A 57,054-nucleotide genomic window follows, 5' to 3' on the forward strand; every position below is an offset into this window, starting at 1 on the left:
GCGCACCGTCGCCCTTGGGTAGGTGTTCACGGACGTCGTGACCCAATGCCGCATCGATCGGCGACCAATGCAATCCCGGATCGGCAGGCAGGCGCAGATACCAGCGCGACGGCGTCGCTGCGACGAAACGGAAGCCGTCGTCGCGGTACAGCGCATTCAGACCGGCACACAGACCGTCGGCCTCGGCCTGCGTCAGCGAAAAGTGCCGGGGGTCGACCAGCAGCAGCCGGTCGCGATCGACGCGCAGATGCACCGGATCGGCCCGCATCCAGAAGCCGGGCTCCTCGCCTGGCAGATCGAGCGCCATCGTCAGCGGTGCAACGGGCAGATCAGCCAGCCCGCAGCGGTTGGCGAGCCAGGTTTCGAGGGATTCGGGCTGCGCCGGCTGGCGTGAACCGCGCCCCAACAGCAGCGCGGTAGCCGGTAGTGATACGGAGCTGGCAAAGGCGGCGATGTCGTCGCGCTCTGCCCAGTCGGAATAAGGGAGGACAAGGTGAAGAGGCATCGGTCGATTTTATCACGCCGAGTGCCACGTCCCTTGCCGGAAAAGCCGCGTCAGACCTTGGTCGCGAGCTTCTTCAGAAGATGTGCGACGGCGACAAAACCGAAGGTGCCGGTCACCGCCACACTGGCGCCGAATCCGCCTTCGCAATCGAGCCGTACCGGCGAATCGCCCGCCGCCGGCTTCTGCGCGCAAACACTGCCGTCGAGCTGCGGATAAACCAGCGGCTCGGTCGAAAACACGCAATCAATGCCGAACTTCTTGTCGCCCTTCGGGAAGCCGTACTCGCGCCGCAGGATGCTGCGAACCTTGCTGGCCAGCGGATCCTGCGTCGTCCTGGACAGATCGGTGACCTGCACCTGCGTCGGGTCGATCTGCCCGCCTGCGCCACCGGTGGTGATCAGGTTGACCTTGTTGCGGCGGCACCAGTGAATCAGTGCCGCCTTGGTCTTGACCGAATCGATCGCATCGACGACGTAGTCAAACTCCACGCCAAGCAGCTCAGCCAGATTGTCGGCATCGACAAAATCCTCGACGCACGTCACCCGGCACTCCGGATTGATCGCAACGATACGCTCGGCGAGCGCCGCCACCTTCATTTTGCCGTACTGGCCGACCAGCGCCGGCAGCTGCCGGTTGGTGTTCGACACGCAAATGTCGTCCAGATCGATCAGCGTGATCGCGCCGATACCCGACCGGGCCAGCGCCTCCGCAGACCATGAGCCCACACCACCGACACCGATCACGCAGACATGCGCACTGCGGAACCGGGCCAATGCAGCCGCGCCGTACAGCCGGGCAATGCCGCCGAAGCGGCGCTCGTACGAGGTATCCATCAATCAGCCTTCAACCTGCTCCGCCCACAGATCGTGCTCGTCGGCATCGGTGATGCGCACGCGGACAAAATCACCCGGCTGTACGCCAGCGGCCGGCTCGAAGAATACGAGCCCGTCGATTTCCGGCGCATCGGCATAGGTGCGCGCAACCGCACCCTCGTCGTCGATTTCGTCGACCAGCACGGTGAACTCGCGGCCGACTTTGGCCTGCAGCCGTGCAGCTGAAATCGCGGCCTGCTTTTCCATGAAGCGACGCTTGCGGTCCTCGGCAATCTCCGCCGGCACGTGGTCGGGCAGATCATTTGCCGTCGCACCATCGACCGGCGAATAGGTGAAACAGCCGACGCGGTCGAGTTGGGCTTCATCAAGGAAAGCCAGCAGCTCGTCGAAATCGGCATCGGTTTCACCCGGGAAGCCGACGATGAAGGTCGAGCGGATCGTCAGGTCCGGGCAGATCTCGCGCCACTTCTTGATCCGGCCAAGCACGTTGGCACTGTTGGCAGGCCGCTTCATCAACTTGAGCACGCGCTGGCTGGCGTGCTGGAACGGGATGTCGAGGTAAGGCACGATCTTGCCTTCGGCCATCAGCGGAATCACCTCGTCGACGTGCGGGTACGGGTAGACGTAATGCAGTCGCGTCCAGATGCCGAGCTTGCCCAGCTCTTCGCACAGCTCGGTCATCCGGGTGCGTACCGGACGGCCATTGTGGAAGCCGGTCTTGTACTTGACGTCGACGCCGTAGGCGCTGGTGTCCTGCGAAATGATCAGCAGCTCCTTGACGCCGGATTTGGCCAGGTTTTCGGCTTCTTTCAGTACGTCGTGAATCGGCCGGCTGACGAGGTCGCCCCGCATGCTCGGGATGATGCAGAAGGTGCAGCGGTGATTGCAACCCTCGGAAATCTTCAGGTAGGCGTAGTGCTTGGGAGTCAGCTTGACCCCGGCCGGCGGCACCAGATCCATGAACGGGTCGTGCGGCTTGGGCAGATGCTGGTGGACGTGGTTCATCACCTCGTCACGCGCATGCGCACCGGTCACGGCCAGCACCTTCGGGTGCGTTTCACGGATCAGGTTGCCGTCTTCCTTGCTGCCCAGGCAGCCGGTAACGATCACCTTGCCATTCTCGGCCAGCGCTTCGCCGATCGCGTCGAGCGACTCCTGCACGGCGGAATCGATGAAGCCACAGGTATTGACGACGACCAGATCGGCATCGTCGTACGACGGCGAAATGTCGTAACCCTCGGCACGCAACTGCGTGATGATCTGCTCGGAGTCCGTCAAAGCCTTCGGACAGCCCAGCGAAACGAACCCAACTCTTGGTGCGGACATGCAATTCTCCGGCGCTCACAGGCGCACACTTCACCGCGCGCACTTCCACCGCGCCGGCACAAAACGATGCGGGCATGCCGATCCGGCATGCCCGCAGGGACAACATGCGATTTTAATTCAAGCGCTTAGCTCTTGGTAGTCCGTTTTTTCGTTGCCGCTTTCGGCGCCTCGGCCTGCGGCGGCTCGGACGGCTGCGGTTCGTCGGGCTCCGCCTCGCTCTTGCCATAGCCCGGCATGCCGAAACCGGTAAACAGGTTCTTGGCCCGATCCTGCAGCTGCTGTTGCATGTCGACGAACAGATTGGTACTGCTTTCCAGATAATTGCCCATCATGCTCTGCAAGGCCGGCCCCTGGAACTTCATAAAGTCGCCCCACAGGTTGGCATTGCCAAGCATCGGGTTGTCCCCGCTCATGGCTGTGCTGGCCTGATCCTGCAAGCGGTGCTGCATCTCGGCGAACAGTTGCAGGTTTTTCTCCAGATAGTTGCCCATCAGACCCTGCATCGCATTGCCGTAGAAGCGGATGATTTGCGTCAGTACGTCATAGCTGAACAGCGGCATGCCGCCGGCCTCTTCGTCCATGATGATCTGCAGCAGGACGCTGCGCGTGATGTCTTCGCCACTCTTGGCGTCAACCACCTGGATGTCGATACAGTCGAGCACCAGCTGCTTGACGTCGACGAGCGTGATGTAGCTGCTGGTTGCCGTGTCGTAGAGGCGACGATTCGGATATTTTTTGATGACGCGCTTTTCTTCGGCACTCATGCCAACTCCCTTTGGGTCTGCAGCTTGATGGCTACATTGTAGATCGCCGCGAGGCATCGCCACTCGTCGGTCGTTGTTGCAGCGCACAAAAATCGGTTGACAAACGAATAACGCAGCTCAAAAATGAACGTGATTGTGCAGAGCAGCAAATCCAATTACCCACAACAGCCCTGCCATCGAAATGCCAACCCATCTCGAGGAAACCGTCATGAGCCAAGCTCAACAACAGTTTGTGGATTTTGCCACTGAAAACGTCGAAACCGCACTGCGTTTTGCCCGTATTTACCTGGATTCGGCCGAGCGCCTCTCCAAACTGAACCTGGAAACCGCCAAAACCTCGCTCGAGGAAGGCGCAAAGCAGGTCAAGTCGCTCGCCGCAGTCAAGGATGCACAAGAAGCCCTGACCCTGCGCCAGAAGCAACTCGAAGCGACCGTCGACCACGCCGGCCAGTATTCGCGCCAAGTGTACGAGATTGCCTCGCAAGCACAAGCCGAGCTGACCAAGATCGCTGAAGAACAATCGACTGCCTTCAACAAGCAGGTCGTGTCGGGTCTGGATCGCTTCGTCAAGTCGGCACCGGCCGGCACCGACGTCGCCGTTGCCGCTGTCAAGTCGACCGTTCAGGCAACCGCCGCCGCCGTCGACAGCCTGACCAAGGCCGCCAAGCAGGTTGCCGACTTCGCCGACGCTTCGGTGAAAGCCGCGACCACCGCGACCGCCGACGCCGTCAAGACCGCCGCCAAGAAGACCGCCGCTTCGGGCAACGCCGCCGCCTAAACGCGTGAGCAGCACAAACAAAAAGGCGCCTTTGGCGCCTTTTTGTTTGCTCGCAGAATGAACAACGGGAGCATCGTCGATGCTCCCGTTGTTTTACCTGGACGGGGCTCACGCCCCATCATCGGATTTTACTGCGCACCACCTTCAACCGGCTCGGCTGCCGGCGCTGCCGCAGCAGCTTCGTCGTTCAGCACTGCCTTGATCGACAGACGGACACGGCCCTTTTCGTCCTGCTCAAGCGCCTTCACGCGAACGACCTGACCTTCCTTGAGGTAGTCGGATACGTTCTTGATGCGTTCGTTGGCGATCTGGCTGATGTGCACAAGACCGTCACGGCCCGGCATGATCGACACGATCGCACCGACATTGTTGTCGAGAATCTTGACGACCGGACCTTCGTAGATCTTGCCGATTTCGACTTCGGCAGTGATCTCGCCGATACGGCGCTTGGCTTCGTCTGCACCGGCCGACGAAATCGACGCGATGGTGATCGTGCCGTCTTCGGCGATGTCGATTTGCGTACCGGTTTCTTCGGTCAGCGCACGGATCACCGAACCGCCCTTGCCGATCACGTCACGGATCTTTTCCGGATTGATCTTCATCGTGTACAGGCGCGGCGCGTGAGCGCTAACCTCTTCACGGGCGCCACCAACGGCTTCCTTCATCACACCGAGGATGTGCTGGCGACCGGCCTTGGCCTGCTCCAGCGCCACCTTCATGATTTCCTTGGTGATGCCGTTGATCTTGATGTCCATCTGCAGCGCGGTCACACCGTTGTCGGTACCGGCCACCTTGAAGTCCATGTCGCCGAGGTGATCTTCGTCACCCAGGATGTCGGACAGCACCGCGAATCGGTTGCCTTCCTTGATCAGACCCATGGCGATACCGGCAACGTGGTTCTTCAGCGGGACACCGGCGTCCATCAGTGCCAGGCAGCCGCCGCAGACCGAAGCCATCGAGCTCGAACCGTTCGATTCGGTGATTTCCGACACCACTCGCATCGTGTAGGCAAACTCTTCCGGGCTCGGCAGCACGGCAATCAGCGCGCGCTTGGCCAGACGACCGTGGCCGATTTCGCGGCGCTTCGGCGTACCGACACGGCCGGTTTCACCGGTCGAGTACGGCGGGAAGTTGTAATGCAGCATGAAGCGGTCGCTGTACTCGCCAGCCAGCGCGTCGATCTTCTGCTCGTCGAGCTTGGTGCCGAGCGTGGCAACGACCAGACCCTGCGTTTCACCGCGGGTGAATAGCGACGAACCGTGGGTACGCGGCAGCACGCTGTTGCGGACGGTGATCGGGCGCACCGTGCGGGTGTCGCGGCCGTCGATACGCGGGTAACCGTCAAGGATCTGGTTACGAACGATCTTGGCTTCCATGTCATGGAAAATGCCGCGGATCTGGTTGGCCGCCAGCGTATCGGTCGACTCGTTGATCAGCGCAGCCTTGACCTTGTCCCATGCCTCGCCGATCTTTGCGCTGCGCGCCTGCTTTTGCGCGATGCGGAAAGCCTGCTTCAGGTCTTCACCGGCGATTTCGGCGACTTGCGCTTCGAGTGCTTCGTTCTTGACCGGTTCATTCCAGTCGAACAGCTCCGGATTGACTTCGTCAGCCAGCTCGTTGATCGCCTTGACGACCTTCTGCATTTCGTCGTGACCAAAGACCACGGCGCCGAGCATGATTTCTTCGGACAGTTCCTTGGCTTCGGACTCGACCATCAGCACGGCCTGTTCGGTACCGGCAACAACGAGGTCAAGCTGCGAAGTCGACAGTTCGTCCTTGCTCGGATTCAGCAGGTACTGGCCGTCGGCATAACCGACACGCGCAGCGCCGATCGGCCCCTGGAACGGCACACCGGAAATAGCCAGTGCGGCCGAAGCACCGATCATCGCAGGGATGTCGGAGTCGATTTGCGGATCAAGCGACACCACGGTGGCGATGATCTGGATTTCGTTGAAAAAGCCTTCCGGGAACAGCGGACGGATCGGACGGTCGATCAGACGGCTGGTGAGAATTTCCTTCTCGGACGGACGGCCTTCACGCTTGAAGAAGCCACCCGGAATCTTGCCGGCGGCGTAGGTCCGCTCTTGGTAATCGACCGTGAGCGGGAAGAAATCCTGGCCGGGCTTCACGCCCTTGGCGGCGACCACAGTCACCAGCACCACGGTGTCGTCCATCGACACGACCACAGCGCCGGAAGCCTGGCGGGCGACTTCGCCCGTTTCCAGCGTTACGGTGTGCTTGCCGTACTGGAACGATTTCACGATTTTGTTGAACACGGATTTTCCTTACAGTTGTTTGCCTGCGGCAAGGGCAATATCCCGCTGCGACAACGCCGCCCATCCCGGCAATGACCCGGATGCCTGTCGCCGGCCTCGGCACATTCCAGCGTGACCGGCTTTCACGGTCTTCCGTTCCGCCGCCGAAGCCGTCTTTGGGCGGAACGCAATCATTTCGACATTCTAAAAAGCAAAAAAGTCGCAGTGCGATGACTGCGACTTTTAAGTGGAACTGGCTTACTTGCGCAGACCCAGCTGAGCGATCAGCTCGCGATAGCTATCAGCATTGGTGCGCTTGAGGTAATCCAGCAGGCGACGACGGCGCGAAACCATCTTCAGCAGACCGCGACGCGAGTGGTGGTCTTTCTTGTTTTCTTTGAAGTGCGGGGTCAGGTCATTGATGCGAGCGGTGAGCAGCGCAACTTGAACTTCCGGGGAGCCGGTGTCGCCTTCAGCGCGTTGGAATTGCTTAACGATGTCAGCCTTTTGGCCTACGGTAACTGCCATTTCAATACTCCAGAGTGGTGATTGGGCCAGGGCAGATGCCCCGCTCCCGACAAGCCCGGCCGAGTTTGCACCCAACCGCGCTCCTTTCACTGGCCACTAGTGGCCAGCAGACGTTTGGGCCGCAGCACACCATCGCATGCCACTTCGCCCAAACCGAGGAATCGCGCATTATCGCCGCTTTCAGGCGCAGCGTAAAGCCGGAACAGGCCTTTATCCAATGCAGCAGAACGACGGACGCTCATGCCGTTACGGCATCGCATGACTTCGTCGGCGTCCAGCGTCAACAGGGGCATGTCCTGCACCAGCACGTCGGCCGGCAACAAACAGGCTTCGCGCGCTTCAAGCGGCATTTCGATATACGCCTCGAGCGACACCGCCTGATCGATCGAAAAACCGGCCGTTTTTGTACGCCGCAATCCAGTCAGGTAGGCGCCGCAACCAAGCGCACGACCAATGTCGTCAGCCAGCGTGCGAATGTACGTTCCCTTCGAGCACGCCACGTCGATAACCAGCTCGGCACCGGAAAACGAAACGGTGGTGATCGAGTAAATCGTGATCCGGCGAGCAGCGCGCTCGATTTCGATCCCCTGCCGCGCATACTCGTACAGCGCCTTGCCCTGATGCTTGAGTGCCGAATGCATCGGCGGCACCTGATCGATCTCGCCCACAAAGGACGCCAGAACACGGTCGATCAGCTCCCTGTCGGTCGGCGCCACACCGCTATCGGTAACTTCGCCTTCGCCATCCAGGGTCGTCGAAACCTGACCGAGCCGGATCGTCGCGCGGTATCCCTTGTCGGCATCCAGCATGCGCTGGGCAAACTTGGTCGCCTCGCCGAAACACAGCGGCAGCAAACCGGTTGCAAAAGGATCGAGCACACCGGTGTGCCCGCCTTTTTCGGCCGAGAGCAGCCAGCGGCATTTCATCATCGCGGCATTGCTGGTGATGCCGAAGGGCTTGTCGAGCAGCAGTACGCCGTCGATCTTGCGCTTCGCCATCAGGCTTCGCCTTCGCCGTCGTCTTCCGCCTTGGGCAAGGCAGCAGCCTGCGAAATCAGCGTATCGAGCTTGAAGCCGCGATCGATCGAATGATCGTAAAGGAAATGCAGCTCGGGCATCTTGAACAGCTTGAAGCCGCGCGCCAGTTCGCTGCGCAGGAAACCCTTAGCTTGCTCGAGCTTGGCGGCAATCAATTGTGCGTCCTCGGGCGTCCCGAGGAAGGTGTAAAAGATCTTGGCGTGCGAGTTGTCGCGGGTCACTTCAACGTCGGTAATCGTAATCAGCGACGCTTTCGGATGATCCAGTTCGGCACGAATCAATTCGGCGACGTCACGCTGCAACTGCTGCGCGATACGGTCGGAACGGGTGAAATTTTTGGCCATGGTTATATCTGCCACTGATGCCGTGCCGACCTTGGCCGCACGGCGCATAAAAGACAAAAGGCGCAGGAGTGACTCCCGCGCCTGCCGATGCAAGGGAAGCAGCTGAAGCCTCCCTTCCCTCGCACCTCATGACATTACAGCGTGCGCGCAATCTCGATGATTTCGAACACTTCGAGCTGATCGCCTTCCTGGATGTCGTTGTAGTTCTTGAGTTGCAGACCGCACTCGTAACCCGAACGCACTTCCTTGACGTCGTCCTTGAAGCGCTTGAGGGTTTCGAGTTCGCCCTGATGCACGACCACGTTGTTGCGCAGCAGGCGGACACCCGCGCCGCGCTTGACGATACCGTCGAGCACATAGCAACCGGCGATCGAGCCGACCTTGGAAATGACGAACACCTGGCGAATTTCGACCAGACCGATGATCTGCTCTTTCTTCTCCGGTGCCAGCATGCCCGATAGCGCTGCCTTCACATCATCGACCACGTCGTAAATGATGTTGTAGTAACGCAGGTCGACACCTTCCGACTCGGCCAGCTTGCGGGCTGCCGCGTCGGCACGGACGTTGAAGCCAACCACGACGGCCTTCGACGCCAGCGCAAGGTTGATGTCCGATTCCGAGATACCACCCACGCCCGAGTGCAGGATCTGCACGCGGACTTCGTCGGTCGACAGCTTCTGCAGCGAGCCGGCCAGTGCTTCGGCCGAACCCTGTACGTCGGTCTTGATGATGATCGGCAGGTTTTGCACTTCGCCTTCGGCCATTTGCGCGAACATGTTTTCGAGCTTGGACGCTTGCTGGCGTGCGAACTTGACGTCACGGAACTTGCCTTGACGGAACAGGGCGATTTCACGCGCCTTCTTCTCGTCGGCCAGCACCATCGCATCTTCACCGGCGGCCGGCACTTCGGACAGGCCGAGAATTTCGACCGGAATCGACGGACCCGCTTCGGTGATCTGCTTGCCGGTTTCATCCAGCATGGCGCGAACGCGGCCATAGACACCACCGGCGAGGACGACATCGCCCTTGCGCAGCGTACCCGACTGAACCAGCATCGACGCCACCGCGCCACGACCCTTGTCGAGACGCGCCTCGATGATGATGCCCTTGGCAGGCGCATCCACGGCAGCCTTCAGCTCCAGGACTTCGGCCTGCAGCAGGATCGCGTCAAGCAGCCCGTCGATGTTCGTGCCTTGCTTGGCCGACACTTCGACGAACTGGGTATCGCCACCCCAGTCTTCCGGCACGACTTCCTGCGCCACCAGCTCCTGGCGGATACGCTCCGGATTGGCACCCTGCTTGTCGATCTTGTTGACTGCGACCACGATCGGCACGCCGGCCGCCTTGGCATGGTGAACGGCTTCGATCGTCTGCGGCATCACGCCGTCGTCGGCCGCAACCACCAGCACGACGATGTCGGTCGCCGAAGCACCGCGAGCACGCATGGCGGTAAACGCCTCGTGACCCGGGGTATCAAGGAAGGTCACGATGCCCTTGCCGGTTTCGACATGGTACGCGCCGATGTGCTGGGTAATGCCGCCGGCTTCGCCCGCAGCCACCTTGGCACGACGGATGTAGTCGAGCAGCGAGGTCTTGCCGTGGTCGACGTGACCCATGACGGTCACGACCGGCGCACGCGGCAGTTGCTCGTGCTCACCCTTGTTGTCTTCTTCCAGATAGGTATCCGGATCGTCGAGCTTGGCAGCGCGCGGGATGTGGCCCATTTCTTCAACCACGATCATCGCCGTTTCCTGATCGAGGATCTGGTTGATGGTCACCATCATGCCCATCTTCATCAGTGCCTTGACCACCTCGACACCCTTGACGGCCATCTTGTGCGCCAGATCGGCGACGCTGATGGTCTCGGGGATATCGACGGTATGCACGACCGGCTCGGTCGGCGCCTGGAAGGCGTGTGCATTATCGCTATCCTGATGCTGATTGCGACCGTTGCGACCACCCTTCTTGCCCGACTTCCAGCCACCGCCGGCGTCGCCACCGCGGGTTTTGATGCCCTTCTTGGCCTTGCCGTCGTCCCACTTGCGCTTTTCGTCCTTCTTGTCGGCCGGCGAGGCAGGCTTGGCCGCAGCCGGTGCCACCTTGGCTGGTTCCGGCTTGACGGGCTCCGGTGCACGCAGCGGCGTGTCCTTCGGCTTGCGCAATTCAACGCGCATGCCGACACGCGGACGATCGCTGCGCGGTGCAGCGGCAGCAGGCGCAGGCGCGGCGACTTTGGGCGCAACCGGAGCAGGCGCAGCAGCGACAACAGGCGCAGCAGGTGCCAGCGCGGGAGCCGGTGCAGCAACCACTGCCACCTCGGCCACCGGGGCAGGTGCTGCCACCGCCGGAGCAACCGCTACTTCACGCGGCTCTTCCTTCGGTGCTTCCCCGCCTTGCTTGGCGCGCATTTCGGCCGCCTGACGCTCACGCAGTGCGGACTGGCGCTGAGCTTCCGCTTCACGTGCAGCACGCTCGGCATCACCGATCACCGCCGAAGCAGGCGCAGCCGCCGTTTCAACGCGTGGCGTCACGATTGGTGCAGCCGGCGCCTCAACCACGCGCTTCTTGCGGACTTCAACCTGAATGGTCTTGGCCTTGCCGGTCGAATCGGTTTTGCGGATTTCCGACGTCTGCTTGCGGGTCACCGTGATTTTCGGCTTGTCGCCACCACCGTGCTTCTGCTTCAGATGCTCGAGAAGACGCGCCTTGTCCTCGGCGGTCACCGCATCGGACTCGCCGGATTTGCTGACGCCGGCCGCGTTGAGCTGCTCAAGCAACTCTTGCGACGGCATTTTCAATTCTGCCGCGAACTCACTGACTTTTAATTCACTCATGCATTTCTCCCCGCCTTATGCGAACCAGTGCTCGCGGGCTTTCATGATCAACTGCTTGGCCCCATCCTCGCCGATACCGGTCATTTCCATGAGCTCGTCAACAGCCAGCTCCGCGAGGTCGTCGCGAGTATGGATATCGTGTTCAGCGAGCGCAGTAGCGAGTTCAGCGGTCATGCCTTCCAGGTTTTTCAGGTCTTCCGACTGATGCTCGAGCTTTTCTTCGCGGGCAATGGCCTGAGTGAGCAGTGCGTCGCGGGCACGCGAGCGCAGCTCGTTAACGGTGTCCTCGTCGAACACCTCGATTTCGAGCATTTCGTTCAATGGCACGTAGGCCACTTCTTCCAGCGTGTTGAACCCTTCCTGCACCAGTGCCTCGGCGACGTCTTCGTCGAGATCCAGCGCATGCATGAAGAGTTCACGCACCTTGGTGAACTCGGCTTCGTTTTTCTCTTCGGCCTGGTTCACGGTCATGATGTTGATCTTCCAGCCCGTCAGCTCGGATGCAAGCTTGACGTTCTGGCCGCCACGGCCGATGGCCATGGCGAGATTGTCTTCGTCGACCACGACATCCATTGCGTGGTTGTCTTCGTCGACGACGATCGAGTTCACGTCGGCCGGGCTCAATGCGCCAATCACGAACTGCGCCGGATCGTCCGACCACAGGATGATGTCGACGCGCTCACCGGCAATTTCGTTGGTCACTGCGTTGACGCGCGTACCGCGCACACCGATACACGTGCCTTGCGGATCGACACGCGGGTCGTTCGACTTGACGGCGATCTTGGCGCGCATGCCCGGATCACGGGCGACGCCCTTCAGCTCGATCAGGCCGTTTTCGATTTCCGGCACTTCCATCTCGAACAGCTTGGCCATGAATTCCGGCGCGGTACGGCTCAGCACCAGCATCGGGCCGCGGCCAAGGCGGTCCACGCGCAGCAGGAAGGCACGCACGCGGTCACCAACCCGGAGGTTTTCCTTCGGAATCATCTGATCGCGCGGCAGGATCGCTTCGAGCTTGCCGAGCTCCAGAATTGCGTTGCCACGCTCGAGCCGCTTGATGCTGCCCGACACGATGTGTTCGCGACGCTGGAGGAAGTCGTTCAGGTTCTGTTCGCGCTCGGCATCGCGGATCTTCTGCAGGATGACCTGCTTGGCCGCCTGTGCACCGATACGACCGAACTCGATCGGCTCGAGTTCAACTTCCCACGTTTCGCCGAGTTGCAGCTCGGGATCATATTCCGGCGCATCGGTAATGGCGATCTGACGCGACGGCTCTTCGTGATCGTTGTCCTCGACCACGGTCCAGACGCGGAACGAGCGGTAATCACCGGAGTCACGGTCGATGTCGACACGGATATCGACCTCGTCCTCATAGGTTTTCTTGGTTGCGGACGCCAGCGCCATTTCCAGCGCGGTAAAGACAACGTCCTTCTCAACATTTTTTTCGCGCGCCAGTGCATCCACCAGCAGCAGAATTTCTCGGCTCATCGTTTCGATTCCCTCGGCAAGAAGCCCGCCTGTGGGCCTAAATCCCGGATCAGAACTGCGGCTCGAGCCGCACCTTGTCAATTTGCGCCATCGGCAGCGTCAGGCGCTCACCGTCGACGTCGACCACAACCGCACCGTCCTCGAGACCGATGAGCGTGCCGAGCAGTTTCTTGCGTTTATCCGGCAGCGGCATGCGCAGCTTGAGCCGCACCTTCTCGCCAGCGAAGCGTGTAAAGTCTTCGGGCTTCGTCAGGGGGCGATCCAGCCCTGGCGACGAGACTTCGAGTCGCTCGTACGGGATCTCCTCGACCATCAGAAGCCGGGAAAGGTGGTTGCTGACGGTGACGCAGTCCTCCACCGTAATGCCGCCCGGCTTGTCGATGAATACCCGCACCAGCCCGTTCTGCGCCAGTTCCAGATCGACCAGCTCGTAGCCAAGACCCGGAAGCGTCGCATCCAGCACGCTTTGCACGTTCGCTGCCATAGATTCCTTTGCTGAAAAACAAAAAATGGGCTGCAAAAATGCGCCCATTCCCAAGCACTATCCCCGTATCTTGGGGACAACCCTCATTCTAACAGAAACAATTACTTGGCGAAACTGTGCACGCAAGTGGCTTGTTCTCGACAGCCTTACAACTCTAGAGTGCACAAAGAACCCCAAGGAGAGGAACATGGAGCGACCCTGGTTTGCCAGCTATTCGGCAGGCGTCCCTCACGAAGTCGACATTCACGAATTCAGCTCGATCCCCGACGTCATCGCCAAAACGGTCGCACGCTACCCCGACCGCGATGCCTTCATCAACATGGGGAAAGCGATTACCTACGGCGAGCTTGACCGCCTTTCCGATCAGTTTGCCGCGTTTTTGCAACAGAATCTGAAGCTGGCGCGCGGCGCCCGCGTCGCTGTCATGATGCCCAACCTGCTTCAATACCCGATCGCGATTTTCGGCACACTGAAAGCCGGCATGACGGTCGTCAATGTCAACCCGCTCTATACGCCGCGCGAACTCGAACACCAGCTCAAGGACGCAGGCGCCGAGACCATCGTCATTCTCGCGAACTTCGCCCACGTACTGGAAAGCATCATCGGCCAGACATCGGTCAAGCACGTCATCGTGACCGAAATCGGCGACCTGCTCGGCTTTCCGAAACGTTTGCTGGTCAACGGGATCGTGAAGCACATCAAAAAGATGGTGCCGGCCTACACACTTCCCGGACACATCGGTTTCAACGCCGTGCTCGACCGCGGACACCGTCAGCAGTTGCAACCGGTCACGCTCAATCACGACGACCTGGCCTTCCTGCAGTACACCGGCGGCACCACCGGCGTCGCCAAGGGCGCGATGCTGACGCACGGCAACATCGTCTCCAACATGCAGCAGGCCCACGCCTGGATTCGTGAAACTGTCGAGGAAGGCAAAGAGATCATCGTGACGGCGCTGCCGCTGTATCACATCTTCTGCCTGACCGCGAACTGCATGGTGTTCACCAAGGTGGGCGCAACCAATCTGCTGATCACCAACCCGCGCGACATCCCCGGCTTCGTCAAGGAACTCGGCAAGCACCCGGTCACCTGCATGACCGGTGTCAACACCCTGTACAACGCACTCGCCAACAACCCCGATTTCGCCAAACTGGATTTCAGTACATGGAAACTGGCGCTCGGTGGCGGCATGGCGGTGCAGCACGCCGTGGCGGACAAGTGGAAGAAGGCAACCGGCGTGCCGCTGGTCGAAGCCTACGGCCTGACCGAAACCTCGCCCGCCGCAATGATCAACCCGATGAACACACGCGAGTACAACGGCATGATCGGCCTGCCGCTCCCTTCGACCGAAGCCGAAATTCGCGACGACAACGGCAAGGCGCTCGACGCAGGCGAATCGGGCGAGCTGTTCATCCGGGGCCCGCAAGTCATGCAAGGCTATTGGCAACGCCCCGAAGAAACTGCCAAGGTCATTGGCCCCGATGGCTTCCTTGCCACCGGCGACGTGGCCGTGATGTCCCCAACCGGCTACTTCAAGCTGGTCGACCGCAAGAAGGACATGATTCTGGTTTCGGGCTTCAACGTTTATCCGAACGAGATCGAGGACGTCGTCGCCGACCATCCCGGCGTCATGGAAGTCGCCTGCATCGGCATCCCCGACGACAAGTCCGGCGAAGCGGTCAAAGTCTTCGTCGTACGCAAGGACCCGGCCCTGACCGAGGCGGATGTCGTCGCACACTGTCGCGCCAACCTGACGAATTACAAGGTTCCGCGTCTGGTTGAGTTCCGGGAGCAACTTCCAAAGTCAAATGTCGGTAAGATCCTGCGGCGAGAACTGAAACCCCAATAAACCCTCACGCCGGCCGGGTGCCCGAATGAATTTGTTGCCGTTTTTCAAACTGATGGCCGAACGACAGGCCTCGGACCTGTTCCTGTCGGCGGATTCGCCGATCGTCATCAAGATCAACGGCCAGTGCAACCCGGCCAACAACCAGGTGCTTGGCGCTGAACACGTCAAGCATCTGGTTTACCAGCTGATGAGTACCGAGCAGATCGCACGCTTCGAGCAGGACTGGGAACTCAATTTCCGGCTGACCCTGCCGCAACTCGGCAACTTCCGCATCAACGTGTTCCGCACGCGTGGCGCAGTGGCCATGGTCGCCCGATACATCCGCCAGCAGGCACAGAGCATCGACGCGCTCGGGCTGCCACCGGTGCTGCGTGACCTGATCATGGAAAAGCGCGGCATCATCCTTGTCGTCGGCGCCACCGGCTCAGGCAAGTCCTCGACCGTCTCGGCGATGCTCGAACACAGGAACACCAATTACCCGGGCCACATCCTGACGATCGAAGATCCGATCGAGCAGCTCTACACCCACAAGCGCAGCCTGGTGAACCAGCGCGAAATCGGCGTCGACACCCACAGCTATTCCGAAGCGCTGAAAAACGCCATGCGCGAAGCCCCCGACGTCCTGATGATCGGCGAAATCCGTGACCGCGAAACGATGAACTACGCACTGCAGTACGCGCAGGCGGGGCACCTGTGCATTTCGACGCTGCATGCGAACAACAGCTACCACTCGCTCTCGCGCGTTGTGAACTTCTTCCCGCAGGATGCGCGCGAAGCACTGCTCTACGATTTGTCGACCGCCCTGACCGCCATCGTTTCACAGCGCCTCGTTCGCAATCGCGACGGCCAGCTGACGCCGGCAATCGAAATCATGCTGAACACCAACCGCATCGCCGAACTGATCCGCAACGGCCAGCTCACCGACATCAAAGAGGCCATGGAGCAGACGCTGGCCGAGGGCTCGCAAACGTTCGAGCAGTCCCTGTATTCACTATACCGCAGCGGCCAGGTCGAACTCGACGAGGCGCTGCGCAACGCCGACTCGGCAACCAACCTCTCCTGGATGGTCAACAACAGCCAGACGGCTCAGGAACAGGAGGCGGCTCGCAATATCGCCTCGATCGGCAAACAGCCCGAAAGCAGTACCGATTTCGACATCAAACTGCACTGAGCCGCGCCTCACCCGATGACTGCGACGCGCCGGGTCACGGCGTGACGTAGAACAGGTAATCCGCCTCGTAGGCCACTTGCCGCTTTTCACCGGCATTGGCCGACGCACAAGGCAAGGCTGGCGCCACGCCGCCCTTGGTATTGATGCGCTGGATGAAGCTGACCGCCACCATCCTGCCGGTCGCGGAGGCCGGATTCGCCTTCACCAGCTGCAACGGAATATTGCCCGGCTGCGGCGCCGGACTCACCGCAACCTGCGCGCCCGTCACCTTCGAGCCATCGGTCATTTCCCAGGTCGGGCCTGCATAGTACTTGCCGACCACACTCCGCCCCTGGTCGTACAGCACGGCTTTGGGACCTGCGAATATCCACTCGAACTGGCCTGCTGCGTCTTTTTTTGCCCGGCATTCATAAGTGATTTCACCCACCCCGGTCGTGTGCATCGCCAGCTCGTCAGGCGGACTGACGCGAATCGATTCAGGCAAGGAAGACTGCTGCATCGTGGGCGACGATGCGCAGGCAGTCAGCAGCAACAGGGAGGGCATGACAAGGTGCAGCGCATTCATGATGGACTCCGTTCGGGTTGGCACTCGCCTCCTCGTACGGCGCAACCGACCCGCTGGATGCGCCAGAGGTCGAAGCCCTGACGAGCGGTAGGCGTCAAGCCGCCTGCCGTTTAGAATCGCTCCTTTTGCTCCACGAGTCCGACATGAAGCTCTACGGCATCCCCAACTGCGACACTGTCAAGAAGGCACGCACCTGGCTGACCGAGCATGGCCACGAGTACGACTGGCACGACTACAAGAAACTGGGCGTCACCGCCGAGCTGCTTGCCGGCTGGATTGCCCAAAGCGGCTGGGAGCCGCTGGTCAACAAGGCCGGCACGACCTGGCGCAAGCTCGACGAGGCCAGCAAAGCTGCCGTGGTCGACGCTGATTCGGCCATTGCGCTGATGCTGGCGCACCCCTCGGTGATCAAGCGGCCGGTACTTGACCGCGATGGTAGGATTACCGTTGGCTACAAACCCGAAACCTACGACGCGCTTTTCAGCCGCTGAGACCATGAACGACGCTACGCTAGACCTGACCCTGCAACTGATCCGCCAGGCATCGGTAACCCCGAACGATGCCGACTGCCAGCAACTGATGGCCAACCGGCTTGCCAAGCTCGGCTTCCACATCGAACCGATGCGCTTTGGTGATGTCGACAACCTATGGGCACGCTTCGGCAGCGAAGGCCCGGTGCTCGTCTTTGCCGGCCACACCGACGTCGTTCCGACCGGACCGCTCGATCGCTGGCATTCCGACCCGTTTGCGCCGGAAATTCGTGACGGCCATCTGTTCGGCCGGGGCGCCGCTGACATGAAGGCATCGCTGGCCGCCTTCGTCACCGCCACCGAAGCTTTTCTGGCAAAGCACCCGAATCCGAAAGGCTCGATCGCCTTTCTGATCACTTCGGACGAGGAAGGCCCGGCGCACGACGGCACCGTCAAGGTCATCGAAGCACTGAAGGCTCGCGGTGAAAAAATCGATTACTGCATCGTCGGCGAACCGACCAGCGCAGAGACCTTCGGCGATACGATCAAGAACGGTCGCCGCGGCTCGCTGTCGGGCCACCTGATCGTCCACGGCGTACAAGGCCACATTGCCTACCCGCACCTCGCCAAGAACCCGATCCACCTGCTGGCCCCCGCCCTTGCCGAACTCGCCGACACCGAATGGGACAAGGGCAACGCCTACTTCCCGCCGACGACCTGGCAAGTCTCGAACCTGCATAGCGGCACCGGCGCGACCAATGTCATCCCCGGCACAGCCGAAGCGCTGTTCAACTTCCGCTTCTCGACCGAAAACACTGCCGAGACGCTGAAGCAGAAGGTTCACGCCATCCTCGACGCATACGATTTCGAGTACGAGCTGATCTGGAACCTGTCGGGCGAACCGTTCCTGACCGACCACGGCGCACTGATCGACGCAATCCGCACTTCGGTCGCAGACGTCACAGGCGTGACCCCGCAGCTGAACACGACCGGCGGCACGTCCGACGGCCGATTCATCGCCAAGTACTGCCCGGAAGTGGTCGAATTCGGCCCGATCAACAAGACGATCCACAAGTTGAATGAGTGCGTCGCGATCGAGGATGTACCGAAGCTTTCGCGTATTTACGCGGGGGTACTGGAACGGCTGATCGCCTGACCGATTGGCTGTTCGTTTACGCTGGCTGCCAAACCGGCAGCCAGCTGCCGTCCGCAAACTCCGTCGCCACACCGATGCCCGGCACAGCGGCCAGACGGTCACCACAAAACAGCAGCGGCGTCGAATCGCGCAACCAGGGCGGCACTGCGGCCTCCTGATACAGTGACTTGAGCAAACGCGTCGGGCCCTCCGCGCGCAAGCGCAAGCGCTCCCCTCCAGCCCGCGGCAGCAAGCGCCACGGACCAGCACCGTCCTCCGCCACCCCCCCCGTCCCCCGAATCCAGATCAATCGCCCCTGCTGCGCGCTGATCCCGACCCCGGGCTCGACGGCTACCTCGCCGACAAACGGCCCTGCCGGCACGAAATGAACGCGCTGACGATAGCGTCGCACCCGCCGGCCGTGCCAGCATAGCTCGGGCTGTGCATCGGCCTGCGCGTCGAGCTGCCGCACGAAGACATCGAAAGCCCGCGCATCGGCGACGATATCGTGACCACGCAACCAGCGTCGCAGCGCATTGCGCCGACGAAGGGGGCTCAGCAATGCTGCGGCCGCCAGATCGAAAGCACCGCCGACCGCGCAGACTACCAAATCCAGCTCGGCCAGTTCGGTCAGCAGCGCATCGGCCTCGGCCGCCTGTGCAGAAACACGGGCAAGCGAGGCGCCGACACCGGGATCGCGCCGCACCAACGCCGGCAGCACCTGATGACGCAGAAAATTGCGGGTAAAACGCGGGTCGGCGTTGCTCTCGTCTTCAATCCAATGCAGCGCATGAGCCTCGGCGTAAGTACGCAAGGCACTGCGCGGTACATCCAGCAATGGGCGCAGCAATTTCAACGAGGGCGTCAGTTCGCGGCATGCCGGCATGGCCGCCATGCCAGCGAGTCCGTTACCGCGCAACACCTGCATCAACACGGTTTCGGCCTGATCATCCTGATGATGGGCAAGGCAAAGCAGGTCGGCGTCGACGGATTCGAATGCGGCGTAGCGCGCCGCCCTAGCAGCCGCCTCGACCCCGAGCCCGGATCCGCGATCGACGCGAACCTCCCTCACCTTGCACGGCACGTTCAGCGCGTGCGCAATGGCAACGGCCGTTTCCGCCCATGCATCCGCATGCGGCGATAAACCGTGATGAACGTGAATGGCCGAGAGCGAGAAGCCGGACTCGGCACGCAAACCGGCCAGAAGGTGCAGCAGCACCACCGAATCAAGCCCGGCGGAAAGGCCCAGGCACAGGCACGCCGAGGGTGGCACTGCATGGCGGGTGAGGCAATCGCTCACTCGCCCGGCCAGATCACTGGATTGGAACTTCCTTGAACTGGCCATAGCCCATCAGGCGCTCGAAACGGGTTTCGAGCAGAGCGTCAATCGGCTTGTCGGCAACGCCCTTGAGCGCGTCGGCAATCGCCTTTTTCATCGCCTGCATCATCTGCGCATGATTGCGATGCGCACCGCCCACCGGCTCGGTGATGATCTTGTCGATCAGACCCAGCGTCTTCAGGCGGCCGGCGGTGATACCCAACGCCTCGGCGGCATCCGGTGCCTTTTCGGCGGTCTTCCACAGGATCGACGCGCAACCTTCGGGAGAAATGACCGAATACGTCGAGTACTGCAGCATCTGGACAAGATCGCCGACGGCAATCGCCAGCGCGCCACCCGAGCCGCCCTCGCCGATGACCGTAGTGATCACCGGCACGCGCAGCTTGGCCATTTCGAACAGATTGCGGCCGATTGCCTCGGATTGACCGCGCTCTTCGGCACCAATGCCAGGATAGGCGCCCGGCGTATCCACGAAGGTGATTACCGGCAGGCCAAACTTCTCGGCCAGCTTCATCAGGCGCAAAGCCTTGCGATAACCTTCCGGACGCGGCATGCCGAAGTTGCGGAAAATCTTTTCCTTGGTGTCGCGGCCTTTCTGATGGCCGATCACCATTACCGACTGGCCGTTGAAACGCGCCAGGCCACCGACAATGGCATGATCATCGGCGAAAGCGCGATCACCGTGCAGCTCTTCGAAATCGGTAAAGATCGCGCCGAGATAATCCAGCGTATAGGGACGCTGCGGATGACGGGCAACCTGGGAAATCTGCCATGGCGTGAGCTTGGCGTAGATCGTTTTGGTCAGCTCTTGGCTCTTCTTTTCCAGATGGCCGATCTCGACGGAGATGTCGACAGCGGAGTCATCCTGAACGTAGCGCAGCTCTTCGATCTTGTTTTCGAGCTCAGCAATCGGCTGCTCGAAATCGAGGAATGTGGTTTTCATGTTTGCTCGGTTCTCCCCGCGGCGCGCACGCGGCGCCAACCCTGGGCCGGGTCAAAATTGCGCAACTATACAGCAAGCCTTGGCCACCATGAAGCGGCAGACAATGCCGCACAACCGGGAACCAGACCCCATCATAGCGCCCTGCCGCCGGCGCCCTGATGTTTCCCCGCGTCGGCAAGGCCATTCGGCGGCGATGATCGTGTGCGTATTTCGCTAAAGTTTTTCGTCGGCCAGCCGATACAGCGCATAATCAGCACCGAAACCAGCCACGGACACATGCCGGGGCCAAGAGGACTTCACATGAAAATCGACCCGTCTACCCGGGCGCCCATTGCGCAGCCGACGCGCAACACCGAGCGCACCAGTCAGACCGGCAACGCCGTTCCGGCCGATGATCTCAGCGTCAGCATCAACCCGGCGGCAGCCGAGCTCGGCCAGACCGATTCGGCCGGCGCCCCGTTCGACAGCGAACGCGTTGCCGCACTGCGCCAGGCGATTGCCGAAGGCCGTTTCAGCGTGCGCGCCGATGCCATCGCCGACAAGCTGATCGACAGCGTCAAGGAACTGCTGGGCCGCTAACGCGGTCAACGCAAGCATGAACAGTCTTCCAGATTGGTCCGCACAACTTGGCGCGGCCACCGATGCCTACAAGCACCTCGTCCAGCTGTTGCAGGACGAGCAGCACTGCCTGACCCACAACCAGCCCGATACGCTGACCGGCCTGCTTGCCGAAAAGCAGAAAGCGGCACTGGTCGCAGACACCACCGGCAACGCACTCAATAGTGCCTTCGCGTCACTGGGACTCGAAAACGGCCCCGCCATCGCCGAATGGCTTGCCGCCAACCGGCCGGGCCTGCTGCTGTCGTGGCAGCAATTGCTGGAACACGTACGCCAAGCCTCGCTACTCAATCAATGCAACGGCAAGCTGATCGAATCCCGCCGCCAGGCGCTCGACACGCTCGTCTACACCCTCGCCGCCGGCCAGGATGACGCACTGGGTTACTCGCAGCAAGGCCAGCTGCAGGGCGGTGTCAACCGCCATATCGCCGACAAGGCCTAGCCTCACTTCCCCTGTGCGAACACGGTTCGCGCGCCCTCGAAACGACTCGAGAAATACGGCAGATTCATCGACTCGACCCGGATCTTGCCGCGACTCGACGGCGCATGGACGAACTTGCCGTCGCCAAGATAGATCCCGACGTGCGAGTACGGCTTTCCCTGCGTATTGAAAAACACCAGATCACCGGCCTGAAGCCGGTCTTGCGCCACCGGACGCGTCCGTGATGCGATATCCGCGGCGGTGCGCGGCAAATCGATACCCAGCGCATTCTTGTAGACGAAGCGCACCATCCCGCTGCAATCGAGCCCGGCTTCCGGGTTGTTGCCGCCGAACTGGTAGCCCACGTCAAGCAGTCCGAGCGAGTACATGACGATTTCACGGCCGTCGCCCTGCGCTTCGATATGCGCGAGACTGCGGTCGACCGGCTGCGGCTTGCGCGGCGGCGTAGTCGTGCAGGCGGCCAGCGCCAAGCCGGCAAGAACAAAAACGAGGCGAGCCCGCGAAGCCATCGACGCAATCATTGAGGTACCGTAGCAAACAACCGAACGAGCGAAATCATGCGGCCTTGCGGCGCAAGCAACAAGCGGACAATGTTACGTATAACATTCGCCCGCATCGCTGATACCTTCAAGTAATGAGTCACACCAAACGCCCCACCCTGCAGGACATTGCCGACCTGACCGGCGTCACCAAAATGACCGTCAGCCGCTATCTGCGCGATCCGAACATGGTGTCGCCCCCCTTGCGCGACGCAATCCAGCAAGCGGTCGAGGCGCTTGGCTACATCCCGAGCCGGGCGCCGGATATCCTTTCCAGGGCACGCAGCCACGCCATCGGCGTGTTGCTGCCGTCGATTTCCAATCAGGTATTTTCGGCGCTGATCCGGGGCGTGGAATCGGTCACCGAGCCGGCAGGCTACCAGACACTGTACGCCCACTTCGGTTACGACCCGCACATCGAAGAAGCCCGCATCGCCACGCTGTTGTCGTTCCATGTCGACGGACTGATCCTGTCCGAGACCCTGCATACCGACCGTACACTACGCATGATCCAGACCGCCGGCATTCCTGTCGTCGAGGTCATGGAGACGCCGGCCGCACCGATCGACCTCGCCGTCGGGCTTGATCACGTTGCAGCGGCACGGGCGATGACCGAAGCGATGATCGCCACCGGCAAACGACACATCGTTTACCTTGCCGCCCGGCTCGACAGCCGGACACGCCAGCGCATCGCCGGCTACAGCCAGGCGCTGGCCTCGGCCGGACTCCCTGCTCATGTTGTCGAAACGGAAGCACCATCGACCTTCACGCTGGGCTCGACACTGGCCGGACGCGCGCTTGCAGAAACCCCGGAACTGGATGGCTTGTTCTGCACCAATGACGACATTGCCGCCGGCGCGATGCTCGCCTGCCAGCAACAGGGTCGACTTGTGCCGGATGATGTCGCCATTGCCGGCTATAACGCGCTCGACATCGGCCAGGCCCTATCGCCGCGACTGGCCAGCGTGATCACGCCACGCGAAGCGATCGGTCGCGTCGCCGCAGAACGCCTGCTTGGCCGCCTCGCAGGCCGGGATTATCCGGACCGCGTCGTCGACCTGGGTTATACGCTGGCGCTGGGCGGCAGCGTTGTCGCGCCCTCTGCCTGACGACGCACAAGCAGTCCCCGGTGATCAAAAGAAAAGCCCCGCGGCATGCGGGGCTTTTGAAAGCAAAAGGGTCTTTTGCCAAACAAGCGTTACGGACTTGCTTTACACAATCAGGCTGAGCAAAAGAATGAATACCAGGCCGGCTACGGAAATAATGGTTTCAAGCAAAGTCCACGTTGCAAATGTTTCCTTCATGCTCAAGCCGAAATATTCCTTGAACATCCAGAAGCCCGCATCGTTAACATGAGACGCAATCAAGCTCCCCGCACCGGTCGCAAGAACGACCAGCGCAAGATTGACGTCCGTTTGCCCCAACAACGGAATGACCAAGCCAGCAGTGGTCAAAGCGGCGACCGTGGCAGAACCAAGCGAAATACGCAAGATAGCGGCGATCATCCAGGCGAGGAAAATGGGTGACAAAGAAGTATCTTTGAACAATTCGGCCACATAGCCGCCCACACCACCATTGATCAACACTTGCTTGAAGGCACCGCCGCCACCGATGATCAAAAGCATCATCCCGATATGCGCAATGGAGGTCGTGCAAGATTCCATCACCGTCTTGATCGGAATTTTTCTTGCCAAGCCCATGGTGTAAATGGCAACCAGCAACGAAATCAGCATTGCAGTACCGGCATCACCAACAAAGCGGATTGCAGCCAGGAAATGATTATCTTCGATGCCTACTGTCTTTTGCAGCAACGTAATGGCCGTTGCAATCGACATCAAAATGACAGGCAGCAACGCCGTAAATACACTGATTCCAAACTCGGGCGTCTCTTCCAGCTTGAATGACTTTTGCTCCCCCAGCGAAGCGATGTTGCCCGTCTTGGTGAACGAATCGGGCACCAGCTTCTTGGCAACGATTGTGAACAGCGGACCAGCCAGAATAACGGTTGGGATGGCGACGATGAAGCCATACAGCAGCACTTCGCCAATGTTTGCACCATACTCGCCCGCAATGACGGTGGGACCCGGGTGCGGCGGCAAGAACCCGTGCGTCACAGACAATGCTGCAGCCATCGGGATGCCGAGGTACAGAATGGAAACCCTCAGCTCTCTTGAAATCGCAAACACGATCGGAATCAGCAGTACAAGGCCGACCTCGAAAAACAGCGCTACACCAATGATGAAGGAAGCAGCAACGACCGCCCACTGGATGTTTTTCTCACCGAACTTCTTGATGAGCGTCATTGCAATTCGCTGCGCACCACCTGCGTCAGCAATCAACTTGCCCATCATCGCGCCAAGACCGAAAATCAACGCCAAGTGACCAAGCGTCCCGCCCAACCCCGCTTCAATCGTTTTAACAATGTCCTTCAGCGGCATCCCAAGCGCCAGAGCAACACCAAAAGAAACAATAATCAATGAGATGAACGTATTCAGTTTGAATCTCATGATCAAAACAAGCAAAGCTAAAATGCCAAAACCCACAATGACTAACGGCATTATCAAACCCTCCAAATCGTCAGTTTTCCAGCCCTTTTCTTACTAGCCACATCGGCATCGATACCGGACATATAACCAGTCATCTTGCAATCCTGCCCCTGTCGGTGGCACTTTCCGTGGCCGCCATAAATCGCCCACGTCCTTTTGAACATCGACGAAAAAAAGCTGGATCAATAATCAAAAATCCCCTTACGCAGCGGGGACTTTTTCAAGCAACCGCCCGAACCGCCGCCAGCGCCTGCGCCAGCACCGACTCGAAATCGCCATCGATCGAGACGTGGATCACGTCCGGCTCGTCGGCCCCCGGCACTTCGAGTGCGTCGAACTGGCTCTGCAGCATCCCGGCCTTCTGGTAATGCCCCTGCCGCGCCTTCATGCGCTCGAGAATCAACTCATAGCTGCCTTCCATGAATACAAAGGTCAGCTTGTCGTTGCCCTGGCGAATCCGGTCGCGGTAGGCCTTCTTCAGCGCCGAACAAACGATCACTGCGGTTTCGTTTTTGCGGTCGACCGCGAACACCGCGTCGTTGATCCGCTCCAGCCAAGGTGCGCGGTCATCATCATTCAGCGGTGTGCCGCTGCCCATCTTGACGATATTGGCGCGTGGATGCAGATCGTCGCCATCGATGAACTTGGCACTGATGGCTTGTGCCAGCGCCGCGCCGATACTCGACTTGCCGCTGCTCGACACCCCCATCACCACGTAGCTTTTCCCGGACATCTGTTAGTACTCCTGTTTGCATTGGATCGACTCATCACCCAACTGCGGATACTTGCGCCAGCTCGGAGCGAACCGGGCTGACCTCGCACTTGGGGTTATTGCAATAGGCACCCTTTTGGATAGGGACTCTTCTTGATAGGCACTCTTCTGGTGCTGCTGCCAGCATGTTACCGGTAACGTAGTTCAAAGAACAGGCCTACAGGTTGACAAAAGCAACCTAAGTCGATTCATGTCAAATTTGTCGCTAAATTTGCCCTCGACAGGATCCGTTGCCTTGCAGCAGGGACTGATCAAGAGGCGCATGGCTGCACGCATCCGCCCCCCCCCTGGGATCGCCGGCTCGAATCCAGCCAGGATTGCCAATACCCTCCGGAAGGTGCGGACGGCATACGGGGCTTTGTCGCCTCCATCGCCGTCCCTCTGGGCGACGTTCGGCGAGATAGTGGGAGCAGCCGATACGCTCAATCGCTCGCGCCATTCCTGCCGGACAAGCTTGGTGAGAAGTACGCCCATTGGACTGGCGTCGAGACCGGGGGCGTTTACGTGCTGACGCAGTTTTTCTGGTCAGCCGACCGTGACCTCGACATGACCGAAAAACAGACGCCACAGACGTGAACGGTGATGGAAGCCATCACCGGCGGCGCGGCCACCACCGTAGCCCTCACCAACCTTGATCCAACCCCGCTGCGACGGGGTTTTCCGTTGCCTGCGCCCGCGGTGGCGGCGACAATGCCAGCCTTCCGAGGAGAACGAAGCATGAAGCCGACCGGCACCTACGATCCGCGCGTTCCCGTTCCACTGGAACGGCGCGTCTTTTCCGCCCGCGACGTGATGTCGCTGTGGTTTTCGCTGGCCATCGGCCTGATGGTGCTGCAGACCGGCGCGCTGCTGGTGCCGGGCTTGGGCTTTGGCGCAGCGCTGACCGCAATCGTCATCGGCAGCATCGTCGGCGTTGCTTGCCTCGCGTCCGTTGCCGTCATCGGTGCCGACACCGGCTTGGCGACGATGTCGGCACTGCGCCCGGCGCTGGGCCTGCGCGGCGCCAGCCTGCCGGCGATCTGCAACCTGATCCAGTTGGTCGGCTGGGGGGCGTTCGAGATCGTCGTGATGCGCGATGCCGCCGGCGCGCTGATCCAGCGTGCCGGGAGCGACTCGGCACTGTGGCAAAGCCCGGTGCTGTGGACGCTACTGTTCGGCGGCATCTCGACGCTGATCGCCGTTTTCGGCCCGCTCGGCTTCGTCCGCCGCGTGCTGCGCCGCTGGGGCATCTGGATGCTGCTGGCCGCCGCCGCGTGGCTGACCTGGCACCTGTTTGCCGCCTACGACGTCGCCGAGCTGTTCAGCCGCCCCGGCACCGGCGTACTCGGCCTTGGCACCGGCATCGACCTCGTCATTGCCATGCCGCTCTCGTGGCTGCCACTGGTCGCCGACTACACCCGTTTTGCGCGCCAGCCCGGCGCAGCCTTCCGCGGCACGCTGGTCGGTTACCTGATCGGCAATCTGTGGTTCTGCAGCCTGGGGGCAGCGTACACGCTCGCCTTCGCCCAACAAGGCGGCGACAACGCACTGCTGTTTGCGCTTGCCGCATCGGGCGGCGGCCTTGCCTTGCTGCTGATCCTGCTTGATGAAAGCGAGAAGGCCTTTGCCGACATCCACTCGGCAGCCGTGTCGGCATGCACGCTGGTGCCGGCCAAGGTCGAACACGCGGCACTGGCGTTTGGCGTGCTGTGCACCGCCATTGCGCTGTTCGTGCCGTTTGCGCGCTTCGAAAACTTCCTGCTGCTGATCGGCTCGCTGTTCGCGCCACTGTTTGGCGTCGTTCTCGTCGATCACTTCATCGTTCGCCGCCGGCAGATCGATCTTCCCGCTGTCGCCCAAGTCGGCGGTGCCTACTGGTACAGCGGCGGCTGGCATGTCCGCGGGCTGCTTGCCTGGTCACTCGGCATCGCCGCCTACCACCTGACCGTGCACCTGCTCCCCGGCATGATGGCTTCGGTGCCGGCCCTGTTGATCGGTGGCGCAGGCTACTGGCTGCTGAGCCTGACCGCGACGCGAACCGCCGGCTCGGCAGCGTAAGAAAATGCCGCGAGCGCCTTGCCAGCCGCGCGGCGCTTCGGTACTATTCGGCCTCCCATCGCGGAGAGATGGATGAGTGGTTTAAGTCGCACGCCTGGAAAGCGTGTATAGGTTAATAGCCTATCCGGGGTTCGAATCCCCGTCTCTCCGCCACCTGATTTTGCAAGGCTTTCCGGGCGATCGAGCACAGCCCGTTGGGTGATAGAACGGTAACTGGGTTATTCAAATAGTCCAGCGCGCCAACAAAACCCCGGAAAGCTGACGCACCAAGGGCACCTCTGCCCTCCCTCCCTAAGCTTCACCCATCGAACTCTCAAGGTCCTGTGCGCCCATCCGGAGCGACAGGAATGACCGCCACTGGCCTTATGCTATCGCGGTATTTATTGCCCTTTCATCATCCCGCTCTTGTTCAATAATGGACACCATCCATTCGACAGAGACCGGTGTTCAGATGAAATTCGCCCCCGTTGTTCTATCTGCCTTTGCCCTTCTTGCCTCCCAAGCCAGTCTCGCAGACAGCACTGTCCGCTTGCTATGCCAAGGCTCTGGTACCGTCACTGAAAACCAGAGTTCTGTCGGTACCGAGCTCGGCGGCAAGGACAACGACCATTCCAAGATGACGGTAACGAACACCTCGGGCCATCGCACCTTCAGCGGTGCTGCAACCGTTGAAATCAACGGCAACGCAGTGCGCTTTCAGATCCCGCAGGAAATGTTGCCGGGCCTCAACAACGCGCACGAAGGCTGGCTCACGATGGATCAGCCCTTCGTGGGTGAAAAGGAAATCACTGGCGTCTTGGCGCTGAATTTCCTGAACAAGCCGAAAGTCAGAATTGATCGCACGACCGGTTTGCTTACACTGAACGGGGGCTACTCCAGTTTCAGCGGCGCATGCACGAAAGTGGATGCCGACGCCAAACCCAAGTTTTAAAGCGCATGTTGGCGTGCGGTGGATAGCCGGAACGCAAACCCTTGACTATCCCCGCACGAACAAACTTACCAAGTTAGAAAATTAGCTTTCTATTAAATGAATATTTTTGACCAATTAACGTAATACACCAGATAATCGCGAGCGACTCCCAACCGTGAAGCGCTCCGATGGACCTCTCCAGCCTGCTCGCGTCATTCGCCGCCGCGTTCAACCAGGACCAGCGCCTGTTGTCGCTGCACTTCGCCGAAGGTCGCGGGCCGGTGCCGGAGACGCTGCTGCCGCACGTGCTCGATGGCGAGGCTGAACTCAGCAAACCGTACCTGTACACACTGGAATGCCTGTCGGCCGATGCCGGGCTGGAGCTGAAGTCGCTGCTGGGTCTGGCGGTCGAGATCGACATTCACACCGCCGATGGCGGGACGCAGGTGCTGACCGGGGTGGTCACCAGGGTCAAATCGCTCGGTTCGGACGGCGGCTTTGCCCGCTACGGCCTGACGATCGAACCGCCGCTGGCGCTGCTGCGGCACCGCAAGACCAGCCGGGTGTTCCAGGACCTGAGCGTGCCGGACATCGTCAAGGCGGTCGTCGCCGAGCACCAGGAACGCAACCCGCTGCTGGCCGCAAGCTTCGCGCTGCAGTTCGATCTGGCCAAGACTTACCCGGCGCGTTCCTACTGTCTGCAGTACCGCGAGTCCGACCTCGACTTCATCCAGCGCCTGCTGGCCGAGGAAGGCATCGCCTACCGATTCGGCTTTGCCGGCGGCGAAACGCCGGTGACGACGCTGATCGGTTTCGACGATCCGTACCAGCTCGATGCCGCGGCCCAATCGAAGGTGCGCTTCCATCGCGCCGACGCGACCGAAACCGACGACACGATCACCGGCTGGGATTCGAAGCGCCAGCTTGGCACCAGCAAGGTCAGCCTCGCCAGCTTCGACTACAAGCCGGTCAGCACGCTGACGGCGGACGACGACAGCGCGATCGACCACGGCGACGGTGGCCGCCAGGCCAGCCAGAGTCTCGAACACTACGATCCGCAGACGCTGTACTACGGCAGCGACGGCGAAGACTTGGGCCGTTATGCCCAGCTGCGCCAGCAGGCCAACGACAGACTCAGCAAGAGTTTTCGCGGCGAAGGCACGGTCCGGCAGTTCAACGTCGGCGAATGGTTCCAGCTCGACAACCACCCGGCCCACGACTTCGACGCACCGGAAGACCGGCAATTCACCATCACCCGGCAACGGGTACAGGCCCGCAACAACCTGCCCGGGGATCTGGTCAGCCAGCTGTCCAAAGCCGTGCTGGGCAGCCCGGCTGCAACGATCCAGACTGGCCAAGCGGCCAACGACGCACCGTTCCGTACCGACTTCGACGCCCAGCGTCGCGGCATCCCGCTGACACCGGACTATGCACCGCACAGCAAACCGACCAGCCGCGGTGTGCAGACCGCGACGGTGGTCGGGCCCCAAGGCGGTTCCGCCGATTCAAACTCGGCCGGCGAAGTCCACACCGACGAACTCGGCCGCATCAAGGTGCAGTTCCACTGGCAGCGCCAGGCCGAACACCCTGAGTACGGTGCCAATCTCGACGACAAGTCGTCCTGCTGGCTGCGCGTCGCCATGCCCTCGGCCGGTGCCGGCTGGGGCCACCAGTTCATCCCCCGCGTCGGTCAGGAAGTGCTGGTCGACTTCCTCGAAGGCGACATCGACCGGCCGCTGGTCACCGGCGTCGTCTACAACGGCAGCCACCCGGTCCCGGCGTTCAGCGGTGCCGGCTCACTCCCGGCCAACAAGACCCTCTCCGGCATCAAGACCAAGGAACACGGTGGTGGGTCATACGGCGAACTGCTGTTCGACGACACCCAGGGGGAGGTGCGCACCAAACTCAGTTCCGAACACGGCAAGACCCAGCTCAACCAGGGCTTCCTGATCCACCCGAGATCCGATGGCAAGGGCACGCCGCGCGGCGAAGGCTTCGAATTGCGTACCGACCGGCACGGCGCGATTCGCGCCGCCAACGGCCTGCTGATCACCACCGAGGCCGCCAACGGCGCCGGCGGCAACCAGCTCGACCGGTCCCAAGCGCAATCGCAGCTCGACGCCGCGTTCGACCTCGCCAGCAGCCTCGGCGACGTCGCCACCCACCAGCTCGCCGATACGGTTGAAACCGGCCCCGAAACCATCAAGGACAACGCCAAGGCCGCCAAGGCCCAACAAGGTCACCTGCACCACCTGAAGGAAGCCTTGGAAAGCTGGGCCAACGGCACGAACAGCGCAAAAGACGGCAAAGGCGACCAGGCCGGCCAACAGCCGCTGATCGTCGTCAGCGCCCCGGCGGGCCTCGCCCAGACCACGCCGAACAGCCAGGCCATTGCCGCCGGCAGCAACCTCGACCTGATCGCCCAGCGCGACACCCAGCAGACCTCGGGCCGACGCTGGCTGCACAACGTCGGCGAACACATCAGCCTGTTCGTTGCCGGGGTGAAGGACCAGATCGCGCTGAAGCTGATTGCCGCCAAGGGCAAGGTGCAGGTGCAGGCACAGAGCGACAACGTCGAGATCAATGCAGCCAAGGACATTACTGAAACCGCAAATCAGAAAGTCCTCTGTGCGGCAAAAGAGGAAATTCTACTGACAGCCGGTGGCGCCTACATCCGCATCAAGGGTGGAAACATCGAGATCCATGCGCCGGGCAAAATCGACGTCAAAGGTGCGAGCCACAGCTTGGATGGCCCAGCTCAGATGACGCTGGACAACCCAGCCTTCCCGGAAAGCGTTCCCAAGACGCCGATGCGGCTCAAGATTGCCCAAGGCCCAGAAGCCGCTAATGGCGGCTGGATCGGCATGCCATACACCTTGCTGGCCGACGGCGCAGAAGTGGGTAAAGGCATCATTGATCAATCCGGACATTTGCCGGTCGATCACTTCGTAACCACTAACAAGTACACGGTCAAGCTGGCCAACGGCGAGATATTCGATCTGCCGGTGGTCAACGAATATCGCGACGCCTCCGAAGGCTCGCTCGCCAATCTCGGCTTACACAAGCAACTACAGGACGGCGGCAAAGTGGACGATTTCCGCGCTCGTTATCAACGCCTGCTTAACAGCGACTTTGGCCTGAGTGGCGCTGACAAGGGGGACGCATGAACAAGCCCTACGTTTGTCCAATTGATATTCAGCAGACCAAGTCTGCACAAATGCACGCGGCTTGGTTCGTCACCGAGAAGGACACCGAAAATGATCCAAAGGAAGCGACCTTCCTGCCGTTGAATTGCGGCGAAGCGGCTTTTGCTGAGGTGCACAAGGCGATTGCTGCAGCAACAAAGAGCGTCGACATCATCTGCTGGGGATTCCAGCCTTCGATGTACTTTATCCGGGATGGCAAATCACCCTGCATTGGCCAGCTTCTAAGGGACTTAGCCGCCAACCGCAATGTCGAAGTGCGTATTCTGGGTTGGACAATGGGCCCTGACGACGCCAACTTTGCACAGTGGGGACCGGAAAACAATACGCCAGGGCAAGACATCTTCAGCCGCGCACCGACGCAAAGTGACGAACAGCACCGATTCGACAAGGACTGGCATCGCTCTGTCCGGATGCGCAAGGTGCCCAACTTGCAGTTCGTAGGCCGGGGCTTCAGCCTCCTCGATCGGCTGGAAATTCTGTATAAGGCGAATTTCGACGCAACCGACAAGCACCTCAGCAAGACAACCAAAAGCGTTCTGGCGGCAACTGCCACCCATCACCAGAAAATGGTCCTAGTGGATTATGCGCTGCCCGACAAGGCCGTTGGTTTTGTCATGGGCCACAACATGCTGGACGAGTACTGGGATAAACCCAATCACAGCATCACACGCTTCGCTCCGAATCGCGGCCGCAACGGTCAAGGCCCTCGGCAGGACATTTCCAGCCGCGTGACCGGCCCCATTCTCAAGCATCTGCATGACAATTTTGCCCAAGGCTGGAAGGACGCGACGGGGGAGGATCTTGACGCCAAACGCAACAGCAAGGCCGTTGCGGCGCAGTTCAAGCCGCGGTGCGAGCTAGGCACCCCCTGCATGGCGCAAATCCTGCGCACCCAAACGCAGCATGGGCGACGCGATATCGAAAAGCTGTATCTCAAAGCGGTGAACAACGCCACACAGTACATCTATATCGAAAACCAGTATTTCCGCTGGCCTCCCTTTGCTAAAAAGATCAAGGATGTCGCGGACAAACTGACCAGCGGCGGTCGCGACCCGGGGCCATATGGTTCACTGCATTTGTTCGTCGTGACCAACTCCACCGACGAAGGCATGGGCGACGGCACCGTCAAAACCTATGAAATGCTCGATAGTCTGGGGAAGGCAGACACCATTCCCGCGGTGGCCCGACAGGAACGCGCCGACGACCTTGAGGCGCGTTTGGGGCAGCAGGAAAACAAGGTCAAGCGACTCGGCAATCTGCCCAACCCAGCGGTATTTGCCAATGGCAAATACCCACCGGCCTACGACAAGCAACTCGAAGAGTTGAAAAAGGCAAAAACCGAGCGTGACAACCTGAAAAAACAGCTAGCCGCCCTGCAGGACGCCGACACACCCATCCTCCCCGAGGCGCAACCTGGCCTGAAAGTTCACGTTTGCACCTTGGTCGCCCCGGACTCCAAGAAGCCCAATTTGCACCGCACTCGGCAACAACATGTCTATGCAATGGGCAGCAATCAAGAAATCACCATCGCCGATCCGGAGTCATGGACGCCGGTGTACATCCACAGCAAGCTAATGCTGATCGACGACGTGTTCATGACCTTGGGCTCAGCCAACATCAACACCCGCAGCATGCAGGTCGACAGCGAACTGAATATTGCTCACCAGAACGGCAAGATCACACGGGACTTGCGATTGGAGTTGTGGAACCTGCACACCAATAAAATGGGCGCTCAAATGAAGGCTGACGAGGCGTTTAAACCGTGGGAGGACATTATCAAACAGAACAAAAAGCGGCAGAGCAATGGCGACGAGCCAATTGCCTCGCTCATCGAGTTTTATCGCGGCAGTCCCGTCCGTACCAATAAAGACTAACCGATGAAACCCTGGCTTCTCATAACCCTCTGTTTTGCACTGACCGCATGCGACGGTAAACCGAAGGAACGTGCTGTGTCCGATCTAGCCAATATCCAGGCCAAGTTGGCCTTTACCTGCGCCTATGAAAAAGACCACCTGCCGCCGATCGCACCGGAGGTAGAGCAGGTTTATCGCTACGCGCGCTACGTGCAGAAGAGCAACGTGCTCAAGCAAGATGCCGGCGTTTACCCCGAGCTGGCACGGCTGTACCGGATCGCCGCCGCCAACGGCCACTACAAGGCCAATTTCGAAGTGCGGCAAATGATCAGCAAGGGCCAGGCCGATAGCCTCGACCCGGTCAAGGAAACGCTGGACCTGACCGAAGACCTGATTCGTCAGGGTGTGCCGGGCGGCTACTACGATATGGGCCGCTACATCGAGCACGGCTACGGCGTTAAAAAAAGCCCCGAGCTGGCACTGCGCTACTTCCGCAAGTCGGCCGATATGGGCAGCCCGGAAGGTCAATTTCTGGTCGGCGAAAAGCTTGACCCGATCGGCATGGCGCCGGACGTCGCCGAGCAGATGCTAAAGTGTGCCGCCGAGCAGGGGCATGGCGAAGCTGCGGTTTCATTGGCAATCGGATACCAACTACACAAAAAATACTCCGAGGCGGTTGAGGCATTCCAGTTGGCCGCGAAGGGGGGAGCGGTTAGCGGGGCATCATATTTAGAGCATGCATTTATGGGCCCTCAAGCCGACGACAAGCTGTATTACCTCGACCAAAAAGAAGACCTAGAACGCAGCCGCCGTTACAAGATCATCGGCGATACGCTCTCCAGTTGGTCGTACCGCTACCCCACAGTTCCCGAAATCGACGAGATCGTCCCGCTGCCTCCTGCCAAGCTGCCTCCGTGGGACGGCAAGATTCAGTGGCTCAAGGATCACGAGGCCAACATTGCCCCGGAAAAACCCAGTGAAGCGCTGTTGACGAAGCTGGCCAAGGCAAAGGGCCTCGACCCGGCAACCGGTGAGACGTTGACTAAAAAAAGCAGCGCAAGCTGAACCCATCGAGCCTGCGGTGTCCGACATCGCCTTGGGCTTAGCGTTCGTGCTTCTACGCAGATGCCATTTCCACCCTGTGCGCGGCATCCTGCTGCGCATACTGCAGGTTCTGCACCACTCGCCTCGACCACCCCTTGCCGTTGTCCGGCCAGCCAGAGCAGTCGGTGAAGTACTGTTCGCGCTGGGCGAGGAACAGGATCGCCACGTCGTACGGATTCATGGCCTTCGCGGCATCGAGCGTCTGCGGGCCGATAATGCCGTCGTCGTCGGCACCGACCGTGCGCTGCAGCAGCTTGATCGCCGTACTTGGCCCGTGATTCACACCGGCGTCGAACAGCTGGTAGGCCAGCACCAGCGGGAAGTAGACACAGCCCGACTGTGCCCAGTACGACTGCCAGTAGATGGCCGCAGCGGTGGTCAGCGGCAGGTCGTGCATGTCGCCGCTATAGCCGTGTTCGCGTGCGGTGGTTTCGGTAATGCCGTAACGCGTCGCGCCGCCGGCCGGATCGTCCCAGTAGTCGCCCTCGAGGCCGATGGTGCGCTGGAAGGCGACGGCGAAGTTGAGCATCTGCCCGGCAAGGTTGGTGCGGTGACTCAGTATCTGTTCGGTTTGCATGGGGACTCCTTCAGGGGTGCAGGTTGCGGGTACAGGCTGAGGCGATCGGCCCGGAGGCGCCGGCAGCGCGGGCGCAGCCGTTGCTCATGGCGAGGCCTCGGCGGGTGTTGCGGCCATCCGGCTGGTGGACCTCAGTCGTCATGGCGATGGCGCAGCCGGTCAGGACCAGCAGCAGTGCGCAGCTCAGCATTCGCATCGGGTTCTCCTTGTTCGTGGGTCTGGCCGCAGGCCGAGACGGTGACATCGTCGGCGCGGACGATGGCGCAGGAACCGTCACCGATCGCCCAGGTACTCGACTGGCCGTCGGCGTAGCGTGCCGAGGCGCAGCCGTTCAGCACGGCGATCAGGGCCAGGGGGATCAGTCGTCGGGTCATGGCGTATTTCCTTCAGGCAATAAAAAACCGGCGCAAGGCCGGCTGGGTGGCAAGGTGGTTCGGTGTCGGTTCACAGCAGCGCCGCCACTTCCGGGGCAAGTCCCTGCATCACGAGGAAGGACTGCAAGTCCTGTCTGGCTTGGACCAGTGCAGCGTCGCGCTGCTGGGCAACGGTGTCGATGCCCCATTCCCGGTTCGTGGCATTCCACAGCGGGTAGTCGTCCGGCGGAGCCTGATCCGTCAGCCAGTCGGGCAAGTCACCCAGACCGGTCCACTCCGGTTCGTGCGACCAGTTGCCCGGGCTGTAGGTCTGGGCATTGGCGGTGCGCCACAGTGCCGTTTGACGCCAGTTGCGTACCAAGTCCCAGCCTTCAGTTTTCAGGACGGCCAGTTGCGGATAGCCGGCCTCGTCGTTGCTCGCCGGCGGCGGCTCGAGCGTGGCGCCTTCGGGAATCAGCGGAACCAGCACGCCCTGCGCTTTGGTGGCGAACGGATCGTGCTGGACCAGGTATTCGCCGAGGTACTCGCCGGTCAGCAGGTGCGACTGGTGCACGCTCAGCGGAGCCGGTTCGATGCCGGCGTGCTTCAGTTGCAGCGGTGTCCATAGCCCGACGCCGATCCCGGTGTAGTAGTAATGCGGGTAGCTGACGTTGGTCGGGCGGGTTTCTGCGCCCCCGGTCCCCCAGGTGTTCTCGAGCGCGCCGCCCTGGTAGTCGACACCCCAGCCGCCACCGCCGTTGCTCTCCCGCTCGCGCACCGGGATGCCGTGGGTGTGCGATTGCACGTCGCAGCCCTGTATCGTTCCGGCGCCGCGATCACCGTCCGGATCGACGCCACTGCCCTGCGAGCAGACGCGGATGAAGCGGCCACGCAGATCCGGATAGCCGCCACCGGTGCACGGTATCCAGCCCGGGATCACCGTGCCGGGTGCAACGTTGAACGGTGCGATCATCCCGACCGGCACTTCCTTCGGCGGGATCGGGATCGGCTGCGGATAGGACGAGGTGAAGTCGGCCGACCAGAACGACCAGCCCGAGGTCGGGTAGAAACGGCGCCGGTAAATGCGATCGTCGGCATAGCTCTGGTACTGCTGGAACACCCACTCGGTGCCGGCATCGTTCGAGCTGTAGACGTGCAACAACCCGGCGTGCAGCGCGGGCGCATTGACCATCGTCGCCATGCTGGCGTCACTGCCGAAGAAGTAGAAGCCGCTGCCGTTGAGCGTGTTCCAGTCGGTGCCGTCGGGCACGCCGCTGCGATCCTGCAGCTCGGCAGCGCCGGACCGGAACAGCGGTGCTTTCACAACAGAGCCACCTGCCCTCGGCACATAGCGGTTGTCGGCCTCTTCCGGTGCCAGTGGCGCCCCGCCGTCAAGCGGTGCGAAGTCGAGCCATTCGGTGTTCAGCGCATTGCGCCGGCGCAACCGCCCGGTACCGGTGTCGGCCCACCACATCGACGGCTGCGGATTGGTCGGCTCGTTGTTGCCGGTCTGGTTGGACGAGATGGCCACCAGGGCGTTGTTCAGATCCTGCCGGAAGGCGGCACCCGGCTGGTTGTCGAGTTGCAGATCGTGTTGCGACATGAAGTTGCTCCTTGTTCGTATTGGGAGAGGCTGTTTATTGCTCAGCGCCGTAGCCCTTGGCGATCCAGTCGATCGACCGGGCGATGCCCTGCCCGCAGGCGTCGACGACGCGAATAAAAAAGCCCGCGGTATCGCGAGCACTGGTCTGGTAGATCTCGCCGGGCTGCAGGCCCTGGACCGTCAGCGCCAGCGCAGGTCGCGCATGGAAGCGCTGGCTGAAGTCGAGCCGTCGCCCTTCCGCCGGGATCGGCACGTCCTCGCCGGATTCGAGCCGGTCGGGCATGTCCAGCGTGACGCGGAACCGGGTGACCCGGACGTTGTGCAGCGGATTGGCCGACTGCAGCGCCATGCGGAAGCGGAAGGCCCGGCCGCGCCAGTCACCGACGAAGAACGGCTGCCACGGTTGCCAGGTGTTGCTGGCCGGATCGTCGTCGCTCACGCTGACGAAGAACGCCGCATTGGCATCGCTGATCGTGCCGTCCCAGTCCGGCACCGCATCGATGTCGGGACGGGCATCGACCAGGTCGGTGACGTCCCAGCTCAACGAGGCCAGCTCGGCGGTCAGCCGACAGCTCATCACCGCACCGAGATCGATCACCTCCGAGCCGATCCACTCACCTTCGGTGGCAACGCCGGCGGTACCGCTGTCCCAGGTCGCCATACTGTCGATCACCGGCCAGTCGTCGACCGTGTCGGCCGAGTCGAGCTGCACGCCGGCATCGATCACCGCTGTGTTGCGGCACAGACCGGCGAAGTCCGGATCGGCGTCGAAGCGCTCGACCGCGTTGTAGGCGGCGATCGCTGCCGAGGCGGTCGACACCGCCACGGCATCCAGCGCCTCGATCCCGCTGGCGTCGACCGGTTTGGCCAGATAGGTGCCGACCAGCAGCGGCAGTTGGGCCTGCGTCGACGCGCCGGGCAGGTTGGCGCCGATGTCGACCGACTCGTTCCAGGTCGCCCCCTGCAGCTTCGGACTGAAACGGAAACGGATCGAGCCACCGACACGCACGTCCAGATCCTGCGACTGCGGCCACGAGAACCAGCCGACGCCGTTCAGTGCCGACACGTCGAGCCCGGCCAGCGGCGCCGGTGGTGAGGTCAGCCCGTACAGCTCGACGCCCTGCCCGGTCGGTGCGCCACGCACGCCGATGACGTTGACCGCGACGATGCGGAAGTCGTACCAGCCCGGCACGGTGTCGAGTACTTCGACCGAGGTCGAGGCGGTTTCGGGAAACTGCACCCAGTCATTGTGCTCGCGGCGGTACGCCAGTTGATAGCCGCGTACCAGGTCGTTGCGCAGCGGTGACCACGACACCAGCACCTTCGAGCGCACGCTGCCGGCGGTGGCTTCATACAGCACCTCGGCAAAGCTCAGCTGCCCGACCGGGCCCGGCACCAGGCTGATGTTGTCGTTGTCGGGCAACTCGAACGGTTCGCCCTCCTCGATCAGCGCGTACTTGTCGGGGTAATGCCGCAGGCCTTCGACCTGATAACTGCCGTCGTCCTGCTCGGTCACCGTGGTGACGCGGTACAGCTCGGGCACCAGGTCGTCGGACGCCAGAATCCAGCTGCTGCCAATTGCCGGCGGCCGTTCGAACGGCGTCACCGGGATGACGGTTCGGGTTTCCACCTCAAGGGGCCGCTGCAGTTCGCGCTCCTGCAGGCTGCCGTCGTCGAGGATCAGCGCCAGTCGCAGGGTGCCGGCCGGCACGGTCACCGGCGCATCGAGCACGATCTGCTCGGCCGTACTGTCACGACCGATCCGGCCGCCGCGACGCTCGCCGGTGCGGAAACAATCGGAGATCCGGATCACATCACCAGGCTGCGGCAAACAGCCCTCGAGGCCGGTGGTGAAGCTGACCGAATCGGCCTCGTAGCGCTCGGTGTACAGCAGCCATTTGCCGACCCGCCGGGCCATGCCACGCGAGCTGCAACCGATCGCGACGATGTTGGCTTCGCGCAGGTAACCGGCCTCGATGATCGCCTCAGCGTCCTCGACATACTCGACCGCCTGCTTGCACAGATTGGCCGGATCGTTCCAGGTCACCAGCACCGCGTTGTGGATGGTGTTGCGATGTGCGCCGGCGTAGCTGAAGCCGGCCTCGGCGACATTGGCATTGGTGAACTGGTAGCTCGGGGCCTTCGGTGCATCCTGGGCGAAACCGACGCCGCCGGCCGACCAGTAAGCCATGCCGCGGAACACGCCAGCCAGATCCGAGAGCACCTGATAGGCATCCTGCCGGGTCTGCAGGTAGAGGTTGCAGGTAAAGCGCGGCTCCATGCCGCCGAAGCCGTCGGGTACGAGTTCGTCGCAGTATTGGGCGATCTCGTACAGTGCCCACTGGTCGACCAGCGCTTCCGGGACGTAGTCACCCAATCCGTATCTGGGGTGCGTGACCAGGTCGTAGAACACCCAGGCGGGGTTGTCGGACCAGGCAATCTTGAAGGTGCCGTCCCAGCTCCCGCTGTAACTTCTGGCCAGCGGATCATAGTTGCTCGGCACGCTGATCAGCAGCCCGTACAAGTCATACGCCCGGGTCGGCACCGAACTGAACTGGCTGGCATCGACCGCGAGTGCGCACAGTGCGGAGTTCGGATAACGCAGCTTGTCATCGACGATGTCGGTCAGTGCCTGCCAGTAGGTCTTGTCCTGCAGTGCCGCCTGGGTGCTGTCGGCGGTCAGTCGGGTCACCCGGACGTTCCACGGCCCCTCGCCGGGCAGCCGGAACGACACGTCGCGCGCATACGGCGAGGTGGTCTTGCCCGAGATCGTCACCCGGCCGTCAGCGATCAGGCCCTGCACGTAATTGATCGTCCACGATGGTTCGGTTGTGTAACGCCCGGAAGCCGTCGCCGACACAGAGAAGTCGACTACATCGGCCGGGTTGGCCTGCACGTCGACGACCAGCGTCGTGTTCAGACCGAGCTCCTGCTGCTGCACGACATACCAGTCGCCGCCATTCAGCCGCCACGAGATCACGAAAGTCGTCTTCACCGACACGTCGACCATGCCCGAGCCGTTCGATGCCTGGGTATGGTTCGATGCCACGCGGCAGTCGACACCGAGCTGGTAGCGGCTTGCGCCAGTCGCACCAGTCACGGGCATGCCGTGCCACGACGATGCGCCAGGCACCGCCTGCCATGCACCGCCGACCGGCTGGACCTCGACCAGCAGGTCGACCGAGGTACCGTTCAGGTCGCCGCTGCTCATGTCCTGCGAGGTCAGCTGGTTGACCTGCAACGTCACCCTCGCCGAGTCGGCCTCGGTGTTGTCGATACGCCGCTCGATGGCCTGGCCGGCCTTGAGTTCGACCCCGACCGAGGTTGCATGCTCGGTGCCGCTGGTGATGCTCAGTACCGGCTGGGACTGCGTACCCGGGCGGAACTCGAACGACACGCCACTGAAGTTGTACGACCCGTCCGGGTTCTGCACCGGCACCTCGTCGAAGTAGACCGACTGCATGCCGCTGACGAGGCCGCCGATCTCGCCTTCGCTGACCAGATCGGTGATCCGGGCGTAGGCGCAGCTGCGCAGCGTGTTCGGTGCTTCCTGCGCCGGTTGCGGATCGTCGCCGCCGGCGCCGAGCAACACGGGATAGCCATTCATCTTCATACCGGAACGTCCTGACTCTGGATGCCGGCGCTGATCACCGCCGAACCGACGGTCAGCCGGCCGTACAGCAGCGGCACCGCCCCGCCCTGTGCCGTGGTGTTGACCGGGCCGGCGAACAGGCTCGACGCCTCGGAATCGGCCGATGATTGGTCGTAGTTCGGTGTCGGGGCGATCAGCTGTGCCACACCTCCGAGCACCAGCGCCGTCCCCATGCTCGCGGAAAAGCCGACCAGCCCGGCCGCCGACACGACCTCCTTGTAGCCGCCCCAGGATAGCGAAGCACCCTTGGTGAACCACGCCGCCGCAACCATGGCGATGCCGGAAAAGATCCGCCCGAGCCCGCTGTCCTTGGCGCCCTCGAGCACCGGGGCGATCGTGTAGGTGATTTGCATCCCGTGCCACAGCTGCAACCCGTCTTCGAGCTCGGCCAGTGGTGTCTCGCCGACCAGCAACTGGTAGCGCATCGCCTGCCGGGCCGGATCGCTCAGAAATACCCGGAATCCCGGGCAATTGGCACCGAGCGCCCGCAGCGCCTCGGCCGGGCTGCCGACGGCAAAGTGGTGCTCACGACCGAACCGGTGGCCCAGTTCACCCAGCAGCCGGATCGTGCGCAGACCGTGCAACGTGTCGCAGGACATGGGTCGTTCGCTCCCTGAAGAATTTGCCGTACACGTCGACCGACGACAGCCGGCCAACAAGGTGATGGATCACGCGATCCCCGGCCAGGTACACCGCACCGTGATTCGGTACCGACGCACCAAGCTGCATCAGCAGCAGATCGCCATGCTGTGGCGGCCCGGCCACGACGACGAAACCGGCCTCGGCGAAGTGATCGAGATAGAGATTCCCGCCCCGCTGCCACCAGTGATCGTCACGAACAAAATCCGGCAGCACGACAGCGAAGGATTGCCAGTACCAGTCGCGCACCAGCGAGTAGCAGTCGGTCGCGCCGTGAACGAAACGCCGGCCCAGTAGCGGCAAAGCCGACACCAGCGCCGGCAAGGTCACCATGTCCGCCGGCCCGTCAGGGCCGGAAGGCAGGCCGACGATCAGCCACTGGAGCCCGCTGGCCGCATGCGCCGCCTGATCCAACACCGACGGCGCCCCGCTGGCGCCCGGATGCGAATGCACCACCGCGATCACCTCGCCGAGTGCCGCGACTTCAGCAAACTCCGCCGGTGCGATCACAAAGCGATCGCCCGGCGCCGACGACACGTTGGTGCAGCGGCGGTAATGCCGCTGGCCATCGCGGACGTAAAAAAGGCCGACACTCTCGGTCGGCCAGGCTTCGCGGGCATGCAGCACCGCGGCATCGATCTCGTTCATCCCACCCCCATCAGTACATCTGCGTGCTGCTCGCCCCCGGAAAGCCCCCGAATGGCAGCTCGCCGTTCTCGCCGAAACGCAGCTTGCAGCTCGAGAGCCGCTTGCCGCAGCTGTCCTTGGTAGCATCCGCAGTCGGTTGGTCAACGTCGTCGGCAACCGGGCCACCGGCATAACTGCACTCCTCGCCCCGATACCGCCACGGGCACAGGTTGGCGATGATCTGCCGACGCGGCAGCTGCAGCCCGTCCAGATCCAGCGCGCTGGCCAGCTCGAACTCGACCTGCAACTTGTTCTCGCTGGTCTTCTGCGCCACGTAATACACCTCGTCCGGCAGGTGCGCGTTCGGATCGGCACCCGGATTACCGTCGGCGAAGTTCGCCGCATCGAGGTAACAGGTCTTGGTGCGCTGGCGCGTCAGCCGCGCGTTCAGCAGGTTGTTGAACGACCGCGCCAGTTCGGTCATCAGCCCGGTGACGTTCGACACCACCAGCTTCGGCCGTGGCGGATTGCCAGTCCCGTCGACCGCAAACCCGGTCGCCTGGATCGGGAACGGCGCGTACGTGTGCCCCTGCCAGACCACCGGCTGATCCACCCCGCTGGTGCCGGCATGGAAGCGCAGCGGCACCTCTCCCTGCAGCTCTAGCACGAACAGTTCGACCCAGGCGCCGGCGTCCAGTGCCTGCAGTTCGCCTGCAACTCTCATGTCGCACACACAAAAATTGCCCCTCCCAATAGGGTGAATCGGTAGCAGCTCAGCGCTAACGCCATCAAGACCGAGCACACACGCACCACAATCGTGCATTTCATTCCAGCGAAAACTTTCCATCCTCAATCACTAGCGTTAATATTGAAGAAAGCAACCCAGAAACCATGCTTAGCTTGCGGCTAAAAACTAGATAGACATCAAATTTTTTGCATGGAAAGCGCACATTAGCGACGCAGCCCCCATTCAAGCCAAACATACCGAGAAATACAGCCCATTAAGGAAATCGAATTATGCCTTGCGCAGAAAACATGCATAACCGTCTTCACTTCAAAAACTAAACAGTCCAAAGATTGACCATCCCTTTCTCGTTGCATTAATCGCAAAGCCCAAACAAGAGTCGAAAGATGTCATCAAATTACATTGAAAAATTACATTTAAAGAATTTTCGGCAATTTAAAAGTCTGGACGCAGAGTTCAACAAAGGATTTAATTTTATTGCCGGACCAAATGGCTGCGGGAAAACTTCGATTCTAACCGGCATATCACACTGCTTCAACTGGGACGCACTAAACTATTCAAGATTCCAAGAAGATTCCGAGTTTTGGATTGACCTTACCCATTCCGACAACAAGAAGAGAATTGGTATCGGAGCGAATTCAATAAGCAACGACGGCTATCGCAAACAGGCCATAAAGCAGTGGCACAACCCCACCCAAGAAAACGGAAGATCCAATATTATCTTGTTTGATGCACCAAAAGAATTGGGTGGATACTGCCCACTATTCATTGGCGCAGAGCGAAGCATAAAATACCAACAAATAAACGGAATGACCAGGGAAAACCCATTAGAACAGCAGCGGCAAAAGTACGCCTCAAGTAGCACGAGATCGCTATACGGTGAAAGCCCTCGCAACATCAAACAATGGCTGGTAAATCGCTACTTCATGATGGACAAAGAATGGGCCAAGGAGGAAAGAGACAACTGGAATCATATGATTGGTCAACTCCCTACACTGGCACCGTTTAACAGCAATTTTTCGTATATTCGCACCGGCAAAGATCTTGAACCAATCTTCTCAATATACGGCGAAGAATGTTATATGGAGGAGCTCTCGGCGGGGTTTCAGGCCGTGCTCTCAATCATTGTGGACATATTTGAATGGATTGAAGGAACCAGAAACGAAGGAGAGAGACTTGCCGTTAATGCAACAGGCACTGTATTAATAGATGAACTTGACCTCCATTTACACCCTGAGTGGCAGTTCACCCTAAGATCCGGACTATCAAATCTCTTTCCCAATATGCAATTTATTGTCACCACCCACTCCCCTCACTTGCTTTCATCAGCCCTAGAGGGCGAAGTAATCATAATGGAAAGGGATTACGGTCAGGGTGACCTAAAATTAAAACCAACATCAAAAAGGCTATCAGGATGGAATACAGATCAAATACTCACCGATGTAATGGGTGTAGTGAGCCTTGAAAACAAAGACTATGCAAGGCTAATTGCAACGGCTTTCGATAAAATTCAAGAAAATTCCCTCGATGGATTGAAAGAAGCCATAAAAAACCTATCTGCAGTCGCCCACCCCAATGATTCCATATTAACCGTACTCACTACCCGATACGCATCTATGCTGGCGACATCAAATGATTAAACTGCAGAGAAACCCAAAACCCGAAATAATAATCAACAACGAAGAAAATTGGAATGAGGCATTAAAAAATGCAATATCCACACATGGAAGCTACTCGAAAATACCAAAAGAAATAAAAGAAAAATTACTCATTCACTACAAGCACCCCAGTATTAAGACTTCATTATTTAGCAGCTCCTTTCAAAAATGCGCATTCTGCGAAGCAAAACCAGCCGAAAGCGGAAATATTGAAGTTGAGCATTATGCACCAAAATCAAAGCACCCGGACCTTACATTCTGCTGGGAGAATTTTTTGCCCGCGTGCAGAAAATGCAATGAACACAAAGATGATCACGACACAATACTGGAGCCGATCATCAACCCTTACAACAACGACCCTGAAAAGATTTTTTATTACGAAGACATTAGAATTTTAGCCAACAATGACAACAAGAAAATCGGAAGTCTAACAATAGAAGTTTGCGGATTAAACTCCGCCCGCTTAATGAGACCTAGAGCTGACATTTTGATTGGCCTACATGGTTTTAGCGAAGCCATAGCCGAGGCATTAAAAGATTATGAGGCAGCCGACACCGAAGCCAAAAGAAGAAATAGAAAAAGAAAGATAAAAGAAGCCTTGGAAGTCATAGAAATGACTGCAACTCCCTCTGAAAAGCTCTCTGGGTTTTGCAAGTTTTACCTAAGCAAGTGCGAGCCGTATTTAAAAGCAAAATCAATAATTACTCACGAACACACCTAATTAATAGACCTATCAAACATGAGCAAACTCACACATATTAATGCGGAGCCGCCTAATTAAACTAGGGTTCGAATATCTGCTCGAACACCGCCGTGAGCTTGGTGACGCTCCGGTCGACCTCAACCACCGACCACTTGGGGCATTTGACGCGTACCGGTCGGTCGTTGAGGTCCAGCCAGCTGAATGAGGTGATACCGGCCTTGGCGGTGAGGAAGTCGTCGATCTGCTGGATGTCGGTCTTGCTGCGCTGGAAGCCCAGCGTCCAGCTTTGCAGCACCGGGTTGAGGCCGTCGTTGCGGCGCTGTTCGTAGCCGTCGCCGAACTGCACACTGCGGGTGCGCGGGGTCTTGTCGAGCTGGGCGCCGTATTGCGGCGACCAGGTGAAGTCGGTCATCAGCTTCTTCCTCTTTGACTCATCTGCCGGTTGATGCCGCCGTTGCGCCAGCTGTCGCGGTTCTGCTGTTGCATCTGGTCTTGCACCACCTTGTTGATCATCGGCACCAGTTTGTCGGCTAGGGTGCGGCCAAGGTCGGTGTCGCTGCTTGTGTCGGCAGGTCCGTTGCTGCTCACGTTGATCGTGACGTTGTTCTGCACCGCGCAGCCCGAGGCTGCCGTAACAGCCGGCGTGCTGGGTAGCGAGCCGACGGCGCCGCCCGAGGCGAAGCGGCCGGCGTTCAGCGCGTCGAAGAAGCCCCGGCCGTAGCGCGACACGGCTGCCGCCTTGATCACGTACTCACCGTTCGACAGCCACGACAGGATGCTGTCGCTGGTGGCGGTACCGGCGCCACTGACCGTCCCGCCGTTGGCGTGCGCTTGTACCGGGATACCGGTGATACCACTGCCGATCCCCATCCATTGGAACAGCCGGGTCATGGCCATCCGTTCGGCGACGCGGGCGATATCGGCAAGGATGCTGTTGGCCAGTTGTTTGAAGCTGAACTCGCCGGTGGTGACGAACTTGCTGATCATCGCATCCATGCTGCAGAAGGCGCTGTTGAACGCCTGTTCCATCAAGCCTGCGGCATTCTCGCCGGCGGCCACGTAGTCGGCCAGTGCCTGCTTCGCCCCATTGCTTGCATCGGCTTCCTGTGCTCGTCGGGCGTTCTGGTAGGCCAGGTACTTCTGCTGCTGCGCGGCCACCATCGTATCGATCTCGGCGAGGCCGGCCTGCATCTTCTGGGGATCGATCAGGTTCAGCTTCACGTCTTCGGTCAGCCGGCGTTTGAGGTTCACCGCCTGCTGGCCGATGTGCTGCAGGCCCTGTTCGATCTCCTTGGCGCGGGTCGATAGGTTTTGGGTCTGCAGGTTCGACTGCCAGTCGAGCTGTTGCTGGCCGAACGCACTGCCGAGGTTGGCCTTCACTTCGGTAATGCGCTGGCCGAACAGCACGGTCTGGCGGCCGAGTTCGGTCTGGGTGTCAGTGAGTTTCTGTACGGCCCTGCCGTAGTCGGCGGCGCCGATTTTTCCCTGGCTGAAGGCGCCCTGCAGCAGTTTGAGGTTGTCACCGTACTGCGGATCGACACCGTGCAGCGTCTTGCCGAGCAGGTCGTCGATCAGTGCCTGGTAGCGCTCGACCTTCTTCTTTGCGGCGGCTGCACGGCGTTCGACGGTGTGGGCCTGCCGGATGGCGCCGTGATCGGCGAAGAGATTTTTCTCACGCGCTGCGAGCCGGTTGTACTGACTCTGGTCGATCACGCCGTCGACTAGGGCGCGTTTCAGCGTCGCCAGCTTGGCGGTGAGCTTCTCCCCCTTGGTTTCGGTCTCCTTCGCCATCTGGTCGATTTGCGCGGCCAGCCGTGACTTGCCGTCGCCGAGGTGCTTGCGGCTGTCGGTCTCGGCCAAGCTGTTGGCGGTGACCAGCTGGCGTTGCTTCAGCTGCCGCACCGCCTGGTCGGCGGCGAGTAGCCGTTCACGGGCGGTTTCGAGACCGGCCAGCATGGCCTTGCGATCGGACTCCTTCTGGAAGCCGAACTCGCCCGGTCGCAGTGCCCGCTTGGCGAATGCGTCATAGGCCGCATTGCGCTGGTCGTAGTCGCGCCGCGCAGCGCCGGCCTCCTGTTGCAGACCGGCCATGTCCGACTTGGCCATGGCCGTCTGGATGCGCTTGGCCGACAGCTCGGCCTGCGATGCGGCATTGTCCATCGCCGCGCTGAGTTCGTCCCAGTAGGCAATCAGACCGACGATGGCGAGCGACGCGACGCCGATCGGACCGCCGAGGAAGCTCAGCGCGGCGCCGGCGGCGCGCGAGGCCAGTCCCATGGCGCCGGCCGCCGCTGCGGCATTGCGCTGGGCAGCGGCATAGCCGAGGGTTGCCGCTTCGGCCGTGACTTCGGCACGGTTCTGCAGCTGGATCGCCGTGCCGAGGGTTTGGGTGGCGATCGCACGTGCGTCGACCGCGGCGGTCACGGCCTCCTCGGCGATGGTGACCCGGGCCGCGGCGGCGGCCATTGCTTCGTCGGCATTGCTCACGCCCTGCGAGAAGCGGATCAGCTCGTACTGCGCGGTTACCCTCGCCTGTTCGGCCTGCGCGAGCTGCAGCTCCTCGACGGCGAGGGTTTTGGCAGCGGTCGCAGTCTGGTACTTGGTCTCGGCAGACGTTCGTTCTACAGCGGCAGCCCGGGCCATCTGCGTGGCTTCAAACGTCGCTGCCGAGGCGGTTTGCAGAATGGCGTCGCGCTCGGCCAGCAGTGCGCTCTGGCTTGCGGCCAGTTGCTGCACCCGCCTTGATGCGGCGCCGGCGAGCCGGCCGGTCACCAGTCCGGCCAAGGCCGTACCGATCGCCCCGAGGCTCGTGGCAACGCCGTCAGCATGGTTCTGGATCGCTTCCAGCCCCTGCGTTGCGGTGGCGATGCCGCTGCGGAATTGCGGCATCAGCCCCTGGCCGAGCGTCACCTGCAAATCGGACACCAGCCGCTGCATCGAGCCGAGCTGCTTGCCCGGCTCCTGCATCGCCGCCGAGTAGGCGCCGGCGATGCTCTCGCCGGCGCGCATCACGGCATTGACCCGGGCCTGGGTCTTTTCCTGCTCGGTCAGGCTCTCGGCAGTCACGCCGATCGACTTGGCCAGGTCCTTGTAGCTGTTCTCGAAGCTGACGTTGATGCCGATGGTGCGCAGCATGTCGACCTGTGCGGTCTGGATGCCATACAGCAGGTGGTTGAAGGCCTGCGACGAGCCCATGTTGCCGATTACCGCCGCATCCTGGGCGATACGCGCCAGCTTCGGCGCCAGCGACAGGTCGAGCCCGCCCTGCACCATCCGCGCCACGCCTTGGCGGGATTCGAGCTTGCTGATCCCGGACTGTTGCAGCGCGGTTTCGACGTGGCCGAGTTGGTCGGCGGTATAGCCGGCGTTGCGGCCGATCGTCTGCAGTACGGTGCCGAGCACGTTGTAGCGCGAGGCGGCCATCACCGATGCCCGCGCGAACGCCTCGAGCTTGCCGGCGGCGAACATTCCCGCAGCCAGCTGGATGTAGCGCGACGTCGTCTGCGACAGTGCGTCGACCTGCGACGACACCTTGTCGATCGACGACGCCATGCGTGCGCTATCGGCATTGACCCGCGCCATGGCGACATCGATGCCCGACAGCGACTTCTCGATCGCCCGCGACTGCTTGCGGGCGATCTGTTCGGCACGGTTCAGCCCCTGTTCGAAGCGGACGATGTTCGCCTCGAGGTCGATGGCCAGGCGGCCCAGATCAGCCATGGTGTTTCTCCAGATCGGCACGAACTGCCTCGGCACGCTGGCCGGCACCGGACAGCAGTGCCATCAGGCCGGTTTCAACATGGGAACGGGATGCGGGCGACGGTGACGGTTCGGTGTCATCCCGTTGCAGGAAGGGCATGAAGTCCAGCGGCGACAGCGCTTTTTTGCCCTTGGGTAGGTGCAGATTGGTGTTGCTCGCCGCGATAATCCCGGCCCGGAAATCGGCGCGGATTTCGCCGAACGGCTCCAGCTCGTCGAAGGCCATCCAGCGCCACAGCTGCCCGGCCGGCAAGGACGCCAGCAGCGCGTCGACGTCGGCCACACCGAGCTGCAGGGCCAGCCGGTGCGCAAAGCGCAGGAAAGGTCGCCGGGTCAGGGCTTTTTTGCGGCGTCGATCGCCTCTTGCGGTGGCGTGTTCAAGCGCCAGGCCACATCGGCCAGCAGGCGTAGCGACAGACCGGACAGATGCGCCGGCAAACCTTCCGCATCGTCGTCCTGCAGCAGTCGCTCGCCGCGCTCGTCGACCAATGACCGTACCAGCAGCCGGGCCTCGATCTCGCTGGTCATCGGCTGGCCGGCTTCGCGCAATGACGCGACCTCGAGCCAGAACTGCTCGGCGTCGAGCGCTGACATTTCGGAGACGATGGCCGAGCCATCCAACGCCGGTACCGGCACGGTCTCGGTCGCCCGGCCGGCGCCGAGCAGTTGTTCACGCGACAGCGGCTTCATGCGGTCACCTCCGGTTCAACGGCCTGCGGTGCAGGTGGCGCCGGCGGCACCGGTTTGGTCGTCGTCACCGCACCGGTAATCGTCAGGTCGAGCTTGCCCTTGAGGATATTGTCGACGCCGAACTCGTGCGAGAAGCCCTTCACCAGTGCGTCGAAGTTCTGCACATGGCCACTGGTGTAGGTGATCTGAATCGGCACCACCGCCCCGCTCGCTTTGGCCACATCGGCCGCCGCCTGACCTTCGTCGTCGAAGATCCGGTTCAGGTCCAGACTCACGCCGCCGTAGTCCTGCAGCCCGAGGCGTTTTTCTTTCGCTTCGGACTTCAAGTGCGTGCAGTCGATCTCGTTCGCCTGCCCGTCCATCCCCGAGAAGTTGGTCACCTCGCCAACCTCGAGCCAGCCGCCGGCGCCGTCACCGATCGACACCGTCGTACCCTGCGATCCAATCGCGTTCGACATCACACCCTCCAAATGAAAACGCCCGCGAACGCGGGCATATAAAAGCTTCAGTTGTCACACATGTCACACCTGAAATTAAGAACACGAACTACTTCGGACAAAGACACTCATTCAAACTATCATCAACAAATGCCATAGTCATGAAAATGCACACCTCAAATAAGCATGGACGGGCTGAATTACCAACTATCGTCCAGAAAACTCAACCAAGCAGCACAGCAGCTACAAATAAAAGGATGAAAAATGCAGTGCAAGAGAATCATCAGCATTATTATTCACCCCAAAGACGTCAAAGACCCTGAACTCAAAACGTGCGACGACCTACTAGCCCTGCGTTACAAAGACATCGGATATATTTCCGATGATATTTACTTATCGCAATACACCTCAGAGAAATATGAAGTACCAAACATCAACAAAGACCTTCAAACACTCATTAACATTTCAAACGAATGGGTAACGAACGGACGAAAAAACAGTAATGGCTTAGGTCTTTACATTCAAACCCATGGAAATGCGCAAGGCCCGGTAATGAAAAATGGCCCAGTAGTAGGCGCAGTACTCGCTTTATATAATCTTGGATTGCGCTTTAGAAAAATTAATTTAGGCTGGTGCTCTTCTGGCGGCGGGCAAATTTATACAGCCGAGCAGTCAAGCAGCGTTGACTTCATAAAATTGTTAGTTACGGAACTGGATTCCGTTAAGCCACTCAACATAAAAGTCACAGGTAATTTAGACACCAACATCGAATCATTGCACATTGAAGACCCAGATCGAAAACTTGACGGGACCTTATTTTCCGCGTACGGAACAATAATAACCTTCAAAAAATCCAAAGATATCGATAAAAACACAACCGAGCCAGATAAAGTCAGAAACACCTTCAAAAACAAATACACCCACCCGCACCCCAACATCAATGGAATTTTGGCGGACCTAGAAAATCAACCAAAGAATAAATTCAATGAATTCAAGTCAAAACAAGAAAAAGAAATCAGAGACAATCTAACGATAGCGGTTGACTACTTCAACAAAAAGGTTATTTGGAAGGTGGAAAACAAAAAGCTCGTAAGGGCCCCCATATCAGAATACACAGACTCAAAGGACATAGCATATCTACATCAAGTAATAGTTCAACACCACGAAATGTGTAAAGTTTAAATAACCCCTTATTGAACCAATCAATTCAGCCACCATACTGACATATCGACTATCTGTCGGCATTGCCGGGTTGCGGTTTCCAGATCATCGACGATGGACCGGATAACCGGCCGCAGCCCAGCCTGCTCGAGCGCTTCGATCGCCTGCTTCACCAGTCGCTTGCCGCTGAGATAGTCGTCAGTCCAGACGCTCAGCTGCAGGCGCAGGTGGTGGGTGTTGGTTCGGCCAGCTAGTACGGTGTTCGGCGTGTCGCTGATAACCTGGTACACCAGGTTCGGTCGTGGCGTGTCCTGCGGTGCTAACAGCGGGTAGACCCGGCCGTCGAACAGTGGCGCCAGGGCGGTGAAGATGGCTTCTTCGATCACAGCTTGCGAGCCTCTGTCTCGATGCCCTTCTCCAGCTCGACGATGATTCGTCTGGCGATGCCGGTTTTCTTGGCGTCGAATGTCGGACGGATGAAGGGTTTGGCCGGCATGCGGCTGGTGCCGAATTCGACAAAGCGCCAGTAGTAGGCGCCGTAGTTGGCTGGGCGGTACTTGTTTCGGGCATCGGCTTTTTGCCTGGTGCGCTCGCTTTTGAGCCGCTTCAGCCGGCTGCTGATGCCGACCTGTACCTTGTTCTGTTGCGGCACGCGGAACTGCACGATCTGGGTTTTCATCAAGCCGGTGTCTTCGGGTGCTGCGGCTTTGATCGCGGTGATCAGTTCGCGCGCGCCGGCCGAGAGGCTGCGTTTCACCTGCTTGTTCTGGACCTGTTTCGGCAGCAGCCTGAGTTTGCGGCTCAGGGCGTCGAGCCCCTGCATCCTGGCCATGTTTAACCTCTCTTCGGGCTCAGCCCTCGTCGACGCCGCTGGTACACATCAGTTGCAAGTCGATTTGTCGGCCGTCGATGTCGATGGCGGCCTTGATGTTGTAAAGCGTGCTGCCGCAGCGCACGCGCATGGCGGCAGTGATGGTCGGCAGCTGCCGTGGGTAGCGCAGGCTGATCTCGGTGGTGACTTCGGCTTGCACCTGTTGCGTGGCGAGGAACTCCCGTCCGCGCAGCGGCCGGATACGCGCCGGCAGGTCGGTGTCGGCCAGCGGCACCCAGACCTTCAGTTCGCCGCCGACGCTGTCGCGCGGCGACTGCAGCTGTTCGATCCGCACCCGCGAGCGGTACTTGTTGAGGTTGCCCATCACCACACTCCCCGGATTACGTAGTCATCAAGCACCCCGTCGACGAAGTCTTCCGGGAGTTCATTCAGCGTGCCGTTCTCGACGTTCTTGCGATACTCGTAGCTGGTGGCAACGCGGCGGATGATCCAGGTCTTGAAGGCGTCCGGAACGTCGGCCGCTTCGCCGTAACCGCAACGCAGGGTCACCGTCACCGCCGCCGGGTCGCGACAGGTCGCCGGCCACGACTGCCCGACCGCGGGCCACAGCTGCTCGGGCTCGCCCGGCAGGATCCGGCAGGCGGCCGGATCGAGCGTCTGCGGCTGGCCTGCCGGATCGAGGTACTGCACCGACACGATCGCCTGCACCGGCGTGGCGCCAACGAGGTAACGCGCACAGGCGAAGTCCGCCGCAGTGATTTCCACCTCGCGGGTGAGCAGTGCCCGGCGGGTCATCCGTTCGGCCACATCGGTCGCGGTACTGATCTCGCGGCGGATGTTGTCGTCCTGATCGGTGTTGAACTCGTAGCCCCAGGACTTGAACTCGTCGACGGTGACCGGCAATCCGGCCGGCGGCGTGGTGATGCGCAGCATGGGATTCCTTCAATCAGGCGATCGCTTCTTCCGGCTCGCGGGTTTCCTGCTCCACCGAAGGGGCCGAGGCGGCGTTCTTGAACGCCTTGATCGAACCGCCAACGTCGAGCAGGTTGCCGCCCGAGCGCGAGAACATCAGGAAGCCGACCTGTCCCTTGCGGGCGAACGCCGAGTCGGTGAAGCGGTGCATCTGCATCGCCAGCGCATCGCGGATCAGATAGGTGCTGAAGTCGCCGAACAGGATCGAGGTCGCGCCGGCGGCCATGGCCGGCATGTCCTGGTTGATCACGTAGCCATAGCTGAGGATCGTGTCCGGCTCCTTGACGGCGAAGCCCGGCAGCCACAGTGGCCGGCCCTGGTCGTCCTTGAGCTTCTTCAGTTCTCGCAGCGTGCTGTCGGCGAACATCCAGCGGCCGTTGTGGCGGTAGGCCGGGTCGACGCTGTGCTCGAGATCGATCAGCTCGTCGCCGCTGACGGTCTTGGTCGATGCACCGGTGACGCCGACGGCGGCGTTCGGCACGATGCCGTTCGGTTCGCCGTTGCCGGTCCCGAGGGTGAATTTCTTGTTGGTGATCCGGCCGATCCGCGAGATGCAGCGGCGGTTGATCAGCGCATCGAGGTCGACGGCACTGTCCTGCAGCAGCTCGATCGGCACGGTGACGATCTTGGAGCTGAACTTGAAGGTGTTGATCGAGCGGGTACCGAATGCGATGTCGGCATCGCCGGCCGCAGCGTTCTCGGCGACGATCTCGCCCTCTTCCGACGTGCCGTCGGTGGTCGGGAACGACATGGCGGCGCCGGACGCGGTCGAGATCACCGTCGCCACTTCGCGCATCCCGCCGAAGGACTTGAGTGCTTCGATCACGCTGCGCGCCAATTCCTCGGGCACGGTATAGCCGCCCTCGCTGCCGCTGGTGGTACTCATGGCATTGCGCAGCGTACCCAGCTGGTCCTGCGTCAGCGCCATCGGGCCGTGGCGCAGCAGCGTGTCGTAGATTTTGGCGGCCTCGCTGCCGGCCTTCTTGCCAACGGCCTCGACGATGGTGTTGTTGACCTGCAGGTCGGCCATCAGCGTGTTGTATGCCTCGATGCGCTCGATCTGCGCATCGATGTCGGCAACCTGTTTCACTGCGGCGTCGTATTCGGCCTGCAGGCTGTCGTTCCACAGCGGATTGTGATCGCTGTCGACGAGGTTCTTCAGTTTGGCGCCGATGGCGGCACGCTGTTCGCGGAGGGTCTGGATGGATACGGCCATGGGGAAACTCCAATAAAAAAGGCCGCCCGGAGGCGGCCTGAAGCAAGAAGGGAAACGGTAACGCGAGCGGGTCAGAACCCGAGGTTCAGCAGCGCGACGCGGCGCTGGTTGGCGGCACGCTGTCTGTGGGACTGGTCATCTTGGCCAGCCGGTGCGGCAGGTTCGGGCGGCACCGGATTTTCCGGCGGCACGCTGGCCGCAATCGGCGCCTTGGCGTAGGCCGAGAGGTTCCAGCAGGCCGACACATCATTGCTGTCGTCAGCCAGTTGGTCGGCGAAGCCGTACTCGACCGCTTCGGCGGCGGTGAACCAGGTTTCGGCGTGGACCCAGTCGCGCACGCGGCCGTCGTCCTGCTTCGTGCGCGTGACGTAGGTGTCGACCAGGGTGGCATCGACCTTGCGCAGCAGTCCAGCGGTCTTTTCGAGGGCGTCGGCGGAGCCGTAGGCCAGCGTTTGCGCCTGGTGGATCATCACGAAGGCACCGGGCGAGATCGCGATCACGTCGCCGGCCATGGCGATGAAGCTCGCGGCGCTCGCGGCAAGGCCGTCGACGTGCACGTGGATCTGCGCCGGGTGCTGTCGCAGCGCGGTCTCGATCGCCCGGCCGCCGAAAACGTCACCACCGGGCGAGTTGATCCGCACGTGGATGGTCGGGGCGTCGATCGCGGCGATCTTCTTGGCGACGGTGTCGGCGGCGACGCCGCCCCACCAGTCGGCCTCGGCCTGCGTGGCGACGATGCAGTCGTACAAGTAGAGCGTGGCATCGCCACCGCTCTGGTTCTGCACCACCTCGAAGCGCCGGTCGGCCTGCCGGTTACTGATCAGCAGGTTCAGCAGCTGTCGCATTCTCTCCTCCGTAGTAAAGGCGTTCGCCGCCCGGGATGTCGGGGCGGTTTTCTTCATGGCGCACTTCGTTCGGCGTCATCCAGCCCGGTTCGCCGGCCCGGCCGAGTGCAACCCGATAGGCTTCGTAGCGCGACTTGGTGTCGCCGCGCTCGAGGCCGGTGGTGTCGAACTCGCAATAGGTCGTGCCTCGGAAGACCTTGCGGTTCAGTTCCTGGGCGAACTTCACCAGGTGGCGCAGCAGCGTGAACTTCACGAAGCCGATCGACTGCTGCTCGATGCCGGTACCGAAGGACGACGTCTTCTCGACATGGCCGATCATGAACGGCGGCACACCGAAGATCCGCGCCACCTCCTCGACCGATAGATTCATGATCCCCAGCAGCTGCGCGTCTTCGGCGCTCATGGTCAGCTGGGCGATCTTGAGCCCGCCGCTGAGGATCGCCGGCAGGTGACTGTTGGCGACGCCCTGATGCTTCTGCGCCCAGGTCTCGCGGATGGTCTGCACTACGCCGGGATCAAGCGCCTTGGGCGAGTCCGACTGCAGCACGAAGTCCGGCCGCGCGCCGTTGCTGAAGAAGCGCCCGGTGTACTCGCTCGCGGCGAGTGCGGTCCCGGCAACGTTGCGCAGCGCATGGCGGATTACCGGCAGGCCACGCTGGCCGTCGAAGCCGACACCGGGGACGTGCAGCATGTCGTCCTGGTCGAGCGTGTACGGCGTGCCGCCGTCGGTGGGCGTGATCCGGTACAGCAGCCGGCCCTTGGCCGGGATCGGCTCGACCGTCGAGTGCGGCAGCGGCTCGAAGCCGGCGATCTCGGGCGAGCGTGCCGACTTGCGATGGATGCGGGCGAACGCATCGCCCTGCAGCAGCACCGAGGTCATCATGCATTCGCGCCAGACCGCCGCAGACATCGACGGCCATGGCTCGAGGTTGAGCAGTCGCCACAGCCCGCTCTGCGATTCGGACACGGTCTCGCGACCGCGGTCGGTCCAGCGGTAGATCGGCAGCGGCAAGGCCGCAATCGAGCCGCCGATCAGCCCGACGCAGGCGAACACCGCAGCGACGTTCATCGCGGTGCGCTCGTTCACCGCCATGCCGGCGGCCGACAGGCCGCCGGTGAGGAAGGCATACAGGTCGGTGCCGGCGTAGCCCTGCGACAGCCGCATGCTGCCGTTGTGGACCGGTTCGGCCGTCGTGGGTGGTGGCGTGGCCTGTGCCTTTGTCACGCGCCGTTCGGCAAGCCAGGTATCGAGCACGCTCATAGCACGATGACCCCGGGTGTCGCGTCCGGTTCGGCCGGGAACATCGCCCGGTTCAGTGCCATCACGGTGGCGACGATGCCGTCGATTTTTTCGCGTGACTTGCGCTTGTTCGGGCGCAGGTTGCCGTTGGTGTCCTGCAGCAGCACCACGTTGCCGGCGTTCCAGCGCAGCACCGGGTGGCCGCCGTGGCGGAGCAGTCTGTTGAGCATGATTTCCTCGAGAAACTTGCTGGGCGCCGACAGCGCCTGGAAATTCTGGGGGATCTCGACCATCTGCAAGCCGGCCTCGGCCAGCTCGCCGGCGAGCTTGAGCGAGTTCCAGTCGTCGTAACCGATCTCGCGGATGTCGAACACGGCCTGATCGGCCAGCACCTGCAGGCGGATCTGTTCCTGGTCGACGATCCGGCCCGGTGTGGTCTGCAGGTGGTCCTGCTGTGCCCAGGTCCGGTAGTCGACGCGGTCCTTCTGTTCGCGGCGTTCGAGCTGGTCTTCGGGCACGAAGAAGCGCGGCAGGAGGGTCCAGTTCGGGTCACCGGCCTGCGGCGGGAACACCAGCACCCACGCGGTCAGGTCGGTGGTCTTGGAAACGTCCAGCCCGCCGTAGCAGTAGCGGCCATGGAGATCGGCCTCGTCGAACGCTTCGCCGCAGG

53 protein-coding genes and 1 tRNA gene (2 of these 54 cut by a window edge) are annotated in these 57,054 nt (G+C 61.1%); 17 read left to right on the forward strand and 37 right to left on the reverse strand.

Going from position 1 to position 57,054, the window contains the following annotated elements:
• The 4 genes from JMJ54_RS01580 to phaR all read right to left on the reverse strand — a co-directional run.
• Window positions 1-505: the 5' portion of a hypothetical protein gene (locus tag JMJ54_RS01580; RefSeq protein WP_203536193.1), read on the reverse strand. It extends 512 nt beyond the left edge of the window; the window shows 505 of its 1,017 coding nt (coding positions 1-505); it begins with the start codon at window positions 503-505; its stop codon lies off the left edge, out of view.
• 50 nt (window positions 506-555) lie between these two features.
• Window positions 556-1,338 (reverse strand): tRNA cyclic N6-threonylcarbamoyladenosine(37) synthase TcdA, encoded by a 783-nt coding sequence (gene tcdA, locus JMJ54_RS01585; protein WP_203536194.1) that lies wholly within the window; start codon window positions 1,336-1,338, stop codon window positions 556-558.
• A 3-nt stretch (window positions 1,339-1,341) separates the two neighbouring features.
• Window positions 1,342-2,664 (reverse strand): 30S ribosomal protein S12 methylthiotransferase RimO, encoded by a 1,323-nt coding sequence (rimO, locus tag JMJ54_RS01590; protein WP_203536195.1) that lies wholly within the window; start codon window positions 2,662-2,664, stop codon window positions 1,342-1,344.
• A 125-nt stretch (window positions 2,665-2,789) separates the two neighbouring features.
• Complete coding sequence (gene phaR, locus JMJ54_RS01595; protein WP_203536196.1) at window positions 2,790-3,428, reverse strand: polyhydroxyalkanoate synthesis repressor PhaR; 639 nt, start codon at window positions 3,426-3,428, stop codon at window positions 2,790-2,792.
• A 208-nt stretch (window positions 3,429-3,636) separates the two neighbouring features.
• On the opposite strand from phaR, the gene JMJ54_RS01600 reads away from it, so the two are divergent.
• The gene (locus JMJ54_RS01600; RefSeq protein ID WP_203536197.1) at window positions 3,637-4,206 is read left to right on the forward strand and encodes a phasin family protein; all 570 of its coding nucleotides are present in this window, start codon (window positions 3,637-3,639) and stop codon (window positions 4,204-4,206) included.
• A 128-nt stretch (window positions 4,207-4,334) separates the two neighbouring features.
• Here the strand turns inward: JMJ54_RS01600 and pnp are convergent, their stop codons facing one another.
• The 7 genes from pnp to rimP all read right to left on the reverse strand — a co-directional run bounded on the left by pnp (window position 4,335) and on the right by rimP (window position 13,176).
• Window positions 4,335-6,482, reverse strand: a complete 2,148-nt coding sequence (gene pnp / locus JMJ54_RS01605) for a polyribonucleotide nucleotidyltransferase (RefSeq protein ID WP_203536198.1) — start codon at window positions 6,480-6,482, stop codon at window positions 4,335-4,337.
• A 237-nt stretch (window positions 6,483-6,719) separates the two neighbouring features.
• Complete coding sequence (rpsO, locus tag JMJ54_RS01610; protein ID WP_189459293.1) at window positions 6,720-6,989, reverse strand: 30S ribosomal protein S15; 270 nt, start codon at window positions 6,987-6,989, stop codon at window positions 6,720-6,722.
• Between the two features lie 86 nt (window positions 6,990-7,075).
• Window positions 7,076-7,987, reverse strand: a complete 912-nt coding sequence (gene truB, locus JMJ54_RS01615; RefSeq protein ID WP_203536199.1) for a tRNA pseudouridine(55) synthase TruB — start codon at window positions 7,985-7,987, stop codon at window positions 7,076-7,078.
• The gene (gene rbfA / locus JMJ54_RS01620; RefSeq protein WP_203536200.1) at window positions 7,987-8,370 is read right to left on the reverse strand and encodes a 30S ribosome-binding factor RbfA; all 384 of its coding nucleotides are present in this window, start codon (window positions 8,368-8,370) and stop codon (window positions 7,987-7,989) included. Before rbfA ends, truB begins: the two co-directional genes overlap by 1 nt.
• A 134-nt stretch (window positions 8,371-8,504) precedes the next feature.
• Window positions 8,505-11,204, reverse strand: coding sequence for a translation initiation factor IF-2 (gene infB / locus JMJ54_RS01625; RefSeq protein ID WP_203536201.1), 2,700 nt, complete (start codon window positions 11,202-11,204; stop codon window positions 8,505-8,507).
• Between the two features lie 15 nt (window positions 11,205-11,219).
• Window positions 11,220-12,692, reverse strand: a complete 1,473-nt coding sequence (gene nusA / locus JMJ54_RS01630; RefSeq protein ID WP_203536202.1) for a transcription termination factor NusA — start codon at window positions 12,690-12,692, stop codon at window positions 11,220-11,222.
• Window positions 12,693-12,741: 49 nt separating this feature from the next.
• Entirely contained in the window at window positions 12,742-13,176 is a 435-nt protein-coding gene (gene rimP / locus JMJ54_RS01635; RefSeq protein WP_203536203.1) for a ribosome maturation factor RimP, read from the reverse strand.
• A 187-nt stretch (window positions 13,177-13,363) separates the two neighbouring features.
• On the opposite strand from rimP, the gene JMJ54_RS01640 reads away from it, so the two are divergent.
• A complete protein-coding gene (locus JMJ54_RS01640) occupies window positions 13,364-15,025 on the forward strand; it encodes a long-chain-fatty-acid--CoA ligase (RefSeq protein ID WP_203536869.1) in 1,662 nt (553 codons plus the stop codon).
• A 25-nt stretch (window positions 15,026-15,050) separates the two neighbouring features.
• Window positions 15,051-16,196, forward strand: coding sequence for a PilT/PilU family type 4a pilus ATPase (locus JMJ54_RS01645; protein ID WP_203536204.1), 1,146 nt, complete (start codon window positions 15,051-15,053; stop codon window positions 16,194-16,196).
• Between the two features lie 34 nt (window positions 16,197-16,230).
• Here the strand turns inward: JMJ54_RS01645 and JMJ54_RS01650 are convergent, their stop codons facing one another.
• Window positions 16,231-16,761 (reverse strand): DUF3455 domain-containing protein, encoded by a 531-nt coding sequence (locus JMJ54_RS01650; RefSeq protein WP_203536205.1) that lies wholly within the window; start codon window positions 16,759-16,761, stop codon window positions 16,231-16,233.
• Window positions 16,762-16,904: 143 nt separating this feature from the next.
• Between JMJ54_RS01650 and JMJ54_RS01655 the strand changes: the two genes are divergently transcribed.
• Entirely contained in the window at window positions 16,905-17,252 is a 348-nt protein-coding gene (locus tag JMJ54_RS01655; RefSeq protein ID WP_203536206.1) for an ArsC family reductase, read from the forward strand.
• 4 nt (window positions 17,253-17,256) lie between these two features.
• The gene (dapE, locus tag JMJ54_RS01660) at window positions 17,257-18,387 is read left to right on the forward strand and encodes a succinyl-diaminopimelate desuccinylase (RefSeq protein WP_203536207.1); all 1,131 of its coding nucleotides are present in this window, start codon (window positions 17,257-17,259) and stop codon (window positions 18,385-18,387) included.
• A gap of 16 nt (window positions 18,388-18,403) precedes the next feature.
• On the opposite strand, the gene tilS is transcribed toward dapE, so the two are convergent.
• Both tilS and JMJ54_RS01670 read right to left on the reverse strand, forming a co-directional pair.
• Complete coding sequence (tilS, locus tag JMJ54_RS01665) at window positions 18,404-19,666, reverse strand: tRNA lysidine(34) synthetase TilS (RefSeq protein WP_203536208.1); 1,263 nt, start codon at window positions 19,664-19,666, stop codon at window positions 18,404-18,406.
• Window positions 19,667-19,679: 13 nt separating this feature from the next.
• A complete protein-coding gene (locus tag JMJ54_RS01670; RefSeq protein ID WP_203536209.1) occupies window positions 19,680-20,648 on the reverse strand; it encodes an acetyl-CoA carboxylase carboxyltransferase subunit alpha in 969 nt (322 codons plus the stop codon).
• Between the two features lie 300 nt (window positions 20,649-20,948).
• On the opposite strand from JMJ54_RS01670, the gene flgM reads away from it, so the two are divergent.
• Both flgM and flgN read left to right on the forward strand, forming a co-directional pair.
• Complete coding sequence (gene flgM / locus JMJ54_RS01675) at window positions 20,949-21,227, forward strand: flagellar biosynthesis anti-sigma factor FlgM (protein WP_203536210.1); 279 nt, start codon at window positions 20,949-20,951, stop codon at window positions 21,225-21,227.
• 16 nt (window positions 21,228-21,243) lie between these two features.
• Entirely contained in the window at window positions 21,244-21,708 is a 465-nt protein-coding gene (gene flgN / locus JMJ54_RS01680; protein ID WP_203536211.1) for a flagellar protein FlgN, read from the forward strand.
• A gap of 2 nt (window positions 21,709-21,710) precedes the next feature.
• Here flgN and JMJ54_RS01685 read toward each other — a convergent pair whose 3' ends face one another.
• The gene (locus tag JMJ54_RS01685) at window positions 21,711-22,217 is read right to left on the reverse strand and encodes a C40 family peptidase (RefSeq protein WP_203536212.1); all 507 of its coding nucleotides are present in this window, start codon (window positions 22,215-22,217) and stop codon (window positions 21,711-21,713) included.
• Window positions 22,218-22,342: 125 nt separating this feature from the next.
• Between JMJ54_RS01685 and JMJ54_RS01690 the strand changes: the two genes are divergently transcribed.
• Window positions 22,343-23,356, forward strand: coding sequence for a substrate-binding domain-containing protein (locus JMJ54_RS01690; RefSeq protein ID WP_203536213.1), 1,014 nt, complete (start codon window positions 22,343-22,345; stop codon window positions 23,354-23,356).
• A gap of 102 nt (window positions 23,357-23,458) precedes the next feature.
• On the opposite strand, the gene JMJ54_RS01695 is transcribed toward JMJ54_RS01690, so the two are convergent.
• Together JMJ54_RS01695 and JMJ54_RS01700 are read right to left on the reverse strand one after the other, a co-directional pair.
• Window positions 23,459-24,805: a GntP family permease gene (locus tag JMJ54_RS01695; protein WP_203536214.1), complete on the reverse strand. Its 1,347-nt coding sequence runs from the start codon at window positions 24,803-24,805 to the stop codon at window positions 23,459-23,461.
• A 208-nt stretch (window positions 24,806-25,013) separates the two neighbouring features.
• Window positions 25,014-25,526: a gluconokinase gene (locus tag JMJ54_RS01700; RefSeq protein ID WP_203536215.1), complete on the reverse strand. Its 513-nt coding sequence runs from the start codon at window positions 25,524-25,526 to the stop codon at window positions 25,014-25,016.
• Window positions 25,527-26,282: 756 nt separating this feature from the next.
• Between JMJ54_RS01700 and cytX the strand changes: the two genes are divergently transcribed.
• The 6 genes from cytX to JMJ54_RS01730 all read left to right on the forward strand — a co-directional run bounded on the left by cytX (window position 26,283) and on the right by JMJ54_RS01730 (window position 34,636).
• Window positions 26,283-27,602, forward strand: a complete 1,320-nt coding sequence (cytX, locus tag JMJ54_RS01705; protein ID WP_203536216.1) for a putative hydroxymethylpyrimidine transporter CytX — start codon at window positions 26,283-26,285, stop codon at window positions 27,600-27,602.
• 62 nt (window positions 27,603-27,664) lie between these two features.
• Window positions 27,665-27,755 (forward strand) — tRNA-Ser (locus JMJ54_RS01710).
• 298 nt (window positions 27,756-28,053) lie between these two features.
• Window positions 28,054-28,533, forward strand: a complete 480-nt coding sequence (locus JMJ54_RS01715) for a hypothetical protein (protein WP_203536217.1) — start codon at window positions 28,054-28,056, stop codon at window positions 28,531-28,533.
• A 167-nt stretch (window positions 28,534-28,700) separates the two neighbouring features.
• A complete protein-coding gene (locus JMJ54_RS01720) occupies window positions 28,701-31,679 on the forward strand; it encodes a type VI secretion system Vgr family protein (RefSeq protein ID WP_203536218.1) in 2,979 nt (992 codons plus the stop codon).
• Window positions 31,676-33,592, forward strand: coding sequence for a phospholipase D-like domain-containing protein (locus tag JMJ54_RS01725; RefSeq protein WP_203536219.1), 1,917 nt, complete (start codon window positions 31,676-31,678; stop codon window positions 33,590-33,592). The genes JMJ54_RS01720 and JMJ54_RS01725 overlap by 4 nt, the downstream gene beginning before the upstream one ends.
• Window positions 33,593-33,595: 3 nt before the next feature.
• The gene (locus JMJ54_RS01730) at window positions 33,596-34,636 is read left to right on the forward strand and encodes an SEL1-like repeat protein (protein WP_203536220.1); all 1,041 of its coding nucleotides are present in this window, start codon (window positions 33,596-33,598) and stop codon (window positions 34,634-34,636) included.
• Between the two features lie 52 nt (window positions 34,637-34,688).
• Here the strand turns inward: JMJ54_RS01730 and JMJ54_RS01735 are convergent, their stop codons facing one another.
• From JMJ54_RS01735 to JMJ54_RS01765, 7 genes are all read right to left on the reverse strand, one after another.
• On the reverse strand, window positions 34,689-35,252 hold the full coding sequence (locus JMJ54_RS01735; RefSeq protein ID WP_203536221.1) for a glycoside hydrolase family 108 protein: 564 nt from the start codon (window positions 35,250-35,252) through the stop codon (window positions 34,689-34,691).
• A 131-nt stretch (window positions 35,253-35,383) separates the two neighbouring features.
• Entirely contained in the window at window positions 35,384-35,626 is a 243-nt protein-coding gene (locus tag JMJ54_RS01740; protein WP_203536222.1) for a hypothetical protein, read from the reverse strand.
• Window positions 35,627-35,696: 70 nt separating this feature from the next.
• Window positions 35,697-37,208: a pyocin knob domain-containing protein gene (locus JMJ54_RS01745; RefSeq protein ID WP_203536223.1), complete on the reverse strand. Its 1,512-nt coding sequence runs from the start codon at window positions 37,206-37,208 to the stop codon at window positions 35,697-35,699.
• A gap of 34 nt (window positions 37,209-37,242) precedes the next feature.
• Window positions 37,243-40,815 carry a TipJ family phage tail tip protein gene (locus JMJ54_RS01750; protein WP_203536224.1) on the reverse strand — a complete coding sequence of 1,191 codons (3,573 nt, stop codon included), beginning with the start codon at window positions 40,813-40,815 and terminating at the stop codon, window positions 37,243-37,245.
• Between the two features lie 2 nt (window positions 40,816-40,817).
• Window positions 40,818-41,459, reverse strand: a complete 642-nt coding sequence (locus JMJ54_RS01755; protein WP_203536225.1) for a tail assembly protein — start codon at window positions 41,457-41,459, stop codon at window positions 40,818-40,820.
• Complete coding sequence (locus JMJ54_RS01760) at window positions 41,410-42,147, reverse strand: C40 family peptidase (RefSeq protein WP_203536226.1); 738 nt, start codon at window positions 42,145-42,147, stop codon at window positions 41,410-41,412. The genes JMJ54_RS01755 and JMJ54_RS01760 overlap by 50 nt, the downstream gene beginning before the upstream one ends.
• A gap of 10 nt (window positions 42,148-42,157) precedes the next feature.
• Window positions 42,158-42,850: a phage minor tail protein L gene (locus JMJ54_RS01765; RefSeq protein ID WP_203536227.1), complete on the reverse strand. Its 693-nt coding sequence runs from the start codon at window positions 42,848-42,850 to the stop codon at window positions 42,158-42,160.
• Window positions 42,851-43,257: 407 nt separating this feature from the next.
• Between JMJ54_RS01765 and JMJ54_RS01770 the strand changes: the two genes are divergently transcribed.
• Window positions 43,258-44,511 carry an AAA family ATPase gene (locus JMJ54_RS01770; protein ID WP_203536228.1) on the forward strand — a complete coding sequence of 418 codons (1,254 nt, stop codon included), beginning with the start codon at window positions 43,258-43,260 and terminating at the stop codon, window positions 44,509-44,511.
• The gene (locus JMJ54_RS01775) at window positions 44,504-45,250 is read left to right on the forward strand and encodes an HNH endonuclease family protein (protein WP_203536229.1); all 747 of its coding nucleotides are present in this window, start codon (window positions 44,504-44,506) and stop codon (window positions 45,248-45,250) included. The genes JMJ54_RS01770 and JMJ54_RS01775 overlap by 8 nt, the downstream gene beginning before the upstream one ends.
• 61 nt (window positions 45,251-45,311) lie before the next feature.
• Here JMJ54_RS01775 and JMJ54_RS01780 read toward each other — a convergent pair whose 3' ends face one another.
• The 5 genes from JMJ54_RS01780 to JMJ54_RS01800 are packed head-to-tail and all read right to left on the reverse strand — an operon-like array spanning window position 45,312 to window position 50,139.
• The gene (locus tag JMJ54_RS01780; RefSeq protein ID WP_203536230.1) at window positions 45,312-45,644 is read right to left on the reverse strand and encodes a phage tail protein; all 333 of its coding nucleotides are present in this window, start codon (window positions 45,642-45,644) and stop codon (window positions 45,312-45,314) included.
• Window positions 45,644-48,952: a phage tail tape measure C-terminal domain-containing protein gene (locus JMJ54_RS01785; protein WP_203536231.1), complete on the reverse strand. Its 3,309-nt coding sequence runs from the start codon at window positions 48,950-48,952 to the stop codon at window positions 45,644-45,646. Before JMJ54_RS01785 ends, JMJ54_RS01780 begins: the two co-directional genes overlap by 1 nt.
• Window positions 48,945-49,274 (reverse strand): phage tail assembly protein T, encoded by a 330-nt coding sequence (locus tag JMJ54_RS01790; protein ID WP_203536232.1) that lies wholly within the window; start codon window positions 49,272-49,274, stop codon window positions 48,945-48,947. The genes JMJ54_RS01785 and JMJ54_RS01790 overlap by 8 nt, the downstream gene beginning before the upstream one ends.
• A 50-nt stretch (window positions 49,275-49,324) precedes the next feature.
• Entirely contained in the window at window positions 49,325-49,681 is a 357-nt protein-coding gene (locus JMJ54_RS01795; RefSeq protein ID WP_203536233.1) for a hypothetical protein, read from the reverse strand.
• The gene (locus JMJ54_RS01800) at window positions 49,678-50,139 is read right to left on the reverse strand and encodes a phage tail tube protein (RefSeq protein ID WP_203536234.1); all 462 of its coding nucleotides are present in this window, start codon (window positions 50,137-50,139) and stop codon (window positions 49,678-49,680) included. The genes JMJ54_RS01795 and JMJ54_RS01800 overlap by 4 nt, the downstream gene beginning before the upstream one ends.
• Window positions 50,140-50,382: 243 nt before the next feature.
• Here JMJ54_RS01800 and JMJ54_RS01805 point away from each other — a divergent pair, with 243 nt between their 5' ends.
• On the forward strand, window positions 50,383-51,300 hold the full coding sequence (locus JMJ54_RS01805) for a hypothetical protein (RefSeq protein WP_203536235.1): 918 nt from the start codon (window positions 50,383-50,385) through the stop codon (window positions 51,298-51,300).
• 20 nt (window positions 51,301-51,320) lie between these two features.
• Here JMJ54_RS01805 and JMJ54_RS01810 read toward each other — a convergent pair whose 3' ends face one another.
• The 8 genes from JMJ54_RS01810 to JMJ54_RS01845 all read right to left on the reverse strand — a co-directional run.
• Window positions 51,321-51,665 carry a DUF3168 domain-containing protein gene (locus tag JMJ54_RS01810; protein WP_203536236.1) on the reverse strand — a complete coding sequence of 115 codons (345 nt, stop codon included), beginning with the start codon at window positions 51,663-51,665 and terminating at the stop codon, window positions 51,321-51,323.
• Entirely contained in the window at window positions 51,662-52,111 is a 450-nt protein-coding gene (locus JMJ54_RS01815; RefSeq protein ID WP_203536237.1) for an HK97-gp10 family putative phage morphogenesis protein, read from the reverse strand. The genes JMJ54_RS01810 and JMJ54_RS01815 overlap by 4 nt, the downstream gene beginning before the upstream one ends.
• Window positions 52,112-52,130: 19 nt before the next feature.
• Entirely contained in the window at window positions 52,131-52,475 is a 345-nt protein-coding gene (locus tag JMJ54_RS01820) for a phage head closure protein (protein WP_203536238.1), read from the reverse strand.
• Window positions 52,475-53,044, reverse strand: coding sequence for a head-tail connector protein (locus JMJ54_RS01825; protein ID WP_203536239.1), 570 nt, complete (start codon window positions 53,042-53,044; stop codon window positions 52,475-52,477). The genes JMJ54_RS01820 and JMJ54_RS01825 overlap by 1 nt, the downstream gene beginning before the upstream one ends.
• 13 nt (window positions 53,045-53,057) lie before the next feature.
• Window positions 53,058-54,299, reverse strand: a complete 1,242-nt coding sequence (locus tag JMJ54_RS01830; RefSeq protein WP_203536240.1) for a phage major capsid protein — start codon at window positions 54,297-54,299, stop codon at window positions 53,058-53,060.
• A gap of 71 nt (window positions 54,300-54,370) precedes the next feature.
• Window positions 54,371-55,144: a head maturation protease, ClpP-related gene (locus JMJ54_RS01835; RefSeq protein WP_203536241.1), complete on the reverse strand. Its 774-nt coding sequence runs from the start codon at window positions 55,142-55,144 to the stop codon at window positions 54,371-54,373.
• Complete coding sequence (locus tag JMJ54_RS01840) at window positions 55,113-56,405, reverse strand: phage portal protein (RefSeq protein WP_203536242.1); 1,293 nt, start codon at window positions 56,403-56,405, stop codon at window positions 55,113-55,115. The genes JMJ54_RS01835 and JMJ54_RS01840 overlap by 32 nt, the downstream gene beginning before the upstream one ends.
• Window positions 56,402-57,054, reverse strand: the 3' portion of a protein-coding gene (locus JMJ54_RS01845) for a terminase large subunit (protein WP_203536243.1). 970 nt of this gene lie beyond the right edge of the window; only the last 653 of its 1,623 coding nucleotides appear in the window; the start codon falls outside the window, past its right edge; the stop codon is at window positions 56,402-56,404. Before JMJ54_RS01845 ends, JMJ54_RS01840 begins: the two co-directional genes overlap by 4 nt.

The organism is Jeongeupia naejangsanensis, assembly GCF_016865585.1.
Lineage (GTDB): Bacteria > Pseudomonadota > Gammaproteobacteria > Burkholderiales > Chitinibacteraceae > Jeongeupia > Jeongeupia naejangsanensis.

Coding starts and splice junctions, on each gene's coding strand:
- tcdA (WP_203536194.1), bottom strand. CDS start 1,338: ATGGATACCTCGTACGAGCGCCGCTTCGGCGGCATTGCCCGGCTGTAC.
- rimO (WP_203536195.1), bottom strand. CDS start 2,664: ATGTCCGCACCAAGAGTTGGGTTCGTTTCGCTGGGCTGTCCGAAGGCT.
- phaR (WP_203536196.1), bottom strand. CDS start 3,428: ATGAGTGCCGAAGAAAAGCGCGTCATCAAAAAATATCCGAATCGTCGC.
- JMJ54_RS01600 (WP_203536197.1), top strand. CDS start 3,637: ATGAGCCAAGCTCAACAACAGTTTGTGGATTTTGCCACTGAAAACGTC.
- rpsO (WP_189459293.1), bottom strand. CDS start 6,989: ATGGCAGTTACCGTAGGCCAAAAGGCTGACATCGTTAAGCAATTCCAA.
- truB (WP_203536199.1), bottom strand. CDS start 7,987: ATGGCGAAGCGCAAGATCGACGGCGTACTGCTGCTCGACAAGCCCTTC.
- rbfA (WP_203536200.1), bottom strand. CDS start 8,370: ATGGCCAAAAATTTCACCCGTTCCGACCGTATCGCGCAGCAGTTGCAG.
- infB (WP_203536201.1), bottom strand. CDS start 11,204: ATGAGTGAATTAAAAGTCAGTGAGTTCGCGGCAGAATTGAAAATGCCG.
- nusA (WP_203536202.1), bottom strand. CDS start 12,692: ATGAGCCGAGAAATTCTGCTGCTGGTGGATGCACTGGCGCGCGAAAAA.
- rimP (WP_203536203.1), bottom strand. CDS start 13,176: ATGGCAGCGAACGTGCAAAGCGTGCTGGATGCGACGCTTCCGGGTCTT.
- JMJ54_RS01640 (WP_203536869.1), top strand. CDS start 13,364: ATGGAGCGACCCTGGTTTGCCAGCTATTCGGCAGGCGTCCCTCACGAA.
- JMJ54_RS01645 (WP_203536204.1), top strand. CDS start 15,051: ATGAATTTGTTGCCGTTTTTCAAACTGATGGCCGAACGACAGGCCTCG.
- JMJ54_RS01650 (WP_203536205.1), bottom strand. CDS start 16,761: ATGAATGCGCTGCACCTTGTCATGCCCTCCCTGTTGCTGCTGACTGCC.
- JMJ54_RS01655 (WP_203536206.1), top strand. CDS start 16,905: ATGAAGCTCTACGGCATCCCCAACTGCGACACTGTCAAGAAGGCACGC.
- dapE (WP_203536207.1), top strand. CDS start 17,257: ATGAACGACGCTACGCTAGACCTGACCCTGCAACTGATCCGCCAGGCA.
- JMJ54_RS01670 (WP_203536209.1), bottom strand. CDS start 20,648: ATGAAAACCACATTCCTCGATTTCGAGCAGCCGATTGCTGAGCTCGAA.
- flgM (WP_203536210.1), top strand. CDS start 20,949: ATGAAAATCGACCCGTCTACCCGGGCGCCCATTGCGCAGCCGACGCGC.
- flgN (WP_203536211.1), top strand. CDS start 21,244: ATGAACAGTCTTCCAGATTGGTCCGCACAACTTGGCGCGGCCACCGAT.
- JMJ54_RS01685 (WP_203536212.1), bottom strand. CDS start 22,217: ATGGCTTCGCGGGCTCGCCTCGTTTTTGTTCTTGCCGGCTTGGCGCTG.
- JMJ54_RS01690 (WP_203536213.1), top strand. CDS start 22,343: ATGAGTCACACCAAACGCCCCACCCTGCAGGACATTGCCGACCTGACC.
- JMJ54_RS01695 (WP_203536214.1), bottom strand. CDS start 24,805: ATGCCGTTAGTCATTGTGGGTTTTGGCATTTTAGCTTTGCTTGTTTTG.
- JMJ54_RS01700 (WP_203536215.1), bottom strand. CDS start 25,526: ATGTCCGGGAAAAGCTACGTGGTGATGGGGGTGTCGAGCAGCGGCAAG.
- cytX (WP_203536216.1), top strand. CDS start 26,283: ATGAAGCCGACCGGCACCTACGATCCGCGCGTTCCCGTTCCACTGGAA.
- JMJ54_RS01715 (WP_203536217.1), top strand. CDS start 28,054: ATGAAATTCGCCCCCGTTGTTCTATCTGCCTTTGCCCTTCTTGCCTCC.
- JMJ54_RS01720 (WP_203536218.1), top strand. CDS start 28,701: ATGGACCTCTCCAGCCTGCTCGCGTCATTCGCCGCCGCGTTCAACCAG.
- JMJ54_RS01725 (WP_203536219.1), top strand. CDS start 31,676: ATGAACAAGCCCTACGTTTGTCCAATTGATATTCAGCAGACCAAGTCT.
- JMJ54_RS01730 (WP_203536220.1), top strand. CDS start 33,596: ATGAAACCCTGGCTTCTCATAACCCTCTGTTTTGCACTGACCGCATGC.
- JMJ54_RS01735 (WP_203536221.1), bottom strand. CDS start 35,252: ATGCAAACCGAACAGATACTGAGTCACCGCACCAACCTTGCCGGGCAG.
- JMJ54_RS01740 (WP_203536222.1), bottom strand. CDS start 35,626: ATGACCCGACGACTGATCCCCCTGGCCCTGATCGCCGTGCTGAACGGC.
- JMJ54_RS01745 (WP_203536223.1), bottom strand. CDS start 37,208: ATGTCGCAACACGATCTGCAACTCGACAACCAGCCGGGTGCCGCCTTC.
- JMJ54_RS01750 (WP_203536224.1), bottom strand. CDS start 40,815: ATGAATGGCTATCCCGTGTTGCTCGGCGCCGGCGGCGACGATCCGCAA.
- JMJ54_RS01755 (WP_203536225.1), bottom strand. CDS start 41,459: ATGTCCTGCGACACGTTGCACGGTCTGCGCACGATCCGGCTGCTGGGT.
- JMJ54_RS01760 (WP_203536226.1), bottom strand. CDS start 42,147: ATGAACGAGATCGATGCCGCGGTGCTGCATGCCCGCGAAGCCTGGCCG.
- JMJ54_RS01765 (WP_203536227.1), bottom strand. CDS start 42,850: ATGAGAGTTGCAGGCGAACTGCAGGCACTGGACGCCGGCGCCTGGGTC.
- JMJ54_RS01770 (WP_203536228.1), top strand. CDS start 43,258: ATGTCATCAAATTACATTGAAAAATTACATTTAAAGAATTTTCGGCAA.
- JMJ54_RS01775 (WP_203536229.1), top strand. CDS start 44,504: ATGATTAAACTGCAGAGAAACCCAAAACCCGAAATAATAATCAACAAC.
- JMJ54_RS01780 (WP_203536230.1), bottom strand. CDS start 45,644: ATGACCGACTTCACCTGGTCGCCGCAATACGGCGCCCAGCTCGACAAG.
- JMJ54_RS01785 (WP_203536231.1), bottom strand. CDS start 48,952: ATGGCTGATCTGGGCCGCCTGGCCATCGACCTCGAGGCGAACATCGTC.
- JMJ54_RS01795 (WP_203536233.1), bottom strand. CDS start 49,681: ATGAAGCCGCTGTCGCGTGAACAACTGCTCGGCGCCGGCCGGGCGACC.
- JMJ54_RS01800 (WP_203536234.1), bottom strand. CDS start 50,139: ATGTCGAACGCGATTGGATCGCAGGGTACGACGGTGTCGATCGGTGAC.
- JMJ54_RS01805 (WP_203536235.1), top strand. CDS start 50,383: ATGCAGTGCAAGAGAATCATCAGCATTATTATTCACCCCAAAGACGTC.
- JMJ54_RS01815 (WP_203536237.1), bottom strand. CDS start 52,111: ATGGCCAGGATGCAGGGGCTCGACGCCCTGAGCCGCAAACTCAGGCTG.
- JMJ54_RS01820 (WP_203536238.1), bottom strand. CDS start 52,475: ATGGGCAACCTCAACAAGTACCGCTCGCGGGTGCGGATCGAACAGCTG.
- JMJ54_RS01825 (WP_203536239.1), bottom strand. CDS start 53,044: ATGCTGCGCATCACCACGCCGCCGGCCGGATTGCCGGTCACCGTCGAC.
- JMJ54_RS01830 (WP_203536240.1), bottom strand. CDS start 54,299: ATGGCCGTATCCATCCAGACCCTCCGCGAACAGCGTGCCGCCATCGGC.
- JMJ54_RS01835 (WP_203536241.1), bottom strand. CDS start 55,144: ATGCGACAGCTGCTGAACCTGCTGATCAGTAACCGGCAGGCCGACCGG.
- JMJ54_RS01840 (WP_203536242.1), bottom strand. CDS start 56,405: ATGAGCGTGCTCGATACCTGGCTTGCCGAACGGCGCGTGACAAAGGCA.